The organism is Burkholderia sp. MS389 (assembly GCF_016899425.1).
Lineage (GTDB): Bacteria > Pseudomonadota > Gammaproteobacteria > Burkholderiales > Burkholderiaceae > Burkholderia > Burkholderia sola.
On the sequence record NZ_CP045994.1, the window covers coordinates 571,539 to 629,209 of the forward strand.

Annotated in this window: 46 protein-coding genes, 2 tRNA genes and 3 rRNA genes (2 of these 51 cut by a window edge); 35 read left to right on the top strand and 16 right to left on the bottom strand. The window is 65.0% G+C overall.

Features of this window, described 5'->3' with window-relative positions:
* From GJG85_RS02645 to GJG85_RS02660, 4 genes are all read left to right on the top strand, one after another.
* Positions 1 to 363 carry the final stretch of a UbiH/UbiF family hydroxylase gene (locus GJG85_RS02645; RefSeq protein ID WP_089488131.1) on the top strand. Its footprint begins 816 nt before the window's first position, so the window shows 363 of its 1,179 coding nt (coding positions 817-1,179); its start codon lies beyond the left edge, outside the window; the stop codon is at positions 361 to 363.
* 90 nt (positions 364 to 453) lie between these two features.
* Positions 454 to 1,182 (top strand): DsbC family protein, encoded by a 729-nt coding sequence (locus GJG85_RS02650; RefSeq protein WP_069619489.1) that lies wholly within the window; start codon positions 454 to 456, stop codon positions 1,180 to 1,182.
* Positions 1,183 to 1,287: 105 nt separating this feature from the next.
* Positions 1,288 to 3,090 (top strand): PDZ domain-containing protein, encoded by a 1,803-nt coding sequence (locus tag GJG85_RS02655; protein ID WP_204383646.1) that lies wholly within the window; start codon positions 1,288 to 1,290, stop codon positions 3,088 to 3,090.
* 148 nt (positions 3,091 to 3,238) lie between these two features.
* The gene (locus GJG85_RS02660) at positions 3,239 to 3,835 is read left to right on the top strand and encodes an NAD(P)H-dependent oxidoreductase (RefSeq protein WP_050013052.1); all 597 of its coding nucleotides are present in this window, start codon (positions 3,239 to 3,241) and stop codon (positions 3,833 to 3,835) included.
* A 119-nt stretch (positions 3,836 to 3,954) separates the two neighbouring features.
* Here the strand turns inward: GJG85_RS02660 and GJG85_RS02665 are convergent, their stop codons facing one another.
* From GJG85_RS02665 to rpe, 8 genes are all read right to left on the bottom strand, one after another.
* Positions 3,955 to 4,878, bottom strand: a complete 924-nt coding sequence (locus tag GJG85_RS02665) for a uracil-DNA glycosylase (protein WP_050013051.1) — start codon at positions 4,876 to 4,878, stop codon at positions 3,955 to 3,957.
* A gap of 13 nt (positions 4,879 to 4,891) precedes the next feature.
* On the bottom strand, positions 4,892 to 5,518 hold the full coding sequence (locus tag GJG85_RS02670) for a CYTH domain-containing protein (protein WP_011546533.1): 627 nt from the start codon (positions 5,516 to 5,518) through the stop codon (positions 4,892 to 4,894).
* A complete protein-coding gene (trpC, locus tag GJG85_RS02675; protein WP_006477043.1) occupies positions 5,518 to 6,303 on the bottom strand; it encodes an indole-3-glycerol phosphate synthase TrpC in 786 nt (261 codons plus the stop codon). Before trpC ends, GJG85_RS02670 begins: the two co-directional genes overlap by 1 nt.
* A 28-nt stretch (positions 6,304 to 6,331) precedes the next feature.
* The gene (trpD, locus tag GJG85_RS02680; protein ID WP_204383647.1) at positions 6,332 to 7,363 is read right to left on the bottom strand and encodes an anthranilate phosphoribosyltransferase; all 1,032 of its coding nucleotides are present in this window, start codon (positions 7,361 to 7,363) and stop codon (positions 6,332 to 6,334) included.
* Positions 7,364 to 7,376: 13 nt separating this feature from the next.
* Positions 7,377 to 7,976, bottom strand: coding sequence for an aminodeoxychorismate/anthranilate synthase component II (locus GJG85_RS02685; protein ID WP_050013050.1), 600 nt, complete (start codon positions 7,974 to 7,976; stop codon positions 7,377 to 7,379).
* A 13-nt stretch (positions 7,977 to 7,989) separates the two neighbouring features.
* Positions 7,990 to 9,483 carry an anthranilate synthase component I gene (trpE, locus tag GJG85_RS02690; RefSeq protein ID WP_204383649.1) on the bottom strand — a complete coding sequence of 498 codons (1,494 nt, stop codon included), beginning with the start codon at positions 9,481 to 9,483 and terminating at the stop codon, positions 7,990 to 7,992.
* Positions 9,484 to 9,840: 357 nt separating this feature from the next.
* A complete protein-coding gene (locus GJG85_RS02695; protein WP_050013048.1) occupies positions 9,841 to 10,605 on the bottom strand; it encodes a phosphoglycolate phosphatase in 765 nt (254 codons plus the stop codon).
* Positions 10,606 to 10,609: 4 nt separating this feature from the next.
* On the bottom strand, positions 10,610 to 11,296 hold the full coding sequence (rpe, locus tag GJG85_RS02700) for a ribulose-phosphate 3-epimerase (protein WP_006482066.1): 687 nt from the start codon (positions 11,294 to 11,296) through the stop codon (positions 10,610 to 10,612).
* A gap of 177 nt (positions 11,297 to 11,473) precedes the next feature.
* Here rpe and apaG point away from each other — a divergent pair, with 177 nt between their 5' ends.
* Positions 11,474 to 11,848: a Co2+/Mg2+ efflux protein ApaG gene (apaG, locus tag GJG85_RS02705; RefSeq protein WP_006477037.1), complete on the top strand. Its 375-nt coding sequence runs from the start codon at positions 11,474 to 11,476 to the stop codon at positions 11,846 to 11,848.
* A gap of 21 nt (positions 11,849 to 11,869) precedes the next feature.
* Here the strand turns inward: apaG and GJG85_RS34920 are convergent, their stop codons facing one another.
* Positions 11,870 to 12,013: a hypothetical protein gene (locus tag GJG85_RS34920; RefSeq protein ID WP_235356184.1), complete on the bottom strand. Its 144-nt coding sequence runs from the start codon at positions 12,011 to 12,013 to the stop codon at positions 11,870 to 11,872.
* Between the two features lie 28 nt (positions 12,014 to 12,041).
* Here GJG85_RS34920 and GJG85_RS02710 point away from each other — a divergent pair, with 28 nt between their 5' ends.
* Positions 12,042 to 13,166, top strand: a complete 1,125-nt coding sequence (locus tag GJG85_RS02710) for an MltA domain-containing protein (RefSeq protein ID WP_050013047.1) — start codon at positions 12,042 to 12,044, stop codon at positions 13,164 to 13,166.
* A gap of 285 nt (positions 13,167 to 13,451) precedes the next feature.
* On the opposite strand, the gene paaK is transcribed toward GJG85_RS02710, so the two are convergent.
* The 5 genes from paaK to paaN form a co-directional block, all read right to left on the bottom strand.
* Positions 13,452 to 14,750 (bottom strand): phenylacetate--CoA ligase PaaK, encoded by a 1,299-nt coding sequence (gene paaK / locus GJG85_RS02715; RefSeq protein ID WP_050013046.1) that lies wholly within the window; start codon positions 14,748 to 14,750, stop codon positions 13,452 to 13,454.
* A 38-nt stretch (positions 14,751 to 14,788) separates the two neighbouring features.
* On the bottom strand, positions 14,789 to 15,241 hold the full coding sequence (gene paaI / locus GJG85_RS02720; protein WP_089488134.1) for a hydroxyphenylacetyl-CoA thioesterase PaaI: 453 nt from the start codon (positions 15,239 to 15,241) through the stop codon (positions 14,789 to 14,791).
* A gap of 1 nt (position 15,242) precedes the next feature.
* Positions 15,243 to 16,034, bottom strand: a complete 792-nt coding sequence (paaG, locus tag GJG85_RS02725) for a 2-(1,2-epoxy-1,2-dihydrophenyl)acetyl-CoA isomerase PaaG (RefSeq protein WP_204383650.1) — start codon at positions 16,032 to 16,034, stop codon at positions 15,243 to 15,245.
* 45 nt (positions 16,035 to 16,079) lie between these two features.
* Positions 16,080 to 17,282, bottom strand: a complete 1,203-nt coding sequence (pcaF, locus tag GJG85_RS02730) for a 3-oxoadipyl-CoA thiolase (RefSeq protein WP_089488135.1) — start codon at positions 17,280 to 17,282, stop codon at positions 16,080 to 16,082.
* A gap of 87 nt (positions 17,283 to 17,369) precedes the next feature.
* Complete coding sequence (gene paaN, locus GJG85_RS02735) at positions 17,370 to 19,076, bottom strand: phenylacetic acid degradation protein PaaN (protein ID WP_089488136.1); 1,707 nt, start codon at positions 19,074 to 19,076, stop codon at positions 17,370 to 17,372.
* Positions 19,077 to 19,205: 129 nt separating this feature from the next.
* On the opposite strand from paaN, the gene GJG85_RS02740 reads away from it, so the two are divergent.
* The 9 genes from GJG85_RS02740 to GJG85_RS02780 all read left to right on the top strand — a co-directional run bounded on the left by GJG85_RS02740 (position 19,206) and on the right by GJG85_RS02780 (position 31,177).
* Positions 19,206 to 19,982: an enoyl-CoA hydratase gene (locus GJG85_RS02740; RefSeq protein WP_050013041.1), complete on the top strand. Its 777-nt coding sequence runs from the start codon at positions 19,206 to 19,208 to the stop codon at positions 19,980 to 19,982.
* A 567-nt stretch (positions 19,983 to 20,549) separates the two neighbouring features.
* Positions 20,550 to 22,082, top strand: a 16S ribosomal RNA gene (locus tag GJG85_RS02745).
* 62 nt (positions 22,083 to 22,144) lie between these two features.
* A tRNA-Ile gene (locus GJG85_RS02750) sits at positions 22,145 to 22,221 on the top strand.
* 91 nt (positions 22,222 to 22,312) lie between these two features.
* Positions 22,313 to 22,388: transfer RNA gene (locus GJG85_RS02755), tRNA-Ala, on the top strand.
* 299 nt (positions 22,389 to 22,687) lie between these two features.
* A 23S ribosomal RNA gene (locus tag GJG85_RS02760) occupies positions 22,688 to 25,568 on the top strand.
* Positions 25,569 to 25,754: 186 nt separating this feature from the next.
* Positions 25,755 to 25,867: ribosomal RNA gene (gene rrf / locus GJG85_RS02765) — 5S ribosomal RNA — on the top strand.
* Together the 16S, 23S and 5S rRNA genes with 2 tRNA genes alongside form the textbook arrangement of a ribosomal RNA operon.
* Before the next feature lie 197 nt (positions 25,868 to 26,064).
* A protein-coding gene (locus GJG85_RS02770) for an IS3 family transposase (protein WP_089488143.1) occupies positions 26,065 to 27,194 on the top strand; the annotation gives its coding sequence in 2 pieces (ribosomal slippage) (positions 26,065 to 26,317 and positions 26,317 to 27,194; 1,131 coding nt in all).
* A gap of 96 nt (positions 27,195 to 27,290) precedes the next feature.
* Positions 27,291 to 29,366 carry a molybdopterin oxidoreductase family protein gene (locus GJG85_RS02775; protein WP_050013914.1) on the top strand — a complete coding sequence of 692 codons (2,076 nt, stop codon included), beginning with the start codon at positions 27,291 to 27,293 and terminating at the stop codon, positions 29,364 to 29,366.
* Between the two features lie 137 nt (positions 29,367 to 29,503).
* Complete coding sequence (locus GJG85_RS02780; protein ID WP_050013913.1) at positions 29,504 to 31,177, top strand: long-chain fatty acid--CoA ligase; 1,674 nt, start codon at positions 29,504 to 29,506, stop codon at positions 31,175 to 31,177.
* A gap of 280 nt (positions 31,178 to 31,457) precedes the next feature.
* Here GJG85_RS02780 and GJG85_RS02785 read toward each other — a convergent pair whose 3' ends face one another.
* A complete protein-coding gene (locus tag GJG85_RS02785; protein WP_089488144.1) occupies positions 31,458 to 32,609 on the bottom strand; it encodes a porin in 1,152 nt (383 codons plus the stop codon).
* A gap of 276 nt (positions 32,610 to 32,885) precedes the next feature.
* Here GJG85_RS02785 and coq7 point away from each other — a divergent pair, with 276 nt between their 5' ends.
* From coq7 to lpxC, 18 genes are all read left to right on the top strand, one after another.
* On the top strand, positions 32,886 to 33,512 hold the full coding sequence (gene coq7 / locus GJG85_RS02790) for a 2-polyprenyl-3-methyl-6-methoxy-1,4-benzoquinone monooxygenase (RefSeq protein ID WP_050013911.1): 627 nt from the start codon (positions 32,886 to 32,888) through the stop codon (positions 33,510 to 33,512).
* A 385-nt stretch (positions 33,513 to 33,897) separates the two neighbouring features.
* Positions 33,898 to 34,326, top strand: coding sequence for a division/cell wall cluster transcriptional repressor MraZ (gene mraZ, locus GJG85_RS02795; RefSeq protein WP_006487094.1), 429 nt, complete (start codon positions 33,898 to 33,900; stop codon positions 34,324 to 34,326).
* Positions 34,327 to 34,349: 23 nt separating this feature from the next.
* Positions 34,350 to 35,291, top strand: coding sequence for a 16S rRNA (cytosine(1402)-N(4))-methyltransferase RsmH (gene rsmH / locus GJG85_RS02800; RefSeq protein ID WP_050013910.1), 942 nt, complete (start codon positions 34,350 to 34,352; stop codon positions 35,289 to 35,291).
* Positions 35,288 to 35,629, top strand: coding sequence for a cell division protein FtsL (gene ftsL, locus GJG85_RS02805; RefSeq protein ID WP_089488145.1), 342 nt, complete (start codon positions 35,288 to 35,290; stop codon positions 35,627 to 35,629). The genes rsmH and ftsL overlap by 4 nt, the downstream gene beginning before the upstream one ends.
* Complete coding sequence (locus tag GJG85_RS02810; protein WP_050013908.1) at positions 35,626 to 37,473, top strand: penicillin-binding protein 2; 1,848 nt, start codon at positions 35,626 to 35,628, stop codon at positions 37,471 to 37,473. Before ftsL ends, GJG85_RS02810 begins: the two co-directional genes overlap by 4 nt.
* Entirely contained in the window at positions 37,470 to 39,017 is a 1,548-nt protein-coding gene (locus GJG85_RS02815) for a UDP-N-acetylmuramoyl-L-alanyl-D-glutamate--2,6-diaminopimelate ligase (RefSeq protein ID WP_050013907.1), read from the top strand. The genes GJG85_RS02810 and GJG85_RS02815 overlap by 4 nt, the downstream gene beginning before the upstream one ends.
* Complete coding sequence (gene murF / locus GJG85_RS02820; RefSeq protein WP_050013906.1) at positions 39,014 to 40,420, top strand: UDP-N-acetylmuramoyl-tripeptide--D-alanyl-D-alanine ligase; 1,407 nt, start codon at positions 39,014 to 39,016, stop codon at positions 40,418 to 40,420. The genes GJG85_RS02815 and murF overlap by 4 nt, the downstream gene beginning before the upstream one ends.
* A gap of 16 nt (positions 40,421 to 40,436) precedes the next feature.
* Positions 40,437 to 41,606, top strand: a complete 1,170-nt coding sequence (mraY, locus tag GJG85_RS02825) for a phospho-N-acetylmuramoyl-pentapeptide-transferase (RefSeq protein ID WP_006477019.1) — start codon at positions 40,437 to 40,439, stop codon at positions 41,604 to 41,606.
* Between the two features lie 28 nt (positions 41,607 to 41,634).
* On the top strand, positions 41,635 to 43,143 hold the full coding sequence (gene murD / locus GJG85_RS02830) for a UDP-N-acetylmuramoyl-L-alanine--D-glutamate ligase (RefSeq protein ID WP_089488146.1): 1,509 nt from the start codon (positions 41,635 to 41,637) through the stop codon (positions 43,141 to 43,143).
* Positions 43,140 to 44,423, top strand: a complete 1,284-nt coding sequence (ftsW, locus tag GJG85_RS02835; RefSeq protein WP_050013904.1) for a putative lipid II flippase FtsW — start codon at positions 43,140 to 43,142, stop codon at positions 44,421 to 44,423. The genes murD and ftsW overlap by 4 nt, the downstream gene beginning before the upstream one ends.
* Positions 44,420 to 45,523, top strand: coding sequence for an undecaprenyldiphospho-muramoylpentapeptide beta-N-acetylglucosaminyltransferase (gene murG, locus GJG85_RS02840; RefSeq protein ID WP_050013903.1), 1,104 nt, complete (start codon positions 44,420 to 44,422; stop codon positions 45,521 to 45,523). The genes ftsW and murG overlap by 4 nt, the downstream gene beginning before the upstream one ends.
* Positions 45,520 to 46,917, top strand: a complete 1,398-nt coding sequence (gene murC / locus GJG85_RS02845) for a UDP-N-acetylmuramate--L-alanine ligase (RefSeq protein ID WP_050013902.1) — start codon at positions 45,520 to 45,522, stop codon at positions 46,915 to 46,917. The genes murG and murC overlap by 4 nt, the downstream gene beginning before the upstream one ends.
* A 1-nt stretch (position 46,918) precedes the next feature.
* Complete coding sequence (locus GJG85_RS02850; RefSeq protein WP_050013901.1) at positions 46,919 to 47,860, top strand: D-alanine--D-alanine ligase; 942 nt, start codon at positions 46,919 to 46,921, stop codon at positions 47,858 to 47,860.
* Positions 47,861 to 47,879: 19 nt separating this feature from the next.
* Complete coding sequence (locus tag GJG85_RS02855; RefSeq protein ID WP_006477014.1) at positions 47,880 to 48,632, top strand: cell division protein FtsQ/DivIB; 753 nt, start codon at positions 47,880 to 47,882, stop codon at positions 48,630 to 48,632.
* Positions 48,633 to 48,658: 26 nt separating this feature from the next.
* Positions 48,659 to 49,891, top strand: a complete 1,233-nt coding sequence (ftsA, locus tag GJG85_RS02860) for a cell division protein FtsA (RefSeq protein WP_006487138.1) — start codon at positions 48,659 to 48,661, stop codon at positions 49,889 to 49,891.
* Between the two features lie 112 nt (positions 49,892 to 50,003).
* A complete protein-coding gene (gene ftsZ, locus GJG85_RS02865) occupies positions 50,004 to 51,200 on the top strand; it encodes a cell division protein FtsZ (RefSeq protein ID WP_006487140.1) in 1,197 nt (398 codons plus the stop codon).
* 189 nt (positions 51,201 to 51,389) lie between these two features.
* Positions 51,390 to 51,896 carry a peroxiredoxin gene (locus GJG85_RS02870; RefSeq protein ID WP_050013900.1) on the top strand — a complete coding sequence of 169 codons (507 nt, stop codon included), beginning with the start codon at positions 51,390 to 51,392 and terminating at the stop codon, positions 51,894 to 51,896.
* A 240-nt stretch (positions 51,897 to 52,136) separates the two neighbouring features.
* On the top strand, positions 52,137 to 53,054 hold the full coding sequence (gene lpxC / locus GJG85_RS02875) for a UDP-3-O-acyl-N-acetylglucosamine deacetylase (RefSeq protein ID WP_089488148.1): 918 nt from the start codon (positions 52,137 to 52,139) through the stop codon (positions 53,052 to 53,054).
* A gap of 83 nt (positions 53,055 to 53,137) precedes the next feature.
* On the opposite strand, the gene GJG85_RS02880 is transcribed toward lpxC, so the two are convergent.
* Positions 53,138 to 53,614, bottom strand: a complete 477-nt coding sequence (locus GJG85_RS02880) for a DUF721 domain-containing protein (RefSeq protein WP_050013898.1) — start codon at positions 53,612 to 53,614, stop codon at positions 53,138 to 53,140.
* Between the two features lie 256 nt (positions 53,615 to 53,870).
* Between GJG85_RS02880 and secA the strand changes: the two genes are divergently transcribed.
* Together secA and argJ are read left to right on the top strand one after the other, a co-directional pair.
* The gene (gene secA, locus GJG85_RS02885; protein WP_050013897.1) at positions 53,871 to 56,678 is read left to right on the top strand and encodes a preprotein translocase subunit SecA; all 2,808 of its coding nucleotides are present in this window, start codon (positions 53,871 to 53,873) and stop codon (positions 56,676 to 56,678) included.
* 142 nt (positions 56,679 to 56,820) lie between these two features.
* On the top strand, positions 56,821 to 57,671 hold the 5' portion of the coding sequence (argJ, locus tag GJG85_RS02890; protein ID WP_204383651.1) for a bifunctional glutamate N-acetyltransferase/amino-acid acetyltransferase ArgJ. 391 nt of this gene lie beyond the right edge of the window; 851 of the gene's 1,242 nt are visible here — the first part of the coding sequence; its start codon is at positions 56,821 to 56,823; the stop codon falls past the right edge of the window.

The window sequence follows — 57,671 nt, forward strand, 5'->3', positions numbered from 1 at the left end:
CTGGCGCTGCAGACGGTCGACAAGCTGATCGCGCCGCGCGTCGCGCTGGTCGGCGATGCCGCGCACCTGATCCACCCGCTCGCCGGGCAGGGGATGAACCTCGGGCTGCGCGACGTCGCCGCGCTCGCCGACGCGATCGCGCGCAAGGAAAGCTTCCGCAACCTCGGCGATCCGGTGCTGCTGCGCCGCTACGAGCGTTCGCGCCGCGAGGACATCCGCGCGCTGATGGTCGCGACCGACGGTCTGCAGCGGCTGTTCGCGGTGCCGGGCTCGCTCGCGAAGGCGGTGCGCAACGCGGGCATGGCGTTCGTCGGCGCGCAGCCGCTCGTGAAGCGCTGGCTCGTGTCGGCCGCGCTTGGGTGATCGAACCTTCTGCAACAGCGCGGGTCGGAGACGGTTCCATAACGGCGTACACTGTGCCGTGCACTCCGATTGAGCTGAAGGAAGATTTCGATGAAAAAAACGATCCGCATCGCATCGCTGGCGCTGGCCGTCACGATGGCGACGCTGGGCTGCACCGCGCAGGCCGACCAGACCACCGACAAGCTGAAGGCCACGCTGCAAGCCCGTCTCGGCAACGACGCGCCGATCAAGAGCGTGTCGAAATCGCCGGTTGCAGGCCTTTACGAAGTGAACCTCGGCTCGCAGATCATCTATAGCGACGCGGCAGGCGACTACGTGCTGCTCGGCGATCTCGTCGACACCAAGTCGCACAAGAACCTGACCGACGCCCGCCTGTCCGAAATCAACAAGATCGACTTCGCGAGCCTGCCGTTCGCGAATGCAATCAAGGTCGTCAAGGGCAACGGCGCCCGCAAGATCGCGGTGTTCTCCGATCCGAACTGCCCGTACTGCAAGAAGCTCGAGACGACGCTGCAGTCGGTCGACAACGTGACCGTCTACACGTTCCTGTACCCGGTGCTGTCGCCGGATTCGACCGCGAAGTCGAAGGCGATCTGGTGCGCGACCGACCGCGCGAAGACGTGGGAAAGCTGGATGCTCGACCACCGCGCGCCGTCCGGCGCCGGCACGTGCGACACCACCGCGCTCGACAAGAACCTCGCGCTCGGCCGCGGGATGAACGTCACGGGCACGCCGACGATCTTCCTGCCGGATGGCCGCCGCCTGCCGGGCGCGGTATCGGCCGACCAGCTCAACCAGGCGCTCGCCTCGAGCAAGTAACCGACTGCACGCCGGGCGCATGGCCCGGCCAGCGAGGGGCGCCCGCATGATCTGCCGGCGCCTCTCTTCGTTTTCGCCGCCGTATTCGACCGACCGATTGCCACGATGACCCAGCCGATCCGCTATTCGATTGTCCCGAAAGATCTTGCCGCGCACCTGTTCGAAGTGACTGTGACGGTTGCCGATCCCGATCCCGAAGGCCAGCGCTTCTCGCTGCCGGTATGGATTCCGGGCAGCTATCTCGTGCGCGAGTTCGCGCGCAACATCGTGACGCTGCATGCGTTCAGCGACGCGGGCCGCAAGGTGCGCATCGCGAAGACCGACAAGCACACGTGGCAGGCCGCGCCCGTCAGCGGCGCGCTGACGCTGCGCTACGACGTCTATGCGTGGGACCTGTCGGTGCGCTCCGCGTATCTCGACGATTCGGGCGGCTTCTTCAACGCGACGGCCGTATTCCTGAGCGTCGCCGGCCGCGAGGCGGCGCCGTGCGAAGTCGATATCGCGAAACCGGCCGACCCGGCGTTCCGCACGTGGCGCGTCGGCACGTCGCTGCCCGAGGCGCGCGGCACCAGGCGCTACGGTTTCGGCGCGTATCGCGCGGCGAACTACGACGAGCTGTCCGACCATCCGGTGACGATCGGCGAATTCGCGCTCGCGACGTTCGACGCGCACGGCGTGCCGCACGATATCGTGATCGCCGGGCGCGTGACGCAGCTCGACCTGGAGCGGCTGCGTACCGATCTGAAGCGCGTATGCGAAGCGCAGATCGCGCTGTTCGAGCCGAAGTCGAAGAAGGCGCCGATGGATCGCTACGTGTTCATGACGCTCGCGGTCAGCGACGGCTACGGCGGCCTCGAGCATCGTGCGTCGACCGCGCTGATCTGCAACCGGACCGACTTGCCGGTGAAGGGGCGCCCGGAAACGACGGAAGGCTATCGCACGTATCTCGGCCTCTGCAGCCACGAGTACTTCCATACGTGGAACGTGAAGCGCATCAAACCGGCGGCGTTCGTGCCGTATGACCTCACGCGCGAGAACTACACGTCGCTGCTGTGGCTGTTCGAAGGCTTCACGTCGTATTACGACGACCTGATGCTGGTTCGCAGCGGGCTGATGTCGCAGGACGACTATTTCGCGGCGCTCGGCCGCACGATCGGCGGCGTGCTGCGCGGCACGGGCCGGCTCAAGCAGAGCGTCGCGGACAGCTCGTTCGACGCATGGATCAAGTACTACCGCCAGGACGAGAACGCGACCAACGCGATCGTCAGCTATTACACGAAGGGCTCGCTCGTTGCGCTCGCGTTCGATCTCGCGATCCGCGCACAGACGCGCAACCGGAAGTCGCTCGACGACGTGATGCGCATGCTGTGGCAGCGCTACGGCCGCGATTTCTATCGCGGCGGCAAGCAGGCGGGCGTGGAGGAAAACGAAGTCGAGACGCTGATCGAGGAAGCGACAGGCGTCGCGCTCGGCCGCCTGTTCGCCGACGCCGTGCACGGCACGCGCGACCTGCCGCTCGCCGAACTGCTCGCGCCGTTCGGCGTGACGCTGGCCCCCGACGTCGCGCTCGGCGCGGCCGCGAAGCCGACGATCGGCGCGCGCCTGCGCGGCGGCGCGGACTGCACGTTGGCGGCGGTCTACGAAGGCGGCGCCGCGCATCGCGCGGGATTGTCGGCCGGCGACACGCTGATCGCGGTCGACGGGCTGCGCGTGACGGGCACGAACCTCGATGCGCTGCTCGCCCGCTACCGGCCGGGCGACAAGGTCGAGGTTCACGCGTTCCGCCGCGACGAGCTGCGCACCGCGAAACTGAAGCTCGACGGGCCGGACATCACGCGCTACCGGCTGACGGCGGCCGCGAAGCCGGCCGCGGCCACGAAGGCCCGCGAAGCGTGGCTGAAGGGGTAAGCGTACGAAAGCGGGTAGCGGGGCGCGATCAAGGATTGTTCTGCTGTTGCAACAATCCGTCGCCCTGAACCCGCTTTTTCGCCGTCATATGGCCACGCACAATGGCGTCACTCGCGCTACCGAAGCGCAACCCCACCCGGAGCCTGACATGACGACCATTCTGCAAATCAATTCCGCTGCGCGTTCGCAAGGCGCGCAATCCACGCTGCTGGCCAACGAACTGACGGCAAAGCTGCAACAATCGAACCCCGGCGCGAACGTCGTGGTTCGCGACCTGCTCGCCGATGCGCTGCCGCACCTCGACGAATCGGTGCTGGGTGCGTTCTTCACGCCGGCCGACCAGCGCACCGCGGAACAGAATGCGATCGTCGCGAAGAGCGATGCACTGATCGCCGAGCTGCAAGCCGCCGACATCATCGTGATCGGCGCGCCGATGTACAACTTCGGCATCTCGTCGCAACTGAAGACGTATTTCGACTGGATCGCCCGCGCAGGCGTCACGTTCCGCTACACCGAGAACGGTCCGGAAGGCCTGATCAAGGGCAAGAAGGTTCACGTCGTGACGGCCCGTGGCGGCAAGTACCTGGGTACGCCGAACGACAGCCAGACCCCGTACCTGCGCACGTTCCTCGGCTTCATCGGCCTGACCGACGTGAGCTTCATCCACGCGGAAGGCCTGAACCTCGGCCCGGACGCGCAGAGCGCCGCGCTGGCCGGCGCACGCGAAGCGATCGCCGCCGCGTAACGCGCCAGGTCGACGCGGGTGCCACGCACCCGCTGCGTCACCCGATAAAAAACGCCGCGCCCTTCACGAAAGGGACGCGGCGTTTTTGCATTCGGCCGGCGAACTCGCCGCCGAGGCCGTTACGCGAGCGTTTCGGCCACGTCCGGCAGGCGCCAGTCGATCGGTTCGCGGCCGGCATCGACCAGGTAGTCGTTCGCGAGCGCGAAATGGCGGCAACCGAGGAAGCCGCGGTGCGCGGACAACGGCGACGGATGCGGCGCCTCGAGCACGCAATGCGCGTTCGCGTCGAACAGCGCGCGCTTGGCCTGCGCATGCGCGCCCCACAGCATGAATACGAGCCCACGATGGCGGCCGGCGAGCTCGCGGATCAGCGTGTCCGTGCATTGTTCCCAGCCGCGCTTCGCATGGCTCGCGGCCGCGCCGCGCTCGACCGTCAACACGGTGTTGAGCAGCAGCACGCCCTGGCGCGCCCACGTGTCGAGGCAGCCGTGACGCGGCGTGTCGTGACCGAAGTTCGCGGCGATTTCCTTGAAGATGTTGCGCAGCGACGGCGGCGTGCGGACGGCCGGCGGCACCGAGAACGCGAGGCCGTGCGCCTGCGGCGTGCCGCGGTCGTCGCCGTGGTACGGATCCTGACCGAGGATCACGACCTTCACGTCGTCGGGATGCGTCAGGCGCAGCGCGCGGAACACGTCGGTCGGGTAGACCGTCTTGCCGGCGGCGCGCTCTTCGTCGACGAAGCGGCACAGCGGCGCGTACGCGTCGCTGTCGGTGAACGGTTTCAGCACGTCGCGCCAGACGGCCGGCAGCGCGTCGAATTGCGCGGCGAGATGCGGTACGTCGGTGGCAACGGGCCGCGGTGCCGAGGCGGCCGGGGCCGGTTCGGGCACGGCCGCCGGTGCGGCGGTTTTCTTTGCGGGTTTGCGCCGAGCGGCAGGCGGCTCGGAAGCCGCGGACGGAATATCGGCCGGTGCCGTTTCCGGCACGGGATCGTCGAACAGCGACGCCTGTTGCGGCGCGCGGGAAGTCTTGCGGGTTGCCATGCGTGATGCGTGTTTATTGCGCGCGCAGCCGGTAGCCGCGCTGCGCCTTGCTGATGTTTTCGGGAACGAGGCCCGGCAGCGCCTGCTGCAGTTCGGCGGCGAGCGTCGCGAGCGCCGTTTCCGGGCCGTCGATCAGTTCGAGTTCGATTTCGCTGATCGGTTCGCGGCGCGTTTCGTGTTCCGCCTGGACGACGATCTCGCCGAGGTCTACCGCGGCCTCGACGGTTGCGCCGCCGATGGCGATGCGCCACAGCGTACGCGAAAAATCCGTGCGGAACAGCGCATGCAGCGCGCCGGCTGCGTCATTCAGCGCGGCGGCGGCTTCCGGCACGTCGCAGGCCGCGACGAGCGCGTCGATTTCGAGCGCGTCGCCCGCGACCGGCAGTTCCCACTCGTGGCGGCTATGCAGGCCGCCTTCCGCGCTGCCGACCGTCTTGAACGTCTGCAGCCAGCCGTCCGGCGTGCGGCGCACGCGCACCGCGCTCTTCGAGCGCGCGAGCGCGAGATCGGGCGTGTCGTAATAGACGTTCGCTAGCGTGATCGCGCGACCGGGTTCACCGGTCAGCGTCTCGAAGAAGCGGCGCGCGGCATCGGCCTGGCCGGCCGGCAGCGCGAGCTTGATTTCCTGTTCGATCGCCATCAGAAGAACATCCGTGCGAGTTCCTCGCCCGGCTGCTCGGCGCGCATGAACGCTTCGCCGACGAGGAACGTGTTCACGTTCGCCGCGCGCATCGTGTCGACGTCGGTGCGCGACAGGATGCCCGATTCGGTCACGACGATGCGATCCGCCGGAATCATGTCGAGCATGTCGAGCGTGGTCTGGATCGACGTCTCGAACGTGCGCAGGTTGCGGTTGTTGATACCGAGCAGCGGCGTCTTCAGCGTCAGCGCCTGTTCCATCTCGTGGCGGTCGTGCACTTCGACCAGCACCGCGAGGCCGAGCGAGTGCGCATAGGCTTCCAGATCCTGCATCAGCGGCGTGTCGAGCGCGGCGGCGATCAGCAGGATCGCGTCGGCGCCCATCGCGCGGGCTTCGACGATCTGGTACGCGTCGACGATGAAGTCCTTGCGCAGCACCGGCAGCGTGCAGGCCGCGCGCGCTTCCTCGAGGTAGCGGACGCCGCCCTGGAAGAACTGCTCGTCGGTCAGCACCGACAGGCACGCGGCGCCGTGCGCCGCATACGAGCGTGCGATGTCGGCCGGCACGAAATGCTCGCGCAGCACGCCTTTCGACGGGCTGGCCTTCTTGATTTCGGCGATCACGGCGGCGTTGCCGGCCGCGTGCTTCGCGCGCAGCGCACCGACGAAGTCGCGCAGGTCGCGCGCGGACGCTTCGAGTTTCAGTGCCTCGAGCGGCGTGCTGCGCAGCGCCGCCGCGATTTCTTCGCGCTTGACGGCGATGATTCGGTCGAGAATGTCGCTCATAGGGGTTCCTGCTGGATTCGTAAGAGGGTCAGCGCTTGAACTGCTGCGTGAAGCGCACGAGTTCGTCGACCTTCGCGCGGGCTTTGCCGCTCGCGATCGCTTCGCGGGCGAGCTGGATGCCGTCCGCGATCGACTCGGCGATATTGGCCGCGTAGAGCGCGGTGCCCGCGTTCAGCGTGACGATCTCGCGTGCGACGCCCGGCTGGTTGTCCAGCGCGCCGAGCAGCATCGTGCGCGATTCGTCCGCATTTTCCACCTTCAGCGTGCGATTCGACACCATCTGCAGGCCGAAGTCCTCCGGATGGATCTCGTATTCGTGCACCTTGCCGTCGCGCAATTCGCCGACGAGCGTCGCGGCGCCGAGCGATACCTCATCCATGCCGTCCTTGCCGTACACGACGAGCACGTGCTGCGCGCCGAGACGCTGCATCACGCGCACCTGGATGCCGACGAGGTCGGCGTGGAACACGCCCATCAGCTGGTTCGGCGCGCCGGCCGGATTGGTCAGCGGGCCGAGGATGTTGAAGATTGTGCGCACGCCGAGCTCGCGGCGCACGGCCGCGATGTTCTTCATCGCCGGGTGATGGTTCGGCGCGAACATGAAGCCCATGCCGGTTTCGGCGATCGATGCGGCGACCTGGTCCGACTCCAGGTCGATGTTCACGCCGAGCGCCTCGAGCACGTCGGCGCTGCCGGACTTGCTCGATACGCCGCGGTTGCCGTGCTTCGCGACCTTCGCGCCCGCGGCCGCCGTGACGAACATCGACGCGGTCGAGATGTTGAACGTGTGCGAGCCGTCGCCGCCGGTGCCGACGATGTCGACGAAATTCGAGTTGTCCTGCACTTCGACGTGGTTCGCGAATTCGCGCATCACGGTCGCGGCGGCGGCGATCTCGCCGATCGTCTCCTTCTTCACGCGCAGCCCGGTGATGATCGCGGCCGCCATCACCGGCGACAGGTCGCCGCGCATGATCAGCCGCATCAGATGCAGCATTTCGTCGTGGAAGATCTCGCGGTGCTCGATCGTGCGTTGCAGCGCTTCCTGCGGGGTAATCGTCATCGTGCGTCTCCCGTCAGGCAGCCGGTGCGGCGGCATGGGCCGCTGCGCGGTTTTGCTTCAGGAAATTCTCGAGCAGCGCATGGCCATGCTCGGACAGGATCGATTCCGGGTGGAACTGCACGCCTTCGACCGGCAGCGTCTTGTGGCGCACGCCCATGATCTCGCCGTCGTCGGTCCACGCGGACACCTCGAGGCAGTCCGGCAGCGATTCGCGCTCGATCGCGAGCGAGTGATAGCGCGTCACGTCGAAATGCTTCGGCAGATCGGCGAACACGCCGCGGCAGTCGGTTTCGATCCGGCTCACCTTGCCGTGCATGATGGTCTTCGCGCGCACGACGCGGCCGCCGAACGCTTCGCCGATCGCCTGGTGGCCGAGGCAGACGCCGAGGATCGGCTTCCGGCCCGAGAATTCGCGCAGCACGTCGAGCGTGATGCCCGCGTGCTGCGGATTGCTCGGGCCGGGCGACAGGCAGATCGTGTCGGGGTTCAGGCGCGCGATGTCGTCGAGCGTGATTTCGTCGTTGCGGTAGGTGCGCACGTCCTCCCCGAGTTCGCCGAAGTACTGGACCAGGTTGTAGGTAAACGAGTCGTAGTTGTCGATCATGAGCAGCATGGTCAGTCTCCGGTCAGAAGTCGCTATCGAGGCCGTCCTGGACCTGTTCGGCCGCACGCAGCACCGCGCGCGCCTTGTTCTCGGTCTCTTGCCATTCGGATTCGGGCACCGAGTCCGCGACGACGCCGGCCGCCGCTTGCACGTACAGGTTGCCGTTGTGGATCAGGCCCGTGCGGATCGCGATCGCGAGATCCATCTCGCCGGAGAACGACAGGTAGCCGACCGCACCGCCGTACAGCCCGCGCTTGACCGGCTCGAGCTCGTCGATCAGTTCCATCGCGCGCACCTTCGGCGCGCCGGACAGCGTGCCGGCCGGGAACGTCGCGCGCAGCACGTCGTAGTTCGTCATGCCGGGCTTCAGCTTGCCTTCGACCGAGCTGACGATGTGCTGCACGTGCGAGTACTTCTCGATCACCATCTTGTCGGTCACCTGCACCGAACCGATCTCCGCGATGCGGCCGACGTCGTTGCGCGCGAGATCGATCAGCATCACGTGCTCGGCGATCTCCTTCGGATCGTTGAGCAGTTCGGTCGCGAGTTCCGCATCGCGCTCGGGCGTGTTGCCGCGCGGGCGCGTGCCGGCGAGCGGGCGAATCGTGACGATCTGGTCTTCGCCGCGCTTTTCCTGGCGCACGAGGATTTCCGGCGATGCGCCGACCACGTGGAAATCGCCGAAGTTGTAGTAGTACATGTACGGCGACGGGTTCAGCGAACGCAGCGCGCGATACAGCGACAGCGGATTGTCGCGGTATGGTTTCGTCAGGCGCTGGCCGACCTGGATCTGCATCAGCTCGCCGGCCGCGATGTATTCCTTCGCCTGGCGCACGGCGGCCAGATAATCGTCCTTCTTGAACTCGCGGAACGTCTCGGTGCGCACGCTCGCCGACGTGACGGGCGGCTGCACGGTCGTGCGCAGGCGCTGCTTCAGTTCGCGCAGGCGGTGTTTCGCCTTCGCATACGCTTCGGGTTGGCCCGGGTCCGCGTAGATGATCAGGTAGAGCTTGCCGGCGAGGTTGTCGATCACCGCGACTTCCTCGGTCAGCAGCAACTGGATGTCGGGCAGGCCGAGATCGTCGCGCGGCGCGGTGTTCGCGAGCTTCTTCTCGATGTAGCGCACCGCGTCGTAGCCGAAGTAGCCGGCGAGGCCGCCGCAGAACCGCGGCAGGCCCGGCCGCTGCGCGACCTTGAAGCGCGCCTGGAACGATTCGATGAACTGGAATGGGTCGCCGTCATGCGTCTCGACAACCTGGCCGTCGCGCACCACTTGCGACACGCCGTTGCGGGTGCGCACGAGCGTGCGGGCGGGCAGGCCGATGAACGAATAGCGGCCGAAACGTTCGCCGCCGACCACCGATTCGAGCAGGAACGAGTTGGCGCCCGCGCGTTCGGGCTGGGCCAGCTTCAGGTAGAGGGACAGCGGCGTTTCGAGATCGGCGAGGGCTTCCGCGATCAGCGGGATGCGGTTGTAGCCTTCGTTCGCGAGCGATTGGAATTCGAGTTCGGTCATGTTCCGGTCCTGTTCGGGACGAGCGGCGCGTGCGCCAGGGATCATTTGACGCTGCGCGGGTGGCCGTCGGCGAAAGGGCGGTCGATCGAGAAGTGCCTGTTGCCGGCCGGCACTCCGGGCGTGAACGTCGCGAGCCTGCGGCCGATCCTGAACGCAAGCGTTCGGACACGGTGGAACTCGAGGTGGTGCGACGATCGGCGCGCGGATGCGCAGCGAGATAAAAAACGGCGCTGAAGACGTGCTTCAGCGTACCTCATCGAAGAGGTCAGCGCGACCAGCGACGCCAGGGCCAGGCTCCCCGGTCGATGCTGCTCAGACTCCGTTTTTTATTCAGAAACATGCGGATGGAAGAAATAATCAGACGGTTGGCCGGCCGGCGTTGTGCGCGGAAATTGCGCGAGCCGCGACCAGCAACGAATCGACTATACCATCCGAATTTATCGTTTGTATAGCTTTGCCGTGGTTGTAGCCGTACGGCACCGTCAGTGTCGCCATCCCGGCCGCGCGGCCCGCCAGCGCGTCGTTTTCCGAGTCGCCGATCGCGACCGCGGCGTCCGGCGCGACGCCGAGCGCGTCGCAGGCCGTCAGCATCGGCAGCGGATCGGGCTTCTTGCGTGCGACGCTGTCGCCGCCCAGCACGATGCCGAAGCAGCCGGCCAGCCTGTATTGCTCGAGCAGCTCGACTGCGAAGCGGTGCGGCTTATTGGTCACGCACGCGAGCCGGATGCCGGCCGCGCGCAATGCGTCGAGGCCGGCCGCCACGTCCGGATAGAGACGCGTGTGGCGACCGTTGATCTTCGCGTATTCGGTCTGGTAGATCGCCAGTGCGTCGTCGAAGCGCGCGTGCGCTTCGTCGGCCGGGAAGCGCGGCTTCAGCACGCTGTGGATCAGGTGTTCGGAGCCTTTGCCGACATAGCCGATCACTTCGTCGCGCGACGTGGCCGGCGCGCCGAGCTGCGCGAGCATCCCGTTCAGGCCGGCCGTGAAATCGTCGGCCGTGTCGACCATCGTGCCGTCGAGGTCGATCAGCGCCGCATCGATGCGCGGCGCGGCGAAGCGGATCGGCGCAGCGTCCGCGGCGGCTCCGGCCGGCGCGTGGCCGGCGAACGACGAGTCGGCCACGGCGTCAGCTCCGCTCGACGGTCGCGAGCGCCGCGCGCATCTCGTCGATCACCTTGCGATAGTCGGGCTTGCCGAAGATCGCCGAACCCGCGACGAACGTGTCCGCGCCGGCCGCCGCGATTTCCGCGATATTGTCGGCCTTCACGCCGCCGTCGACTTCGAGCAGGATCTCGCGGCCCGTGCGTTCGGTGTACGCGTCGATGCGGGCGCGCGCCTCGCGCAGCTTGTTCAGCGTTTCCGGGATGAACGACTGGCCGCCGAAGCCGGGGTTGACCGACATCAGCAGCACGAAGTCGAGGCGATCCATCACGTGGTCGAGGTAGTTCAGCGGCGTGGCCGGATTGAACACGAGGCCGGCCTTGCAGCCATGGTCGCGGATCAGCGACAGCGTGCGGTCGATGTGGTCGGAGCCCTCCGGGTGGAAGCTGATCAGGTTCGCGCCGGCCTTCGCGAAATCGGGCACGATCCGGTCGACCGGGCGCACCATCAGGTGCACGTCGATCGGCACCTGCACGTGCGGGCGGATCGCCTCGCAGACGAGCGGGCCGATCGTCAGGTTCGGCACATAATGATTGTCCATCACGTCGAAGTGAATCCAGTCGGCGCCGGCGGCGACCACGTTGCGGACTTCTTCGCCGAGCCGTGCAAAGTCGGCCGACAGGATGCTGGGAGCGATGCGGAATTGAGTCATGACAGGGGAGCGGGGACGTTGCGGCGCAAAACCGTCATTCTACCGTCCGGCGACCCGCTGCGCGGCGGCAGGCCGTGCGGTGGCGGCCCGAATGCGCATAGAATGCCGAACCAATGCGGCGCGCCCGCGGCCCGGCCGCTCGAGTCGGCGCGCGCGGTTACCTACAGCGGACACACCATGAGTCAGTATCAGTTCACCGTTTCGGTGAAAACCAGCTACTTGCCGGAACAATCCGACCCCGATCACCGTCAATACGCATTCGCGTACACGCTGACGATCCGCAATACCGGGCAGGTCGCGGCGCAGCTGATCGCGCGTCACTGGATCATCACGGACAGCGAGAGCCACGTGCAGGAAGTGAAGGGGCTCGGCGTCGTCGGGCACCAGCCGCTGCTGCAGCCGGGCGAGCATTTCGAATACACGAGCTGGGCCGTGATCGCGACGCCGGTCGGCACGATGCGCGGCGCGTACTTCTGCGTGGCGGAGGACGGCGAGCGTTTCGAGGCGCCGGTCGACGAGTTCGCGCTGCACATGCCGCGCACGCTGCATTGAGCGTGCGGTGTGCAGTGTGCGTCAGCGCGGCTGGCGGTCGTCGCGGCGGGCCTGCTTCTTTCTGCCCGACGACGTCCACACGACGATGAAGATCAGCAGGGCAAGCGCGACGAAGGCTTCGAGCGCGAAGATGAGCATCGGATATTGGTCGAGAAAATCTGACATGGCGGTTTCCATCAAGAACGGACATTGTATGTGGTTTGGGCCCCGGCTGGCCGGGTGGATGGCTGCGGCTGCTGCTGCGGCGCTGCTCGCCGCGTGCGGCGGCGCGCCGACGCGGACCTCCGCGCTGAAGCCGCCGACCGGTGCGGCGGTCGTGCCGGGGCAGGTCGCCGCGAAGCGGCTCACGCCGGTCGCGTGGCAGCAGGTGCCGGGCTGGCAGGACGATTCGCTGATCGGCGCGACGGCCGCGCTGCGGCAGAACTGCGCGCGGCTCGCGCGCCAGCCGGCCTGGGCGCGCGCTTGCGCGGCCGCCGACCGGCTCGACGAGCTCGACGTCAGCAGCGCCCGCAGTTTCTTCGAAACGTATTTCACGCCGTTCCAGTTCGCGAACACCGACGGTACGCTCGACGGGCTCGTGACCGGCTATTACGAGCCGCTGCTGCACGGTTCGCGCGTACGCCGCGGTCCGTATCAGTACGCGCTCTATCGCTGGCCGGCCGGCTATCGCGCGGGCGCCGCGCTGCCGGCACGCGCGCAGCTCGAGCGCGCCGGCATCCTGAACGGCAACGAGCTCGTATGGGTCGACGATCCGATCGAGGCATTCTTCCTGCAGGTGCAGGGCTCGGGGCGCGTGCTGCTCGACGACGGTTCGGTGATGCGGGTCGGCTTCGGCGGCACCAACAACCAGCCGTACCGTTCGATCGGCAAGTGGCTGCTCGATCGCGGCGAGCTGACGCCCGCGCAGGCGACGATGCAGGGCATCAAGGCCTGGGCGAAGGCGAACCCGACGCGCGTCGACGCGCTGCTCGACACGAATCCGCGCTTCGTGTTCTTCCGCGACATGCCGACCAAGGAGGATGCGCCGCACGGCGGCGCCGACGGTCCGATCGGCGCGCTCGGCGTGCCGCTGACGCCGGAGCGCTCGATCGCGGTCGATCCGTCGTCGATCCCGCTCGGCACGCCGGTGTTCCTGCAGACCACGCGTCCGCTGACGAATACGCCGATGAACCGGCTCGTGTTCGCGCAGGATACGGGCTCGGCGATCAAGGGCGGCGTGCGGGCGGACTATTTCTGGGGGCTCGGCGACGACGCGGGCGACCAGGCTGGCCGGATGAAGCAGGTCGGCCGGATGTGGCTGTTGTTCCCGAATTCGTGATTGGGCGCGGCGCGGGTTGTCCGGAGGGTGGCCCGTGCACAAGATTCGGCATTCGTGGCGCGTCTCATGCGTGACGCGCATGCCGGTTTGATCGCCGGTGTGCCCATGTGATTTCGGTTCGCGTGATGCCGTGCGTGTCACGTCGAACGACGCTTTGGCGTAAAACAGCCCGATCGGCATTGGCCGACCGGGCTGTTTCGTTTGCAGGCACGGCTTCGCCGTTGCGCGGCGTGCGTGCGGCGAGTACGCGACGTTCGCGCCGGTCGCCTGCGCGGCGGGGTGACCTCAGCCCTTGCGTTTGTCGATGACGCGGCGCGCCTTGCCGACCGAGCGCTCGATGCCGTTCACGGGCAGCACGTTGATCATGGCCGTCACGCCGATCAGCGACTTGATGTCGTACGCGAGCGCCTGTTTTGCCGCCTGGATCGCCGCGGTATCGGGCGCGGTCTCCGGACAGGGCTCGACGTTGAGCGTCAACACGTCGAGCGGGCCTTCCTTCGTCAGCACGATCTGATAGTGCGGCGCGAGCGCGCGCTGCTTGAGCAACTGCTCCTCGATTTGCGTCGGGAACACGTTGACGCCGCGCACGATCATCATGTCGTCCGACCGGCCGGTGATCTTCTCCATCCGGCGCATCGTCCGGGCGGTGCCTGGCAACAGGCGCGTGAGGTCACGGGTGCGGTAGCGGACGATCGGCAGCGCTTCCTTCGTCAGCGACGTGAACACGAGCTCGCCGAGTTCGCCGTCCGGCAGCACTTCGCCGGTTTCGGGGTCGATGATTTCCGGATAGAAATGGTCTTCCCAGATGGTCGGGCCGTCCTTGGTCTCCACGCATTCGGACGCGACGCCCGGGCCCATCACTTCGGACAGCCCGTAGATGTCGACCGCGTCGATCCCCATCCGCTGTTCGATGGCGACGCGCATGTCGTTGGTCCACGGCTCCGCGCCGAAGATGCCGATGCGCAGCGAACTCTGCACGGGATCGAGGCCCTGGCGCTCGATCTCGTCGGCGATCGACAGCATGTAGCTTGGCGTGACCATGATGATGTCGGGCCGGAAGTCCTGGATCAGCTGCACCTGCTTTTCGGTCTGCCCGCCGCCGAACGGGATCACGGTGAGGCCCGCGCGTTCGGCACCGTAATGTGCGCCAAGCCCGCCCGTGAAGAGGCCATAGCCGTAGCTGACGTGCACCTTGTCGCCGCGGCGCGCACCGGCCGCGCGGATCGAGCGCGCGACGAGATTCGCCCACGTGTCGATGTCGGCGGCCGTATAGCCGACGACCGTCGGCTTGCCGGTCGTACCCGACGACGCATGGATGCGCGAGATCTGGTCCTGCGGCACCGCGAACATCCCGAACGGATAGCTGTCGCGCAGGTCGCCCTTGGTCGTGAACGGGAAGCGCGACAGGTCGGCGAGCGTCTTCAGGTCGTCCGGATGCACGCCCGCTTCGTCGAACTTGCGGCGATAGACGGGCGAGTGGTCATACGCATGCCGGAGCGACCATTTGAGGCGTTCGAGCTGCAGCGCGGTCAGCTCGTCGCGTGAGGCGGTCTCGATCGGCTCGAGCGGTAGCGGGGTAGTCATGCATGTCTCCAGTGTTTGTTATGGGCGCGCCGTCGACGTCAGCGGTCTTCCGGGATGACCGTGCCCTTGATCTGGGCGGATTTGCCGCGAAACATCGCGACGGTGTCGCCTGTCTGGTTCGTGACGCGGATGTCGTAGATGCCGTGGCGGCCGGCACGCGCCTGTTCGATCGCCTCGGCCGTCAGCATGTCGTCGCCGTGCACGGGGCGCAGGAATTCGATCGAGCAGCCGGCCGCGACCGCATTCACGTTGTACGAGTTGCACGCGAACGCGAACGTCGAATCGGCGAGCGTGAAGATGATCCCGCCGTGACAGGTCTGGTGCCCGTTCAGGAATTCGGGTCGCACGCGCATCTGCAGGCGGGCGTAGCCGGCGCGGACTTCGGCGATCTCCATGCCGAACGCGCGGCTGCAGGCATCGGCGTCGTACATGGCCTGAGCGGTGGCGCGGGCGAGCGAATCGGGATCGAGCGTGGCGGTGGCGTTCGTCATGTCAATGCCCTTCGAAGCGCGGTGCGCGCTTCTCGATGAAGGCCTGCACACCTTCCGCATAGTCGTGCGACTGACCGAGCTTGCGCTGCAGGTCACGTTCCACGTCGAGTTGCTGATCGAGCGTGTTCGTGACGCTGTCCCGCATCGACTGCTTGATCGATGCGATCGCGAGCGTCGGCTGCTGCGCGAGCTGGGCGGCGAGTTGGCGGGCCGTCGCGACGAGCGCGTCGTCGTCGACCGCGCGCCAGATCAGGCCCCACTGTTCGGCCTGTTCGGCGCCGAGCTTGTCGCCGGTCAGCGCGAGCCCCAGCGCGCGCGCCATACCGATGCGTTGCGGCAGGAACCACGTGCCGCCCGAATCGGGTACGAGCCCGATCTTTACGAAGGCCTGGATGAAACTGCTCGAGCGGGCGGCGAACACGAGATCGCACGCGAGTGCGAGATTCGCGCCGGCGCCGGCCGCCGCGCCGTTGACGGCGGCGATTACCGGAATCGGCAGACGCTGCAGGCGGCGGATCAGCGGATTGAAATGCTCGTCGATCAGCGTGCCGAGGTCGGTGGACGCGCCCGGTGTGAAGTCGAGGTCGGCCAGATCCTGGCCCGCGCAAAAGCCGCGCCCCGCACCCGTCAGAATCAGCGCGCGTGCACCGGCCGCCTCGACTTCATCGAGCGCCGACTGCAGTTCGCGATGCATCGCCCGCGTGAAGCTGTTCAGCTTGTCGGGGCGGTTGAGCGTGATCGTGGCCACGCGCGCGGCCTGATCGATATCCAGCTGGATCGCCTGATAGGACATGCAGTATCTCCGTCATGACTTCGTTATAGGCGCGCGGCGCGGCGGTTACACGCGTTCGATCGCGAGCGCGATGCCCTGACCGACGCCGATACACATCGTACAGAGCGCGAAGCGGCCGCCGGTACGCTCGAGTTGATGGAGCGCCGTGGTGACGAGCCGCGCGCCCGATGCGCCGAGCGGGTGGCCAAGCGCGATCGCACCGCCGTTCGGGTTCACGCGCGGATCGTCGTCGGCGACGCCGAGCATGCGCAGCACCGCGAGACCTTGCGACGCGAACGCCTCGTTCAGTTCGATCACGTCGAACTGGTCGATCGTCATGCCGAGCTGGCGCAACAGTTTCTGCGTGGCCGGCGCGGGGCCGATGCCCATCACGCGTGGCTCGACGCCGGCGGTCGCCATGCCGATGACGCACGCGCGGCGGCGCAGGCCATGCTGGTCGGCTGCTTGCGCATTGGCGAGCAGCAGCGCGCAGGCGCCGTCGTTGACGCCCGACGCGTTGCCGGCCGTCACGGAGCCGTCCGGGCGCACGACACCCTTCAGCTTCGCGAGCGCCTCGAGCGACGTCTCGCGCGGATGCTCGTCGCGCGACACGACGATGGCGTCGCCTTTCTTCTGCGCAATCGTGACCGCGACGATTTCTTCAGCGAGCGTGCCGTCTTGCTGCGCCCGAGCGGCCTTTTGCTGGCTGCGCAGCGCGAACAGGTCCTGATCCGCGCGACTGATGTGGTAGTCGACCGCGACATTCTCGGCGGTTTCCGGCATCGAATCGACGCCGTGCAGTTGTTTCATCAACGGATTGACGAAGCGCCAGCCGATCGTCGTATCGAAGATGTCGGCCTGGCGCGCGAACGCGCTCGCCGCCTTGCCCATCACGAACGGCGCGCGCGTCATGCTCTCGACGCCGCCTGCGATCATCAGGCGCGCTTCACCTGCCTTGATCGCGCGCGCGGCCGTGCCGACCGCGTCCATCCCGGAGCCGCACAGCCGGTTCAGCGTCGTGCCCGGCACGGCGGTGGGCAGGCCCGCCAGCAGCGCCGACATGCGCGCGACGTTGCGGTTGTCCTCGCCGGCCTGGTTCGCGCAGCCGTAGATCACGTCGTCGATCGCCGCCCAGTCGACGTCGCGATTGCGCTCGATCAGCGCCTTGAGCGGCACCGCGCCGAGGTCGTCGGCGCGGACATCTTTCAAGGCGCCGCCGTAGCGGCCGATGGGAGTGCGAATCGCGTCGCAGATGTAGGCGTCTGTCATGAGCGTATCGGTGAGTGACGAACCCGCCGGGTGGCGGATTCGTTCATGGTAGAGAACATGGCGGCGTTTGCACGTCGGCCAATCGGGTTATGCCGTCTGGCCAGCTTCCGCAGGTGCCGCCTTCGGGGCAACATGGACGCGACTTTGGACCACGCGGAAGCGGTTGGCGACGAATGCCGGATCGGCCAGCGCGGCGTTGGCCGCCGGGTTCGCGCCTGTGCCGTGGAAGTCGGAGAACGCGGCCGACTGATTGACGAATACGCCGCTCGTCAGGTTGATCGACAGCGCGACCCCGCCACGCACCGCCGCGTCATGCGCGGTGTCGATGATTGCGTCGTCGGTGCTGTAGACGGAGAGGGTGAGCGCGCCATGCTCGGCGGCGATTTCACCGGCCAGATCGAGCGACTGCGCGGTCGAGTCGGTTGCGATCACGAACGAAATCGGGCCGAACCACTCCTGCGTGAATTTCTCGCGATCGGCCACGTCGAGTTGCAGTACGAGCGGCGTGCGCACGCGCGCGTCGGGGAAGGTGGGATGCTGGAGCGTCATGCTGTCCGCGAGCACGCGGCCGAGCTTGCGCGCGTCGTCGATGCGCGCGGTCACGCCGTCGTTCTGGATCGCGCCGATCAATTCGACCGAGCGTGCCGGGTCGCCGGTGAGCTTTTGCACGGCAACCGCGATCGCTTGCGCGACTTCGTCGAAGCTCGCATGGCCGTCGGCCGTCCGGATACCGTCGCGCGGCACGTAGATGTTCTGCGGCGCCGTGCACATCTGGCCCGAGTACAGCGCCAGCGAGAACGCGATGTTCTTGGCGGCGGCCTTCAGGTCGTCGGTCGAGTCGATCACGATCTGGTTGACGCCGGCTTTCTCGGTGTACACCTGCGCCTGGTGGGCATGGTGTTCGAGCCACGTGCCGTTTTGCGTGCTGCCGGTGAAGTCGATCAGCTTGATCTCGGGGCGCAGCGCGAGATCCTGGACGAGGGCGCCGTCGTTGGGTTCGGTCGCGAGGAGGGTGACCACGTTCGGATCGAACCCGGCTTCGCGCAGCACGTCGCGGGCGATCCGCACCGTGATCGCGAGCGGCAGGATCGCGCCCGGGTGCGGCTTGACGATCACGGTATTCCCGGTTGCCAGATCGGCGAACAGGCCCGGGTAGCCGTTCCAGGTGGGGAACGTGCAGCAGCCGAGCACGACGCCCGTGCCGCGCGGCACGATCGTATAGCGCTTGTGCATCGCGAGCGGCGGATTCTTGCCTTGCGGTTTTTCCCAGTGCGCATCGGCCGGGATGCGGCGCAGTTCGTCCCACGCATAGGCGACCGCCTCGAGGGCGCGGTCCTGTGCGTGCGGGCCGCCGGCCTGGAACGCCATCATGAACGCTTGCCCGGTGGTGTGCATCACGCTGTAGGCGATTTCGAAGCTTGCACGGTTCAGGCGGGCAAGGATTTCGAGGCTGACGCCGATCCACGCGCTCGGGCCGGCTTCGCGCCACGTACGTTGCGCGGCGCCAGCGGCAGCGATCAGAGCGTCCGGCGTAGATTTCGGATACCGGATGCCCAGCGCGATGCCGTACGGTGAGCGCTCGGCGCCGACCGTGTCATCGGACGCCGGCTGGTCGAGCACGAAGGTCTTGTCGAGGTGCGACTTGAACGCGGCCTCGCCGTCCGCGCTTGCGCTTTCCCCGTACACTTTGGGGCTCGGCATTTCGGCGAACGGGCTCCAGTACCCGCGGCTCTCGATGGCGGCGAGTGCGTGTTTCAGCGTGTCTTCGTGCTTCGTGAACAGGGCATGGGTCATGGCGACAGCCTGATGAACGTTGAGAGGGATCGGATCGATTAATTAACCGACCGGTTGGTCGGAGAATGGTAGCATCAAACTATTCGCATGTGCGAGGCGTTTCTCATTTCATTGATCGAGGAGAAATAGATGGCTTACGAGAACATCCTGGTGGAGACCCGGGGGCGTGTCGGTCTGGTGACGCTGAACCGTCCGAAGGCGCTGAATGCGCTGAACGATGCGTTGATGGATGAACTGGGCGCTGCGCTGAAGGCGTTCGACGCGGACGACGATATCGGCGCCATCGTCGTGACTGGCAGCGAGAAGGCGTTCGCGGCCGGCGCGGACATCGGCATGATGGCGGCCTATTCCTATATGGATGCTTATCGGGGCGACTACATCACGCGCAACTGGGAGACGGTCCGCGAGATCCGCAAACCGATCATTGCTGCGGTGTCGGGCTTTGCGCTGGGCGGTGGTTGCGAACTCGCGATGATGTGCGACATCATCTTCGCGGCGGATACGGCCAAGTTCGGCCAGCCGGAAATCAAGCTGGGCGTCATGCCGGGTGCGGGCGGCACGCAGCGTCTGCCGCGCGCGGTATCGAAGGCGAAGGCCATGGACATGTGCCTGACCGCGCGCTTCATGGACGCCGCCGAGGCCGAGCGTGCCGGACTCGTATCGCGCGTGCTGCCAGCCGACAAGCTGCTCGACGAGGCGATTGCCGCGGCGACGACGATCGCCGAGTTTTCGCTGCCGGCGGTCATGATGGTCAAGGAGTCGGTGAACCGCGCGTACGAGACGACGCTGGCTGAAGGCGTCCACTTCGAGCGACGGTTGTTCCATTCGTTGTTCGCAACCGAAGACCAGAAGGAAGGGATGGCGGCGTTCGTCGAGAAGCGGAAGCCTGTGTTCAAACACCGCTGATCGGCCGGCGCCACGATAGGTATCCGGTGGCTGACCTATATCCGTCGTCGGCGCGATTGCCTCGCCCGGGTGCTTCAAAGCCTCCGTGCGCGCCAGCGCCCGGAGGCTTTTTCAAACTTTCTTCATAAAGGGCTTGCGCGGATGGGGGCGGATGCATAGAATCACGCCTCTTTCGCGCTAACGGAAACGCGGCGCGGGAGGAAGGAAAGCGGTGCTGTTGGGGTTCGGTCGTAGCGAGCCTTGGCGGTACAGGAAGTTGAGCCCCGCAGTCGCAACGAAGTCGTTCAGAAAGTTGTTGACGAGCTGCGAAACACGGTTCATAATCTCGCTTCTCTGCTGCTGAAAACGCAGCGCTGCCGGGAAACACGAAGTTCCTCGCAGAATGCTCTTTAAAAATTAACAGCCGATAAGTGTGGGCGCTTGATGGAAGCGAGCTGATCCTCGGATCAGATAGCGAAAGTATCAAGAGTCTCACACTAAAGTAAGTCAGGTTTATGAAGTGATTCATATTCCTGTCAGCTTTGAGTGAGCGACCGGTTCTACGGAACCGAAAACAGTAACAGGTTTGAACTGAAGAGTTTGATCCTGGCTCAGATTGAACGCTGGCGGCATGCCTTACACATGCAAGTCGAACGGCAGCACGGGTGCTTGCACCTGGTGGCGAGTGGCGAACGGGTGAGTAATACATCGGAACATGTCCTGTAGTGGGGGATAGCCCGGCGAAAGCCGGATTAATACCGCATACGATCTACGGATGAAAGCGGGGGACCTTCGGGCCTCGCGCTATAGGGTTGGCCGATGGCTGATTAGCTAGTTGGTGGGGTAAAGGCCTACCAAGGCGACGATCAGTAGCTGGTCTGAGAGGACGACCAGCCACACTGGGACTGAGACACGGCCCAGACTCCTACGGGAGGCAGCAGTGGGGAATTTTGGACAATGGGCGAAAGCCTGATCCAGCAATGCCGCGTGTGTGAAGAAGGCCTTCGGGTTGTAAAGCACTTTTGTCCGGAAAGAAATCCTTGGCTCTAATACAGTCGGGGGATGACGGTACCGGAAGAATAAGCACCGGCTAACTACGTGCCAGCAGCCGCGGTAATACGTAGGGTGCGAGCGTTAATCGGAATTACTGGGCGTAAAGCGTGCGCAGGCGGTTTGCTAAGACCGATGTGAAATCCCCGGGCTCAACCTGGGAACTGCATTGGTGACTGGCAGGCTAGAGTATGGCAGAGGGGGGTAGAATTCCACGTGTAGCAGTGAAATGCGTAGAGATGTGGAGGAATACCGATGGCGAAGGCAGCCCCCTGGGCCAATACTGACGCTCATGCACGAAAGCGTGGGGAGCAAACAGGATTAGATACCCTGGTAGTCCACGCCCTAAACGATGTCAACTAGTTGTTGGGGATTCATTTCCTTAGTAACGTAGCTAACGCGTGAAGTTGACCGCCTGGGGAGTACGGTCGCAAGATTAAAACTCAAAGGAATTGACGGGGACCCGCACAAGCGGTGGATGATGTGGATTAATTCGATGCAACGCGAAAAACCTTACCTACCCTTGACATGGTCGGAATCCTGCTGAGAGGCGGGAGTGCTCGAAAGAGAACCGGCGCACAGGTGCTGCATGGCTGTCGTCAGCTCGTGTCGTGAGATGTTGGGTTAAGTCCCGCAACGAGCGCAACCCTTGTCCTTAGTTGCTACGCAAGAGCACTCTAAGGAGACTGCCGGTGACAAACCGGAGGAAGGTGGGGATGACGTCAAGTCCTCATGGCCCTTATGGGTAGGGCTTCACACGTCATACAATGGTCGGAACAGAGGGTTGCCAACCCGCGAGGGGGAGCTAATCCCAGAAAACCGATCGTAGTCCGGATTGCACTCTGCAACTCGAGTGCATGAAGCTGGAATCGCTAGTAATCGCGGATCAGCATGCCGCGGTGAATACGTTCCCGGGTCTTGTACACACCGCCCGTCACACCATGGGAGTGGGTTTTACCAGAAGTGGCTAGTCTAACCGCAAGGAGGACGGTCACCACGGTAGGATTCATGACTGGGGTGAAGTCGTAACAAGGTAGCCGTATCGGAAGGTGCGGCTGGATCACCTCCTTTCCAGAGCTTCTCGCAAAGTTGAGCGCTCACGCTTATCGGCTGTAAATCAAAGACAGACTCAGGGGTCTGTAGCTCAGTCGGTTAGAGCACCGTCTTGATAAGGCGGGGGTCGTTGGTTCGAATCCAACCAGACCCACCATTGTCTGACGTGTCGGTGATCGTTAGCGCTTTAGCGCTTACGAGCAGCCCATGCCGATAGGCTGTAGTACCTGAGGTCATCTGTACTCAATGGGGGCATAGCTCAGCTGGGAGAGCACCTGCTTTGCAAGCAGGGGGTCGTCGGTTCGATCCCGTCTGCCTCCACCAATCTTCAATGACAAGCGTTCGAACAAAGCGTCGTTCGAGTCTTTGTCATTGGCGATTGAGCCAGTCAGAGGATATCAACAGATATCGGCTGTCGTTCTTTAACAATCTGGAAGAAGTAAGTAATTTGGATAGCGGAAGCGTCTCGAGATGGACGTGGAAGTTATCCGGGTTGTGATTGTATCGATGTATCTCAAGATGATTCGAACTTCATTGTTCGGCTCGATTTTGGAATACGGCACAACGCGAGAACTCAACCTGTAGCGACTGTCGCGTCGAAAGATGAGACAGACTCGTTATAGGGTCAAGCGAACAAGTGCATGTGGTGGATGCCTTGGCGATCACAGGCGATGAAGGACGCGGTAGCCTGCGAAAAGCTACGGGGAGCTGGCAAACGAGCTTTGATCCGTAGATGTCCGAATGGGGAAACCCGGCCCTTTTGGGTCATCCTGGACTGAATACATAGGTCCAGTGAAGCGAACGCGGTGAACTGAAACATCTAAGTAACCGCAGGAAAAGAAATCAACCGAGATTCCCAAAGTAGTGGCGAGCGAAATGGGATGAGCCTTGCACTCTTTATTTGTATTGTTAGCCGAACGCTCTGGAAAGTGCGGCCATAGCAGGTGATAGCCCTGTAGGCGAAAACAGTATGAAAGAACTAGGTGTGCGACAAGTAGGGCGGGACACGTGAAATCCTGTCTGAAGATGGGGGGACCATCCTCCAAGGCTAAATACTCGTGATCGACCGATAGTGAACCAGTACCGTGAGGGAAAGGCGAAAAGAACCCCGGGAGGGGAGTGAAATAGATCCTGAAACCGCATGCATACAAACAGTCGGAGCCTCGCAAGGGGTGACGGCGTACCTTTTGTATAATGGGTCAGCGACTTACGTTCAGTAGCAAGCTTAACCGTATAGGGCAGGCGTAGCGAAAGCGAGTCCGAATAGGGCGTTCAGTTGCTGGGCGTAGACCCGAAACCAGGTGATCTATCCATGGCCAGGATGAAGGTGCGGTAACACGTACTGGAGGTCCGAACCCACTAACGTTGAAAAGTTAGGGGATGAGCTGTGGATAGGGGTGAAAGGCTAAACAAACCTGGAAATAGCTGGTTCTCTCCGAAAACTATTTAGGTAGTGCCTCGTGTCTCACCTTCGGGGGTAGAGCACTGTCATGGTTGGGGGGTCTATTGCAGATTACCCCGCCATAGCAAACTCCGAATACCGAAGAGTGCAATCACGGGAGACAGACATCGGGTGCTAACGTCCGGTGTCAAGAGGGAAACAACCCAGACCGCCAGCTAAGGTCCCCAAATATAGCTAAGTGGGAAACGAAGTGGGAAGGCTAAAACAGTCAGGAGGTTGGCTTAGAAGCAGCCACCCTTTAAAGAAAGCGTAATAGCTCACTGATCGAGTCGTCCTGCGCGGAAGATGTAACGGGGCTAAGCTATATACCGAAGCTGCGGATGCGAGCTTGCTCGCATGGTAGGAGAGCGTTCCGTAAGCCTGCGAAGGTGCCTTGTAAAGGGTGCTGGAGGTATCGGAAGTGCGAATGCTGACATGAGTAGCGATAAAGGGGGTGAAAGGCCCCCTCGCCGTAAGCCCAAGGTTTCCTACGCAACGTTCATCGGCGTAGGGTGAGTCGGCCCCTAAGGCGAGGCAGAAATGCGTAGCTGATGGGAAGCAGGTCAATATTCCTGCACCATTGTTAGATGCGATGGGGGGACGGATCGCGGAAGGTTGTCCGGGTGTTGGAAGTCCCGGTCGCTGCATTGGAGAAGGCGCTTAGGCAAATCCGGGCGCGCAATTCAAGGGTGTGGCGCGAGCTCCTTAGGGAGCGAAGCAATTGGAAGTGGTTCCAAGAAAAGCCTCTAAGCTTCAGTCTAACGATGACCGTACCGCAAACCGACACAGGTGGGCGAGATGAGTATTCTAAGGCGCTTGAGAGAACTCGGGAGAAGGAACTCGGCAAATTGGTACCGTAACTTCGGGATAAGGTACGCCCTTGTAGCTTGACTGGCCTGCGCCAGGAGGGTGAAGGGGTTGCAATAAACTGGTGGCTGCGACTGTTTAATAAAAACACAGCACTCTGCAAACACGAAAGTGGACGTATAGGGTGTGACGCCTGCCCGGTGCCGGAAGATTAAATGATGGGGTGCAAGCTCTTGATTGAAGTCCCGGTAAACGGCGGCCGTAACTATAACGGTCCTAAGGTAGCGAAATTCCTTGTCGGGTAAGTTCCGACCTGCACGAATGGCGTAACGATGGCCACACTGTCTCCTCCCGAGACTCAGCGAAGTTGAAGTGTTTGTGATGATGCAATCTACCCGCGGCTAGACGGAAAGACCCCATGAACCTTTACTGTAGCTTTGCATTGGACTTTGAACCGATCTGTGTAGGATAGGTGGGAGGCTATGAAACCGGAACGCTAGTTTCGGTGGAGCCGTCCTTGAAATACCACCCTGGTTTGTTTGAGGTTCTAACCTTGGCCCGTGATCCGGGTCGGGGACAGTGCATGGTAGGCAGTTTGACTGGGGCGGTCTCCTCCCAAAGCGTAACGGAGGAGTACGAAGGTACGCTAGGTACGGTCGGAAATCGTGCTGATAGTGCAATGGCATAAGCGTGCTTAACTGCGAGACCGACAAGTCGAGCAGGTGCGAAAGCAGGTCATAGTGATCCGGTGGTTCTGTATGGAAGGGCCATCGCTCAACGGATAAAAGGTACTCTGGGGATAACAGGCTGATACCGCCCAAGAGTTCATATCGACGGCGGTGTTTGGCACCTCGATGTCGGCTCATCTCATCCTGGGGCTGTAGCCGGTCCCAAGGGTATGGCTGTTCGCCATTTAAAGAGGTACGTGAGCTGGGTTTAAAACGTCGTGAGACAGTTTGGTCCCTATCTGCCGTGGGCGTTGGATATTTGAAGGGGGCTGCTCCTAGTACGAGAGGACCGGAGTGGACGAACCTCTGGTGTACCGGTTGTCACGCCAGTGGCATCGCCGGGTAGCTATGTTCGGAAGAGATAACCGCTGAAAGCATCTAAGCGGGAAACTCGCCTTAAGATGAGATATCCCTGGGGACTAGATCCCCTTGAAGGGTCGTTCGAGACCAGGACGTTGATAGGTCAGGTGTGTAAGCGCAGTAATGCGTTCAGCTAACTGATACTAATTGCCCGTAAGGCTTGATCCTATAACAAGTCTGTCTCGATGCCCGTTAGCGCTTTAGCGCTTACGGACATCGAGCGTCGAGTGTGAGGCACTCGACGTACGACGGTTGAACTACCGCGTACGTGTGAGATACAGCTCACAACCCAACTCAATTACTGCTTCTTCCAGGATTGGTTGTGCTGCGAAGCCAGCACAACAACCCCCTTTGCCTGATGACCATAGCGAGTCGGTCCCACCCCTTCCCATCCCGAACAGGACCGTGAAACGACTCTACGCCGATGATAGTGCGGATTCCCGTGTGAAAGTAGGTAATCGTCAGGCTCCCTCAAGCCAAAAACCCCCGTCCGAAAGGCGGGGGTTTTTGCATTTCGGCATTCCAAAAAGCATGTGGCGAGGCGTGACCGAGGCTACGTACGCCGGGCTCCTCTGCCGCAAATTGACCCTAGCCCGCAAAACTGTCCCATTTGGAAGTGGGGAATTCCGGCATGACGTTGTTATCGAGACCAGGAGGTCATGCCGTGAAGAAGAGCAAGTTCACCGAAGAGCAGATCGCATATGCGTTGAAGCAGGCCGAGCTGGGCACACCAGTCGCGGAGGTCTGCCGCAAGATGGGGATAAGCGACGCGACGTTTTACAACTGGCGGACGAAGTACGGCGGGCTGGCGCCTTCGGGGCTGCGCTGGCTGAAGCAGCTTGAGGAAGAAAACGCGAAGCTCAAACGCCTCGTGGCCGAACTGTCGCTGGACAAGGCCATGCTGCAGGATGTGCTGTCAAAAAAGCTCTGAAGCCTTCTCGGCGCCGTGATCTGGTCACGGACTTGATGCAGCGTTTCGGCGCAAGCCAGCGGCAGACCTGCGCGTTGTTGCAGCTGTCCCGCACGGTCTACCGTTACGAGTCGGTCGCGCGGGATCAAAGCGCGCTGGAGATGCGCATCAAGGAGATCACGGAAGTGCGGGTGCATTACGGCGCGCCCCGCGTGTACGTGATGCTTCGCCGGGAAGGCTGGCGAGATAATCATAAACGCGTCGAACGCGTGTATCGCGAATTGGGGCTTTCGTTGCGCCACAAACGACCTCGACGGAACAAGTCGGCCCGGCGCCGACAGCCAAAGCAGTTAGTAAGCGCAATCAACGAAATCTGGAGTATGGATTTCGTCGCTGACGCGCTGTTCGACGGCCGTCGCTTACGTACGCTCACGATCGTGGACAACTACACGCAGGAATGTCTGGCCATAGAGGTCGACGGCTCGTTGCGTGGCGAGCACGTTGTCGCCGCACTGGCCCGGCTTGCGCAGCATCGTCCGCTTCCCCGCTATATCAAGGCAGACAATGGCAGCGAATTTATTTCGAAGGCGCTCGACAAATGGGCGTACGAGAATGGCGTGGAGATTGACTTCTCGCGTCCTGGCAAGCCGACCGACAATGCGAAGAATGAATCCTTCAACGGACGCTTCCGGGAGGAATGCCTCAACGCACATTGGTTCTTGTCGCTCGAGGACGCCAGACGCAAAATCGAGGTCTGGCGCGAGTACTATAACGAGGCGCGTCCTCATTCTGCGCTGCAGTGGATGACACCGGCGGAATTTGCCCGCCAGTGCACCGATCGGGCCGATTCGGGCCGCCCCGAAGAGCCGGAATTTTCCAATTAAGACTGGGACGGAAATTGGGTCAGCCTCACTTCAGAGGGGGAAGGTCAAACGTCCCCACGTAAAATTTGCGAATCCCCATCTCTGCATTCAAAAACGATGAACGCCGCCACCCAGATAGCCCGGGCCGTTTGCCCGCATGATTGTCCGGACACGTGCGCAATGCGGGTGACCGTCGAGAACGGCAAGGCAATCAAGGTCACCGGCGATCCCGATCATCCGCCGACGCAGGGTGTGTTGTGTACGAAAGTCAGCCGATACGCGGATCGCGTTCATCATCCCGATCGCCTCACCGTCCCGCTCAAGCGCGTCGGCGCGAAGGGGGAAGGGCGCTTCGTGCCGATTAGCTGGAGCGAGGCATTCGACGAGATCGGGCGTCGCCTCGGTGAAATCGCCGAGCGCGCGCCGGAAGCAATCATGCCGTACAGCTATGCGGGGACGATGGGGTTCGTGCAAGGCGAGGGCATTGCCCAGCGCTTCTTCCACAAGCTCGGCGCGTCGCGGCTGGAGCGCACGATCTGCTCGGCGGCCGGCGCGGCGGGGCTGCGATACACATACGGCGGTAGTGTCGGCATGCACGTCGAGCACTTCGAGGAAAGCGAGCTGATCCTGATATGGGGCGCGAATCCGATTGCATCGAGCCTGCACTTCTGGACCCGCGCGCAGGAAGCGAAGCGTCGTGGCGCGCATCTTGTCGCGATCGACCCGTACCGTTCGCTCACCGCGGAGAAATGTCATCAGCACATTGCACTGAAGCCCGGTACCGATGGCGCGTTTGCGCTCGGCATGATGTACGTGCTGATTACCGAAAACCTGCTCGATCACGATTACATCGCCGACCACACACTCGGCTTTGACGCACTCAAGGCGCGCGCCTTGTCCTACCCGCCGGAACGCGTTGCGCAGATCTGCGGCATCGACGCATCGGAGCTGGTCGACCTTGCGCGTCGCTACGGCGCCACCCGCAAGGCATCGATTCGCCTCAACTACGGCATGCAGCGCGTTCGCGGCGGCGGCAATGCCGTGCGCGCAATCGCAAGCCTGCCGGCATTGACGGGGGCGTGGCGCGATCGGGCGGGTGGCCTGCTGCTCTCGTCGTCGGAATCGGCGCCCGTCAATCAGGCGACGCTGGTGCGTCCGGACCTGATGCCGGGTTGGCCGCACAAGCTGCCGCGCATCATCAACATGAACGCGCTCGGCGATGCGCTGCTACACCCGGGCGACGCGACGTTCGGGCCGAAAGTCGAAGCGGTGATCGTGTACAACTCGAATCCGGTGGCGGTTGCGCCGGACTCGTCGAAGGTTGCCGCGGGCTTCGCACGTGACGATTTGTTCACGGTCGTTCTCGAACACTTCAAGACGGATACGGTCGATTTCGCCGACATTGTCTTGCCGGCGACGACGCAGCTCGAACATCTGGATGTCCATAAGTCGTACGGCCATACCTACGTGATGGCCAACCTGCCGGCGATTCCGCCGGTGGGAGACGCGCGGCCGAACACGGAGATCTTTCGCGGAATCGCGCGCAGCATGGGACTCGACGAGCCCGCGCTCTATCACAGCGACGAAGAGGTCGCGCGTGCGGCGCTTCGCTGGGACGATCCGGCGCTCGACAGCGACTGGGACACGCTGAAGCGCGCCGGCTGGCTGAAACTCAAGCTGCCGGAAGCGCCATTCGCGAACGGCGGTTTCCGCACACCCTCCGGCAAGTGCGAGTTCTACAGCCCGCGGCTCGAGCAGATGGGCATGGACCCCGTCCCTGACTATCTGCCGCCGTTCGAATCGGCCGAAGCCGCGCCCGGGCTTGCCGCACGCTATCCACTGGCGATGATTTCGCCGCCGGCCCGCCACTTCCTGAACAGCACGTTCGTGAACGTCGACAGCCTGCGTTCGACGGAAGGCGAGCCGCACCTGGACATGCATCCGTCCGACGCCCGCGCGCGCGGCATCGCAGAGGGAGACGTCGTCCGTATCTTCAACGACCGCGGATCGATGCAGGCGCTCGCGCGAGTAACCGATCGCGCGCGTGCCGGGCTCGTCGTCGGTCTGTCGATCTGGTGGAAGAAGCTGTCGCCGGACGGCAGGAACGCGAACGAGGTGACGAGCCAGGCGCTGACAGACCTGGGCAATTCGGCGACGTTTTACGATTGTCTTGTGGAAGTTGAGCGGATTTGATCGAATATCGCCGTATGATCAGACGAAATTGATATGCAAGTTCGAAGTGGACATCTAACCCTGTTGTCTCGGGGCGGGGGAGCCGTTACGATGCGTTTTAGCACGACCATTCGAAAATCTGTGAGGAGACGCGCGGTATGGATCAAATTTGGCTGAAATCGTACCCACCCGGCGTTCCAGCCGAAATTGACGCCTCTCCTTATCCGTCCGTTCCAGACCTGCTCGACGAGAGCTTCCGGCAGTACCGAGACCGTACCGCGTTCGTCTGCATGGGCAAGGGCATCACGTACGGCGAACTCGACAAGCTGTCGCGCGAGTTCGGCGCGTGGCTGCAATCCCGCGGCCTGGCTCGCGGGGCGCGCGTCGCGATCATGATGCCGAACGTGCTGCAATACCCGGTCACGATTGCCGCGGTCCTGCGTGCCGGCTACACGGTCGTCAACGTCAACCCGCTCTATACGCCGCGTGAGCTCGAGCATCAGCTGAAGGACAGCGGTGCGGAGGCGATCGTCATCCTGGAGAATTTCGCGTCGACGCTGCAGGCCGTCATCGCCAATACGGCCGTCAAGCACGTGGTCGTCGCGTCGATGGGCGACCTGCTGGGCATCAAGGGCTGGCTCGTCAATTACGTCGTGCGCAACGTGAAGAAGATGGTGCCTGCGTGGCAACTGCCGTCGTTCACGCGCTTCAAGGCCGCGCTGTCGGAGGGCGGGCGACAGGGCTTCAAATCGCAGAAAATCGGCCCCGACGACGTCGCGTTCCTGCAGTACACGGGCGGGACGACCGGCGTGGCGAAGGGCGCGACGCTGCTGCACCGGAACATCGTGTCGAACGTGCTGCAGGCCGGCGCGTGGCATCAGCCGGCTCACGACAAGTACCCGGACGTGAAACAGTTCGTGACGGTTGTCGCGCTGCCGCTGTATCACGTGTTCGCGCTGACCGTGTGCGGTTTCCTGACGATGCGCACGGGCGGGATGGGTATCCTGATCCCGAACCCGCGCGATATCGGCGGCATGATCAAGGAGTTGAAGGGCTACCAGATCTCGACGATTCCGGCCGTCAACACGCTGTACAACGCGCTGCTGAACCATCCGGAATTCGGTCAGCTCGACCTGTCGAAGCTCGTGATCGCCAACGGCGGCGGCATGGCGATCCAGGAAGGCGTCGCGAAGCGCTGGTATGAAAAGACCGGTACGGCGATCATCGAAGGATACGGGCTGTCCGAAACGTCGCCGGTGGCGACCTGCAACCCTGTGACGGCGACCGAATACAGCGGCACGATCGGCTTGCCGCTGCCGTCGACCGAAGTCGCGATCCGAGACGATGCCGGCAACGACGTCGCGCTCGGCGAGCCGGGCGAGATCTGCATCCGTGGCCCGCAGGTGATGGCCGGCTACTGGAACCGGCCCGACGAGACCGCGAAGGTCATGTTCGCGGACGGCTTCTTCAAGACGGGCGACGTCGGCGTGATGGATGCGCGCGGCTACGTGAAGATCGTCGATCGCAAGAAGGACATGATTCTCGTGTCCGGCTTCAACGTCTATCCGAACGAAGTCGAGGACGTGGTGGCGTCGCATCCGGGCGTGTTCGAGGTGGCGGCAGTTGGCGTGCCGGACGAGCATTCCGGCGAAGCCGTGAAGCTGTTCGTCGTCAAAAAGGATCCGGCGCTGACCGACAAGGACATCCTTGCCTACTGCAAGGAGCGGCTCACCGGGTACAAGCGGCCGAAGCTGGTCGAGTTCCGCACGGAGCTGCCGAAGACGAACGTCGGCAAGATCCTGCGGCGCGAACTGCGCGACGGACGTGCGTAACGCACGCAACGATGCGGTTGAACGAAACGCCCGGCCTGTGCCGGGCTTTTTGTTTGCGGCTGCGGGTGATTGACCAGGAGGCGCCTGTTTCGTGCGAGCGGCGGCACAAGCCTCGCGTTTCGACCTGACGGCCGGGACGGCGTACCGCGACGCGCGTCTACCGCCACCCGCGGACCGATCGATTCACCGCCCGGCCACCAATCGACATCCCCGCCGCGCCAGCAAAGAAAAAGGCGCCCGAAGGCGCCTTCAATATGCTGCGGCTTGTCAGACAAGCTGATTAGAACTTGTGACGGATACCGACGCGTGCTGCGACCTGGTTGCTGGTGCTCGAACCTGCGAGACCGTTGATCGCCGCCGTTGCCTTCAGGACGTTGCCGTTCGAATCGAGCACGTTGCCCGATGCGTGCTGGTACACGCCGATCGCGTACACGTCCGTGCGCTTCGACAGGAAATAGTCGACGCCCAGCGAGCCCTGGTGGTACTTGGCTGCCGAGTTGCCGTCGATCTTGCTGCCTTGCGTGTAGTCGTACGCGGCGCCGAGAATCAACGCCGGGGTCAACTGGTACTTGAAGTTGATTTCGCCGTTGTTGAACGTCGCGGTCTGGTTCACGAACGGGCCTGCCGAGAAGCCCTTGAACTTCGTGTTCGAGTACGTCGCGCCGATCGTCGCTGCGCCGAACGTGTACGCGCCGCCTGCACCGATGACCTGGTACGTGTTCGCGTTGCTCGCGTACGCGCCGTAGACCGGCGACGAGACCGACGACGATGCCGAGCCGTTGTTGAACATGCCGCCGAACTGGTTCGGCGTACGTGCGTTCAAGTAACCGACGCCGAGGACCAGCGGGCCGTTGTTGTAGCCTGCGCCGAGCGACCAGACCTGGTTCTTCGAGAACTGGCCTGCCTGGCCGCCGAAGCTGTACAAGCCGCCGAACGTGAGGCCGCCGTAGTTCTGGCTCGTGAACTTGACCGCGTTGTTCACGCGATACGCGTTGTTGAAGTTGTCGAGGTCGCCCGGGTGAGCGGCGATGTAGCCGCCCCACTGGTCGCCTGCCTCGAGCGGGCCGACGAAGTCGACGACGGAGTCGTACTGACGACCCAGCGTGACCGTACCGTACGGGCTCGACAGGCCGACGTAAGCCTGACGACCGAACATCAGGCCGCCCTGACCGAGCCGGCCGCTGTTCACGTCGAAACCGTTTTCGAGGGTGAAGATCGCCTTCAGGCCGCCACCGAGGTCCTCGGTGCCGCGCAGGCCGAAGCGGCTGCCTTGCATCACGCCGCTCGCCAGGCCGTACAGGTGCTTGCCGCCTGCGTTGTTGTTGAAGAGGAAGCCTTCATCGATGATGCCGTAAAGCGTCACGCTGCTTTGCGCATGAGCAGCGCCAGCGAACGCGCCCAGCGCGACGAGCGCGAGAAGCGACTTTTTCATTAGCGGATCTCCAAGAATCACTGAATTTTTTTGGCGGGGCGGATAGTTATGTTCTGTCGACGGGCCCCATCAACTTCGCAAGAAGTCGCACGTAATGTAGCAAAGCCGGTTTTTGCCACAAAGCGAAATGCTGCAGCTCAACGCCGCCATGTTTCCTTTATGCAACAATGGTTAAAATCACGGGTTAACCGCAATTTCCGCTGAATAATCAAGTCGGTTACGCAGCGGACTCGTGCCCTTGCCGCGCGCAGCGGCATCTGCAGCCAGGAGAACAGGATGGTGTTGGATGAACTGATCAGCGAATTCGATCGCGGCCTGCGATCGCTGACCGGCATTAGCCGGATGAGCCGGCCGGTGCCCGTGCCGGTCGATACGACGGACGTCGAGCTGACGCCCGCCGAGCGCACGCACGCGGCCGGCCTGATGCGCGTGAATCACGTCGGCGAGGTCTGCGCGCAGGCGCTCTACCAGGCGCAGAAGCTCACCGCGCGTACCGCGTCGGCGAAGGCGATGTTCGAGGAGGCCGCGCGCGAGGAGGAGGATCACCTCGCGTGGACCGCGCACCGCCTGAAGGAACTCGATTCGCGCCCGAGCCTGCTGAACCCGCTGTGGTATGCCGGCGCGCTCGCGATCGGTGTGGCGGCCGGCACGCTCGGCGACAAGGTTAGCCTCGGCTTCATGGCGGAGACGGAGCGGCAGGTCGAGAGCCATCTCGAAGGTCACATGTCCGAGCTGCCGGCGACCGACACCGCATCGCGCGCGATCGTCGACCAGATGCGGATCGACGAGGTGAAGCACGGCAAGGCCGCGACCGACGCCGGCGGGATCGAGCTGCCGCTACCCGCGCGGATGCTGATGCGCGCCGCGTCGAAAGTCATGACGCGCACTGCTTACTATCTCTGAGATTTGGCCGGGGTGGCGCAGGACGCCGCCCCGGTTCACCGCCCCCGATACCGTCCGCTCACTCCTCGTTTTCCCGCCCCCGAAAGCCCCGTCCGCACGCCAGTCTGGCCCGTCTTTCTCACGTATCACCTTCACAAGTTGCACTAGCTCATTCATTTATAACGGTTTTTGGAATGAGGGGTCGCATGAGCATGTGCGCGTAAGTCCTTGTTCTAACTAACAAAATTCGTCAAAAAAGCGGGCCGCTCCCTTGACCGTGCCACACCCTTCCTCTAAAGTGGGAGACAGTGTGAGAAAGTGTATTTTTGTGTGATTTAGCCGGCTGTTCCGGCTAAATTCTCAGCATTGAGCGGGTGCTTCGGTGCCCTGAACGGGAGAGCGGAAAGTGTTCCAAGGGGCGTCGGCGCTGACGCTCGATGCGAAAGGGCGGATGTCGGTGCCGGCTCGCTATCGCGAAGCGCTGCAAGGACAGGCAGAAGGACGGGTGACTGTGACCAAGCACCCGGACGGCTGCCTGTTGCTGTTTCCGCGCCCCGAATGGGAAGTGTTCCGCGCCAAGATCGCCGCGCTGCCGATGGACGCGCACTGGTGGCGGCGAATTTTTCTCGGCAATGCGATGGATGTCGATCTCGACAGCGCGGGCCGGATTCTCGTATCGCCCGAGCTGCGCATGGCAGCCGGACTGGAAAAGGAAGTCATGTTGTTGGGAATGGGTAGTCACTTCGAGCTGTGGGATTCGCAGACCTACAACGCGAAGGAGCAGGCGGCGATGGCGCAGGGCATGCCCGACGCGCTGAAGAATTTCACGTTCTGATTGCGGTGACGGAGACGCCCGCGATGGGAAATGAATTGCGGCATCGGACGGTGCTGTTGGATGAGGCGGTCGAGTCGCTCGTGACGCGGCCGGACGGCGTGTATGTCGACGGCACGTTCGGGCGCGGCGGCCATAGCCGCGCGGTGCTCGCGCGGCTGGCGTCGGGCGGGCGGCTGATCGCGTTCGACAAGGATCCGAGGGCGATCGAGACGGCACAGGGCATCGAGGATGCGCGCTTCTCGATCGTGCATGACAGCTTTGCATCGATGCGCGACGCGCTTGCGGCGCGCGGCGTCGAGAAGGTGTCGGGGGTGTTGCTGGACCTGGGCGTGTCCTCGCCGCAGGTGGACGATCCGGCGCGCGGCTTCAGTTTCCGCGCGGATGGTCCGCTGGACATGCGAATGGATCCGACGCGCGGCGAGTCGGCGGCCGAATGGCTCGCGCGGGCATCGGTGCAGGAATTGACGGAGGTGATACGGGATTATGGGGAAGAACGGTTTGCTTTTCAGATTGCAAAGGCGCTTGTTGCTCGCCGGGCAGAGTCCGACCGTCTTGGGCCTCTCGACACCACGGGCGAGCTTGCCCAAATCGTGGGTCACGTCGTCAAAACCCGTGAGAAGGGCAAGGATCCGGCAACCCGCACCTTTCAGGCTATACGGATTCACGTCAATCAAGAGCTTGCGGACCTGCAAGTCGTACTAGACGCGGCACTGTCGTTGCTGGAGCAAGGGGGGCGGCTGGTGGTCATCAGCTTTCATTCACTCGAGGACCGGATCGTCAAGCGATTCATGCAGGCGCACGCGAGTGCGCCTGCGGTCGATCGTCGCCTGCCGATCCGCGCCGTCGACCTGCCGAGCCCGCCGCTCAAGATCATCAGCCGCCAGTTCCCGAGCGAAGCGGAAGTCGCCGCGAATCCGCGCGCCCGCTCGGCCGTGATGCGCATTGCGGAGCGCGTCACGCCATGAGCCGTCTCAATATCTTCCTGCTGATCATCGTGATGGGTTGCGCGCTGTCGGTCGTCAACTCGACGAACCAGCAACGCCAGATCTTCATCCAGCTGCAGCGCGCGCAGTCGCAGGAGCGTCAGCTCCAGCAGGACTACGCGCAGCTTCAATATCAGCAGAGCGCGCTGTCGAAGACGTCGCGCATCGAGCAGCTCGCGAACGATTCGCTGAAAATGCAGCCGATTTCGACCGGTCGCACGCAATACCTGACGCTGCCGGCGGGTGCGGCGAAGGCGATCGACGCGCCGATGGCGGCATCGGCCGACACGGCCGGCAAGGGCAACGGGGGCGCGCGATGAAGCCGTCCCCGAAGCGCCAGAACGTGAAGTTCTCGTCGAGCCCCGTGCTGGGCGTGCATTTGCCGATGTGGCGCTCGAAGCTCGTCGTGTTCCTGCTGTTCATGGCGTTCGTCGCGCTGACCGCCCGGGCGTTCTGGATCCAGGGGCCCGGCAACGCGTTCTATCAGAAGCAGGGCGAAAGCCGCTACCAGCGCACGCTCGAGCTGCCGGCCACGCGCGGCAAGATTCTCGACCGTAACGGGCTCGTGCTCGCGACGAGCTTGCCGGTGCGCGCGATCTGGGCGATTCCGGACGCGGTGCCAGACGATCTCGATACCGACAAGGTCAACCAGCTCGGCAAGCTCCTCGGCATGACGCCGAAGGAACTGCGCGTGAAGCTGTCGCAAGACAAGGGTTTCGTCTACGTGAAGCGCCAGGTGCCGATCGACGTCGCGGACAAGGTCGCCGCGCTCGACATTCCCGGCATCTATCAGCGCAACGAATACAAGCGCTTCTATCCGGAAGGCGAGATCACCGCTCACCTGATCGGTTTCACGAACGTCGAGGACGAAGGGCAGGAAGGCGTCGAACTGGGCGACCAGAAGATGTTGTCCGGCACGTCCGGCATGCGTCGCGTGATCAAGGACCGGATGGGGCACATCATCGAGGATGTCGCCGAGCAGATCCCGCCGCACAACGGCACCGACGTCGACCTGTCGATCGACAGCAAGATCCAGTACATCGCGTACGCGAACCTGAAGGCCGCCGTCGAGAAGTTCAAGGCGAAGGCCGGCGCGGCGATGGTCGTCGACGTGCGGACCGGCGAAGTGCTCGCGCTCGTCAACTACCCGACGTACAACCCGAACGACCGTTCGCGCATGACGGGCGAGCAGTTGCGCAACCGGATCATGACCGACGTGTTCGAGCCGGGCTCGATCATGAAGCCGTTCACCGTGTCGCTCGCGCTCGATCTGCATCGCGTGACGCCGAACACGCTCGTCGAGACGGGCAACGGGCACTTCGTGCTCGACGGCGCGCCGATCACCGACGACGCGGGTTTCGGCACGCTGACGGTCGGCGGCGTGATCCAGAAGTCGAGCAACATCGGCGCGACGAAGATCGCGATGACGATGCGGCCCGAGGAAATGTGGAATATGTATACGAGCATCGGCCTCGGCCAGGCGCCGAAGGTCGGGTTCCCGGGCGCGGTGGCCGGCCGACTGCGTCCGTGGAAGAGCTGGCGCCGCATCGAGCAGGCGACGATGTCGTACGGCTATGGCCTGTCGGTGTCGCTGTTCCAGCTCGCCCGCGCGTACACGGCGATCGCGCACGACGGCGAGCTGATGCCCGTGACCATTTTCAAGACCGACCCCAATCAGCCGATCGCGGGCACGCAGGTGTTCAATCCGACCACCGCGCGCGAAGTGCGCGCGATGCTCGAGACGGTGGTCGCGCCGGGCGGCACGTCGCCGGATGCGGCCGTGCCGGGCTACCGCGTCGGCGGCAAGAGCGGTACCGCATACAAACATGAAGGTCACGGCTACACGCGCAAATACCGCGCGTCGTTCGTCGGGATGGCGCCGATGCCGAATCCGCGCGTCGTGATCGCGGTGTCGGTCGACGAGCCGACTGCCGGCAGCCACTTCGGCGGCCAGGTGTCGGGCCCCGTATTCTCGGCGATCGCCGGCGACACGATGCGTGCGCTGAACGTCCCGCCGAACATGCCGATCAAGCAGCTCGTCGTGTCCGACGATTCGCCGGAATCTGCTACCGCAAAGGGCCCGCAAAAGCTGGCCGCGGGCAGCGGTGCGAAGCATATGATCGTATCCAGCACGACACGTAATTCACCAGGAGTGGTTCGATGAGCGCCGCCCGCAGTTCCCATCCGGCGCATCAGCAGATCGCAGCCGCGCTCGCGTGGTTGCGTCAGCATGTGACCCCCGCGGCGCAACTGCATGCGGACACGCGCAGCCTGAAGGCTGGCGACGTGTTCGTCGCGTATGCGGTCGACGGGGCAGATAACCGCGCGTTCATGGCCGACGCCGTCGCACGCGGTGCGGCCGCCGTGCTGTATCAGCCGGAAGGGCTGAGCGCGGCACCGGCCGCGCCGGCCGTACCCGTCGCGCTCGCGGTGCCGGCGCTCGACCAGCTCGCCGGCGAGATCGCCAGCGGCTGGTACGGCGATCCGAGCGACAGCCTGTTCGCGATCGGCGTCACCGGCACGAACGGCAAGACGTCGTGCACGCAATGGATCGCCACCGCGCTGACGGCGTTGCACCAGCCGTGCGCGGTGATCGGCACCCTCGGCAGCGGGATGCCCGGCCAGCTCGTGCCGACCGGCTTCACGACGCCCGACGCGCCGCAACTTCAGCGCAGCCTTGCGCAGTTGCGCGGCGCGGGCGCGCAGGCCGTCGCGATGGAGGTGTCGTCGCACGCGCTGCACCAGGGGCGCGTGAACGGGACGGCGTTCGACATCGCGGTGTTGACGAACCTCACGCAGGATCACCTCGACTATCACGGCACGTTGGATGCGTACGAGGCGGCGAAGGCGAAGCTGTTCGCGTGGCGCGGTTTGCGCGCGGCGGTGATCAACCGCGACGACGCAGCGGGCCGTCGCCTGCTCGAGAAGCTGGCCGGCCGTGTGCGCACGATCGCGTATGGGATCGGCGACGTGCCGGCGCCCGACGCCGATCGCGAGCTGATCGCGCTCGACGTGCGCGCGACCGCGACCGGCACCGCTTTCCGCTTGCGTTCGTCGTGGGGCGACGCGGACGTCGAGGTCGGCACGCTCGGCACGTTCAACGTCAGCAACCTGCTCGCGGTACTCGGCTCGCTGCTCGCGGCCGACGTGCCGTTCGACGCGGCCCTCGGCGAAATCGAGCGGCTCGAGTCGGTCAACGGCCGGATGCAGCGGCTCGGCGGCCGGCTGCAGAACGACGAGCCGCTCGTCGTGATCGACTACGCGCATACGCCGGACGCGCTCGAAAAGACGCTCGACGCGCTGCGCCCGATCGCCGCGGCGCGCGGCGGCCGGCTCGTCTGCATGTTCGGCTGCGGCGGCGATCGCGATGCGACGAAGCGTCCGCTGATGGGCGCGATCGCGGAGCGGCTCGCCGATGAAACCGTCGTCACGAGCGACAACCCGCGCAGCGAGGATCCGCAGCGCATCATCGACCAGGTCGTCGCGGGCATGACCGCGCCCGATCGCGCACGCCGGATCGAGGATCGCGCGAGCGCGATCCTGCAGGCCGTGCGCGGCGCCGCTCGCGAGGACGTCGTCGTGCTGGCCGGCAAGGGCCACGAGGCCACGCAGGAAATCATGGGCAAGAAGCGCACGTTCTCCGATCAGGATCATGCAAGGCTCGCGCTCGCCGCGCGCGCGACGCACGGCAAGGGAGGCGCCGAATGACGATGCTCAGTCTCGGCGAAGCCGGCCGCCTGATTCCCGGCGCCACCGTCCACGGCGACGCGGGCGTCACGTTCGACCGCGTGTCGACCGATAGCCGTACGGTCGGCCCGGGCGACCTGTTCGTCGCGCTGAAAGGCGAGCGCTTCGACGCGCACGATTTCCTCGGCGACGTCGCCGCGCGCGGGGCGACCGCCGCGCTCGTCGCGCACGCGCCCGCAGGCGTCGCGATGCCGATGATCGAAGGCGGCGAAACGCGTGCCGCGCTCGGTGCGCTCGCGCACGGCTGGCGGATGCGATTCCCGCTGCCGCTGGTCGCGGTGACGGGCAGCAACGGCAAGACGACCGTCAAGGAAATGATCGCGTCGATCTTCGCGGCGGCGGTCGGCGCCGACGCGCGGCTCGCGACGGCCGGCAACCTGAACAACGACGTCGGCCTGCCGCTGACGCTGCTGCGCTTGTCGGCCGTGCATCGTCTCGCGGTGATCGAGATCGGCATGAACCACCCGGGCGAAACCGACGTCCTCGCGCGTCTGACCGCGCCGACGGTCGCGCTCGTCAACAACGCGCAGCGCGAGCACCAGGAATTCATGGCGACGGTCGAAGCCGTCGCGCTCGAACACGCGGCCGTGATCCACGCGCTGCCGCCGGACGGCGTCGCGGTGTTCCCCGCCGACGACGCGTACGCGGGCATCTGGCGCGTTGCGGCGACCGGCAACCGGATCCTCGATTTCGCGCTGCACGACGTCGAACGGCAGAACGACGCGCAGGTGGTCGGCCGCGTGCACGGCGGCGAGCTCGCGATCGACACGCCGGCGGGCGCCGTCACGGTCCGGCTGCGTGCGCTTGGCGAGCACAACGCGCGCAACGCGCTGGCAGCGACGGCCGCGGCGCTCGGCGCCGGCGTCGCGCTGTCGGCGATCCGGCAGGGGCTCGAAGCGTTCGAACCGGTCAAGGGCCGGCTGCAGGTGAAGCAGGCGAGCGTCGGCAGCCTCGCGGGCGCGACGGTCGTCGACGATACGTACAACGCGAACCCCGATTCGATGCGTGCCGCGATCGACGTACTCGCCGCGCATCCGGCGCCGCGCGTGCTGGTGATCGGCGACATGGGCGAAGTCGGCGACGAAGGGCCGGCATTCCACCGCGAGGTCGGCGCGTACGCGCGCGAACGCGGGATCGACGCGCTGTTCGCGCTCGGCGACGCATCGCGCGACGCGTGCACCGCCTACGGCGACACGGCACGCCATTTCGGCGACGTCGACGCGCTCGTGTCGGCGCTGCTCGCGGCCGGTTACGGCGCGCAGGCGACGGTGCTCGTGAAGGGCTCGCGGTACATGAAGATGGAGCGCGTGGTCGACGCGCTGACGAACCAACCCGCGACGGGCACCGTGCCCGCCGCACACTGAGTAGAAGGAAGGAAGCATGCTGCTGGCGCTGGCGCAATGGCTGCAAGGAGACGCAAGCTTTTTGCGCTTGTTCACGTACCTCACGTTCCGGGCGGTGATGGCCACCATCACCGCGCTGGGGATCGGGCTCGTGTGCGGACCGTGGGTGATTCGCAAGCTGACGCAAATGAAGGTCGGGCAGGCCGTGCGCAAGGACGGCCCGCAGACCCACCTCGTCAAGTCCGGCACGCCGACGATGGGCGGCGTGCTGATCCTGATCGGCATCGCGGTCGCGACGCTGCTGTGGGGTGACCTGACGAACCGGTTCATCTGGATCGTGATGCTCGTCACGTTCGGCTTCGGCGTAATTGGCTGGGTCGACGATTACCGCAAGGTCGTCCACAAGGATCCGCGCGGGATGTCGTCGCGCGAGAAGTATTTCTGGCAGTCGGTGATCGGGCTGTTCGCGGCCGTCTATCTCGCGTTCAGCGTGTCCGAGGCGAACAACGTACGCGTGTTCGACCTGTTCATGGCATGGGTGAGGAGCGGCCTGTCGATGGGGCTGCCGGCGCGTGCCGACCTGATGCTGCCGTTCCTGAAGTCGATCAGCTACCCGCTCGGCGTATGGGGCTTCATCGTGCTGACCTACTTCGTGATCGTCGGCGCGAGCAACGCGGTGAACCTGACCGACGGCCTCGACGGCCTCGTGATCATGCCGGTCGTGCTGGTCGGCGCGTCGCTCGGCGTGTTCGCGTACGTGATGGGTAGCGCGGTCTATTCAAAATATTTGCTGTTCCCGCACATCCCGGGCGCGGGCGAACTGCTGATCTTCTGTTCCGCGATGGGCGGGGCCGGGCTCGCGTTCCTCTGGTACAACACGCACCCCGCGCAGGTGTTCATGGGCGACGTCGGCGCGCTGGCGCTGGGCGGCGCGCTCGGCACGGTCGCGGTGATCGTGCGCCAGGAAATCGTGCTGTTCATCATGGGCGGCATCTTCGTCGCGGAAACGCTGTCGGTGATGCTGCAGGTGTCGTGGTTCAAGTACACGAAGAAGCGTTACGGCGAAGGGCGGCGCCTGCTGAAGATGGCGCCGCTGCATCACCATTTCGAATTGTCCGGCTGGAAGGAAACGCAGGTGGTCGTGCGTTTCTGGATCATCACCCTGATGTTGTGCCTGTTCGGTCTGACCACCCTCAAGCTGCGGTAAAGGAAAGGTAACAAGGATGTCTGGCGAGATGTTTGGAGATCGGCAACGGCCGATGGTGCTCGTACTGGGGCTCGGGGAATCGGGTCTCGCGATCGCGCGATGGTGCGCGAGGCACGGGTGCCGGCTGCGCATTGCCGATACCCGCGAGGCGCCGCCGAACCTTGCCGCGCTGCAGGCCGAAGGCATCGATGCGGAGTTCGTTGGCGGGGCGTTCACGCCCGCGCTGCTCGACGGCGGCGTCGAGATCGTCGGGCTGAGCCCCGGGCTGTCGCCGCTCGAACCCGCACTCGCGGCGCTGGTCGCGGCCGCGAACGAGCGCGGTGTCGCGGTCTGGGGCGAGCTGGAATTCTTCGCGCAGGCGCTGCGCGCGCTCGGCACGAGCGGCTACCAGCCGAAGGTGCTCGCGATCACCGGCACCAACGGCAAGACCACGACCACGAGCCTCACGGGCTTGCTGTGCCACCGCTCGGGCAAGCAGGTCGCGGTCGCGGGCAACATCAGCCCGGCGATGCTCGATCGGCTCGCGAGCGCGATCGACGAAACCGCGCTGCCCGACGTCTGGGTACTCGAACTGTCGAGCTTCCAGCTCGAGACCGCGCGCACGTTCGCGCCCGATGCGGCCGCGATCCTCAACATCACGCAGGACCACCTCGACTGGCACGGCAGCTTCGACGCGTACGCGCAGGCAAAGGGCCGGATCTTCGGCGCGACGACGACGCGCGTACTGAACCGCGACGACGCGGCCGTGATGAAGTTCGCGCCGGCAGCCGGCGCGGCCGACGCACCGCGCACGGTCACGTTCGGCCTGAACGAACCGACGCAGGACGGCGACTACGGGCTGTCGCGCGACAAAGGCATCGCGTGGCTCGTGGAAGCCGTCGATCGCGACGCGCCGGATGAAGCGACGACGACCCGCCGGCGCAAGCGCGACGCGCATACGCCCGACATCGCGCAGAAGCGCCTGATGCCGGCCGACGCGCTGCGCATCCGCGGGCTGCACAACGCGGCGAACGCGCTGGCCGCGTTCGCGCTCGCGCGGGCGATCGACCTGCCCGCCGCGCCGCTGCTGCACGCACTGCGCGAATACCGCGGCGAAGCGCATCGCGTCGAGGTGATCGCGACGATCGACGACGTCGACTACGTCGACGACAGCAAGGGCACGAACGTCGGCGCGACGGTGGCCGCGCTCGACGGACTCGCGCAGAAGATCGTGCTGATCGCGGGCGGCGACGGCAAGGGGCAGGATTTCGCGCCGCTGGTCGCGCCGGTCGCGCGCTGGTGTCGCGCGGTGATGCTGATCGGCCGCGACGCGCCGGCGATCCGCGACACGCTCGCCGAAACGGGCGTGCCGCTTTCCGACCACGCGACGCTCGAAGGCGCGGTGCACGCGGCGGCCGAGCTGGCCGAGCCGGGCGATGCGGTGCTGCTGTCGCCCGCGTGCGCGAGCCTCGACATGTTCAGGAACTACGCCCATCGCGCGGAAGTGTTCCGCGCGGCGGTGGATGAAGTCGCCATCGACAAAGGAGCGACGTCATGAGCTGGTCCGATCGCCTCGTCTCCCGTTTCAACGACCGGCGCGACACCGGCGGCAATGCCGCGGGCGGCCGCGTCGCATCGGCCACGCGCGCCGCGACGGGCGGCCTCGCGAGCGTCGTCAACGGCGTGCGTCCGAGCCGTTCGCGGATGCTCGATTTCGACTATTCGCTGCTGTGGGTCGCGATCGCGCTGCTCGGGCTCGGCGTCGTGATGGTGTATTCGGCGTCGATCGCGATGCCCGATTCGCCGAAATACGCGTCGTATCACGATTACGCGTTCCTGATGCGCCACTGCGTGTCGCTTACCGTCGCGTTCATCGCGGCGGTGGTTGCGTTCCGCGTGCCGGTGTCGACCTGGGATAAATACGCGCCGCATCTGTTCCTGATCGCGCTGGTCGGCCTCGTGATCGTGCTGATCCCGCACGTCGGCAAGGGCGTGAACGGTGCGCGCCGCTGGATTCCGCTCGGCATCACGAACATGCAGCCGTCGGAAATCATGAAGCTCGCGGTGACGATCTACGCGGCGAACTACACGGTGCGCAAGCAGGAATACATGCAGAGCTTCGCGAAGGGCTTCCTGCCGATGGCGTTCGCGGTCGGCCTCGTCGGCGCGCTGCTGCTGCTCGAGCCGGACATGGGCGCGTTCATGGTGGTCGCCGCGATCGCGATGGGCGTGCTGTTTCTCGGCGGCGTGAACGGCAAGCTGTTCGGCGGCCTCGTCGCGACGGCGGTCGGCACGTTCACGATGCTTGTGTGGCTGTCGCCGTGGCGTCGCGAGCGGATCTTCGCGTATCTCGATCCGTGGGACGAGCGCTACGCGCAAGGCAAGGCCTATCAGCTCACGCACTCGCTGATCGCGTTCGGCCGCGGCGAGTGGTTCGGCGTCGGCCTCGGCGGCAGCGTCGAGAAGCTGAATTACCTGCCGGAAGCGCATACCGACTTCATCCTCGCGGTGATCGGCGAGGAACTCGGCTTCGTCGGCGTGCTGGTCGTGATCCTGCTGTTCTACTGGATCGTGCGCCGTGCGTTCGAAATCGGCCGCCAGGCGCTCGCGCTCGATCGCACGTTCGCGGGCCTGATGGCGAAGGGCATCGGCATCTGGTTCGGCGCGCAGACGTTCATCAACATGGGCGTGAACCTCGGGCTGCTGCCGACCAAGGGGCTGACGCTGCCGCTCGTGAGCTACGGCGGTTCGGGCATTTTGCTGAACTGCGTCGCGCTCGCGGTGCTGCTGCGCGTGGATTACGAGAACCGGGTGCTGATGCGCGGAGGGAAGGTATGACCGCGTCGCAACGCACGCTGATGGTGATGGCAGGCGGCACCGGGGGCCACGTGTTCCCGGGGCTCGCGGTCGCGCACCGGATGGAGGCGGCGGGCTGGCGCGTCGTATGGCTCGGCAATCCGGCCGGGATGGAAGCGACGCTCGTGCCGAAGCACGGCATTCCGATGGAGTACGTGCGGTTCGGCGGGCTGCGCGGCAAGGGCCTGAAGACCAAGCTGACGCTGCCGGTCAACCTGCTGCGCGCATGCTGGCAGAGCCTCGGCGCGCTGCGCCGCGTGCGGCCGGACGTCGTGCTCGGGATGGGCGGCTACATCACGTTCCCGGCGGGCGTGATGACCGCGCTGTCGGGGCGTCCGCTCGTGCTGCACGAACAGAACTCGATCGCCGGCCTGACGAACAAGGTGCTCGCGAAACTCGCGAAGCGCGTGCTCGTCGCGTTCCCCGGCGCGCTGCCGCACGCGGAATGGACGGGTAACCCGATTCGCGCGGAACTTGCGCACACGGAACCGCCCCAAGCACGCTATGCGTCGCGCAGCGGCCCGTTGAACGTGCTGGTCGTCGGCGGCAGCCTTGGGGCCGCCGCGCTGAACGAAGTCGTGCCGCGCGCGCTGGCGCTGCTGGCGCCGGGCGAGCGCCCGCGCGTCGTGCACCAGGCGGGCGTGAAGCACATCGAAGCATTGAAGGCGAATTACGAAGCGGCCGGTTTCGCGGCCGGCGAAGACGTGCGGCTCGTGCCGTTCATCGACGACATGGCGGCCGCGTATGCGGCGGCGGATCTGGTGATCTGCCGGTCGGGCGCGATGACGGTGTCGGAGATCGCGGCGGTGGGCGTGGCGGCGCTGTTCGTGCCGTTCCCGTACGCGGTCGACGATCACCAGACGACCAACGCCGCGTTCCTCGCCGATGCGGGCGCGGCCGTGCTGGTGCAACAACGCGACCTGTCGGCGGAACTGCTCGCCGACTGGCTGCGCAGCCAGTCGCGTGCATCGCTCGCGGAGATGGCGGAACGTTCGCGCTCGCTCGCGAAGCCCGAGGCCACCGACGAAGTCGCGCGCGTGTGCGCGAAGGCGGCCGGCGCGAACCTGGAACAACTGCAATGAAACACATCGTCAAACACATTCATTTCGTCGGGATCGGCGGCGCGGGCATGAGCGGCATCGCCGAAGTGCTCGTCAACCTCGGCTACGAGGTCAGCGGCTCCGACCTGTCGCGCAATGCGGTGACCGATCGCCTCGAGGCGCTGGGCGCGCGGGTCGCGATCGGCCACGACGCGGCGAACATCGAGGGCGCGAACGCGGTCGTCGTGTCGACGGCCGTGCGCTCGGACAACCCGGAAGTGCTGGCCGCGCGCCACCAGGGCGTGCCGATCGTGCAGCGCGCGGTGATGCTGGCCGAGCTGATGCGCCTGAAGCAGGGCATCGCGATCGCCGGCACGCATGGCAAGACCACGACGACGAGCCTCGTCGCGAGCGTGCTCGCGGCGGGCGGGCTGGACCCGACCTTCGTGATCGGCGGCCGGCTGATCAGCGCCGGCGCGAACGCACGGCTCGGCACGGGCGACTTCATCGTCGCCGAGGCCGACGAGTCGGATGCGTCGTTCCTGAACCTGTATCCGGTGATCGAAGTCATCACGAACATCGATGCCGACCACATGGACACCTACGGCCACGATTTCGCGCGGCTGAAGCAGGCGTTCATCGAATTCACGCAGCGCCTGCCGTTCTACGGCAGCGCGGTCGTGTGCGTCGACGATCCGAACGTGCGGCAGATCATCCCGTTCATCTCGAAGCCGGTCGTGCGCTACGGCCTGTCGCCGGACGCGCAGGTGCGCGCGGAAGACATCGACGCGCGCGACGGCCGGATGCACTTCACGGTGATCCGCGAAGGGCGTGCGCCGCTCGCGGTCGTGCTGAACATGCCGGGTCTGCACAACGTGCAGAACGCGCTCGCGGCGATCGCGATCGCGACCGATCTCGGCGTGTCGGACGACGCGATCCAGCTGGCGCTGGCGGAATTCAACGGCGTCGGCCGGCGCTTCCAGCGTTACGGCGACGTGCCGAGCGCGGACGGCGGCCAGTACACGCTGATCGACGATTACGGTCATCACCCGGTCGAGATGGCAGCGACGATCGCGGCCGCGCGCGGCGCGTTCCCGGGCCGCCGCCTCGTGCTGGCGTTCCAGCCGCACCGCTACACGCGCACGCGCGACTGCTTCGACGATTTCGTCAACGTGCTGTCGACGGTCGATGCGCTGGTGCTGACGGAAGTCTACGCGGCCGGCGAGGCCGCGATCCCGACGGCCAGCGGCGACGCGCTGTCGCGTGCGCTGCGCACGGCGGGGAAGGTCGACCCGGTGTTCGTCGCGACGGTCGACGACGTGCCGGACGCATTGGCGAAGGTCGCGCAGAACGGCGACGTGGTGATCACGATGGGCGCGGGTTCGATCGGCGGCGTGCCGGCGAAGGTCGTGCAGAACACGCAACAGAAGGGATGACATGAGCGGGATCGATCCGAAACGTTTCGGCAAGGTGGCGGTGTTGTTCGGCGGCGAATCCGCCGAGCGCGAGGTGTCGCTCACCTCGGGCCGCCTCGTGCTGCAGGGCCTGCGCGACGCAGGCGTCGACGCGCATCCGTTCGACCCGGCCGAGCGGCCGCTGTCGGCGCTGAAGGACGAAGGCTTCGTGCGCGCGTTCAACGCGCTGCACGGCGGCTACGGCGAGAACGGCCAGATCCAGGGCGCGCTCGATTTCTACGGGATCCGCTACACGGGCAGCGGCGTACTCGGGTCGGCGCTCGGCCTCGACAAGTTCCGCACGAAGCTCGTGTGGCAGCAGACGGGCGTGCCGACACCGCCGTTCGAGACGGTGATGCGCGGTGACGACTACGCGGCGCGCGCGACGGAGATCGTCGCGAAGCTCGGCCTGCCGCTGTTCGTGAAGCCGGCGAGTGAAGGTTCGAGCGTTGCGGTGTTGAAGGTGAAGACGGCCGACGCGTTGCCCGCCGCACTGTCGGAAGCCGCGACGCACGACAAGATCGTGATCGTCGAGAAGAGCATCGAAGGCGGCGGCGAATACACCGCGTGCATCGCCGGCGATCTCGACCTGCCGCTGATCAAGATCGTGCCGGCCGGCGAGTTCTACGACTATCACGCGAAGTACGTCGCCGACGATACGCAGTACCTGATCCCGTGCGGCCTGCCGGCGGAACAGGAAGCGGAACTGAAGCGCATCGCGCGCCGCGCGTTCGACGTGCTCGGCTGCACCGACTGGGGGCGCGCGGATTTCATGGTCGACGCGGCCGGCAATGCGTATTTCCTGGAAGTGAACACGGCCCCCGGGATGACCGACCACTCGCTGCCGCCGAAGGCCGCGCGCGCGGTCGGCATCGGCTATTCGGAGCTGGTCGTGAAGGTGCTGTCGCTCACGCTCAACGACTGACGCAGGAACGGAACGACGTATGTGGAACAACGTTCGCCAACTCAACCTTGCCGCCAGCGCGCTGTACGCGCTGCTGCTGCTCGTGTTGGCGGCGGCCGGCTGCTACTGGCTGATCCAGCGCCCGACGTTCGCGCTGCGGGAGATCCGGATCGACGGCGACACCGAGCACATCAATTCGCCCACGGTGCGCGCGGGCGTGGTCGGCCGGCTGAAGGGCAATTTCTTCACGGTCGATCTCGATACGGCGCGCGCGGCGTTCGAGCAGATGCCGTGGGTGCGTCACGCGAGCGTGCGCCGGGTGTGGCCGAATGCGCTGGCTGTCACGCTCGAGGAGTACAAACCGCTCGGGACCTGGGGCAGCGATCAGTTGGTGAGCGTCGACGGCGAGCTGTTCACCGCGAACCAGGGCGAGCTGGAGCAGGAACTGCCGGCGTTCGACGGCCCGGAAGGCAGTGCGAAGGAAGTCGTCACGCGGTATCGCGACTTCGGGAAATGGTTCGCGCCGCTGAAGGCGGCGCCGGAAGAAGTGACGCTGTCGGCGCGGTACGCGTGGACGGTGAAGCTGTCGAACGGCATGCAGGTCGAGCTGGGCAAGGAACGCAACAGCGACACGCTGCATGACCGGAGCCAGCGTCTGGTCGCCGCGTGGCCGGCCGTCACGGAGCGTTGGGGCAACGACATCGAGTACGCGGACCTGCGCTATCCGAACGGATTCGCGATTCGCGCGGCAGGCATGCGGTTCCTGACCGATACCGACAAGCGCAAGAAGTAACGAGAGATCACACGCAAGAGCACTTTATGAGCAAAGACTACAAGGATCTGCTGGTTTCCCTCGACATCGGCACGTCGAAGGTGGTGGCCATCGTCGCCGAGCTGAAGGGCGAGGGTCACTACGAGGTGATCGGTCTCGGCCAGAGCGAGTCGAAGGGTCTGAAGAAAGGTGTGGTGGTCAACATCGAGGCCACCGTGCAGTCGATCCAGCGCGCGCTCGAGGAAGCCGAGCTGATGGCCGACTGCAAGATCACCAACGTGTTCACCGGGATCGCGGGCAGTCACATCCGCAGCTTCAACTCGAGCGGGATGGTCGCGATCAAGGACAAGGAAGTCACGCAGACGGACGTCGCGCGCGTGATCGAGACCGCGAAGGCGATCAACATCCCGACCGACCAGCAGGTGCTGCACATCCTCACGCAGGAATTCATCATCGACGGCCAGGAAGACGTGCGCGAGCCGATCGGGATGAGCGGCATCCGGCTGGAAGTGAAGGTGCACATCGTGACGGGCGCGGTGAGCGCCGCGCAGAACATCGTCAAGTGCGTGCGCCGCTGCGGGCTGGAAGTGAACGACCTGATCCTGCAGCCGCTCGCGTCGTCGCTGGCGGTGCTGACCGAAGACGAGAAGGATCTCGGCGTGGTGCTGGTCGACATCGGCGGCGGCACGACCGACATCGCGATCTTCGCCGAAGGCGCGATCCGCCACACGGCGGTGATTCCGATCGCTGGCGACCAGATCACGAGCGACATCGCGATGGCGCTGCGCACGCCGACGCCGGATGCGGAAGACATCAAGGTCGGCTACGGGATCGCGAAGCAGGCGCTTGCCGATCCGGACGAAATGGTGGAAGTGCCGGGCCTCGGCGAACGCGGCCCGCGCACGCTGTCGCGCCAGGCGCTCGCGGCCGTGATCGAGCCGCGCGTCGAGGAACTGTTCTCGCTCGTGCAGCAGGTCGTGCGCGAATCGGGTTACGAAGAACTCCTGAGCTCCGGCGTGGTCATTACCGGCGGCGCGTCGATGATGCCGGGCATGGTCGAGCTCGGCGAAGACATTTTCCTGAAGCCGGTGCGCATCGGTGCGCCGGAATATGCAGGCGGCCTGTCCGACGTCGTGCGCAATCCGCGCTACTCGACGGCGATGGGGCTGCTCGTCGAAGGCAGTGCGCAGCGCATGCGCGGCCGCAAGGTCGCCGTGCAGTCCGGCAACGCGGGGCAGGTGTTCTCGCGGATGAAGGAATGGTTCCTGAGCAACTTCTGAAATACCGAATCGAAATTCGCGCTGGTGCCGGCGGCTGGCGCGCGACAGGGGGTTGCCCGATCTCCTGCCGAATAACGGCCGAGTAGCAGTCATTCTCTTGACGGAGGCAACAATGGAATTCGAAATGCTGGAAACCGAGACCAACGGCACCATCATCAAGGTGGTCGGCGTTGGCGGCGCTGGCGGCAATGCCGTCCAGCACATGATCAACCGCGGCGTGCAGGGCGTCGACTTCATCGTGATGAACACGGACGCGCAGGCGCTGTCGCGTTCGCGCGCATCGTCGGTGATCCAGCTCGGCAACACGGGTCTGGGCGCCGGTGCGAAGCCGGAAATGGGTCGTGCGGCAGCGGAAGAAGCGCGCGAGCGCATCGCCGACGCACTGCGCGGCGCGCACATGGTGTTCATCACGGCCGGCATGGGTGGTGGCACGGGCACGGGCGCGGCACCGGTGGTCGCGCAGATCGCGAAGGAGATGGGCATTCTGACGGTCGGTGTCGTCAGCAAGCCGTTCGAGTTCGAGGGCGGCAAGCGCATGCGCGTCGCCGAAGCAGGCTCGCAGCAACTGGAGGATCACGTCGACTCGCTGATCGTCGTCCTGAACGACAAGCTGTTCGACGTGATGGGCGATGACGCCGAGATGGACAAGTGCTTCCAGTGCGCGGACGACGTGTTGAACAACGCGGTGGCGGGTATCGCGGAAATCATCAACGTCGACGGCCTCGTGAACGTCGACTTCGAAGACGTGAAGACAGTGATGGGCGAGCAGGGCAAGGCGATGATGGGCACGGCGACGGTTGCCGGCGTCGATCGCGCACGCCTCGCGGCGGAACAGGCCGTGGCGAGCCCGCTGCTCGAAGGCGTCGATCTGTCGGGCGCGCGCGGCGTGCTGGTCAACATCACGTCGAGCCGTTCGCTGCGCCTGTCGGAAACGCGCGAAGTGATGAACACGATCAAGAGCTACGCGGCGGAAGATGCGACGGTGATCTTCGGTGCGGTGTACGACGACGCGATGGGCGATGCACTGCGCGTGACGGTCGTGGCGACGGGGCTGGGCCGTGCGGCGAAGAAGCAGCAGTCGGCACCGATGACGCTGCTGCGCACGGGTACGGACAACCAGCCGGTCAGCGCGGTGTCGCACGGCTATGCGCCGGCGCAACACGTCAGCACGGCCGACTACGGCGCGCTCGATACGCCGGCGGTGTGGCGCAACTCGCGCGAAACCGCGGCATCGCACGTGCAGGCGCTGCAGGAGAAGGGGGTGGACACGTACGACATCCCGGCTTTCCTGCGCAAGCAGGCTGACTGACGACGCACACAGGCGAAGCCGCGGCGAAGTTGCCGCGGTAACGCCGGCGTGACGGATGCCACGGATCACGACAGGCCGCGTCGGATGCGACGCCGGGCCGGGAAACGTGCCCTCTTCGCGTGAGCGGAGCGGGATGGGCCGTGCTGTCCGCGACACGCTGAAAAACCGTATCGCTATGAGGGACCAGCCATGATTCAAGTGGGCGACGCGCTGCCCGACGCGCAATTGTTCGAGTTCATCGACGATGCGCGCGAAGGGTGCACGCTGGGGCCGAACGCCTACAGCGTGCGCGACCAGGTTGTGGGAAAGCGGGTGGTGATCTTCGGATTGCCGGGCGCGTTCACGCCGACCTGCTCGGCGCAGCATGTGCCGGGCTACGTCGAACACGCCGAGCAACTGCGCGCGGCGGGGATCGACGAGATCTGGTGCGTGTCCGTCAACGACGCATTCGTGATGGGCGCATGGGGACGTGATCTGCACACCGCGGGCAAGGTGCGCATGATGGCGGACGGCAGCGCGGCTTTCACTCATGCGCTGGGGCTGACGCAGGATTTGTCCGCGCGTGGCATGGGAATTCGTTCCCTGCGCTACGCGATGGTGATTGACGGCGGTGTGGTCAAGACGCTGGCCGTCGAGGCGCCGGGCAAGTTCGAAGTGAGCGATGCGGCGAGTGTTCTCGCGACGTTGACGTCCTGATCGTGCGGTGCGCCGTTGCCTTCCGGCAACGCTGCTCACCGGCCTCAGGGCAGTTGTAACACGGGCCGATGACCGGAAACGCCTCCGTTCCGGGCATTGGCCCGTCCCGTATCGGCGCGGGTAAACAGACGAAACAGATTGATACGCAGTTTCAAACAGCGTTGAATTGGGAATTACGCTATAATCTCGCCTATCGAATATAACTCCTGATTGATATCTTCAATCAAGACGAAGAAGACCATGTTGAAGCAGCGCACCATCAAATCCATCGTGAAGACCGTGGGTATCGGTCTCCACTCGGGCCGCAAGGTCGAACTGACGCTCCGTCCGGCTGCGCCGGGCACGGGTATCGTGTTCACGCGCGTCGACCTGCCCACGCCCGTCGATATCCCGGCCTCCGCGATGTCGATCGGCGACACGCGGCTCGCGTCGGTGCTGCAGAAGGATGGCGCGCGCGTGTCGACGGTCGAGCACCTGATGTCGGCGTGCGCCGGCCTCGGCATCGACAACCTCTATGTCGACGTGACGGCCGAGGAAATCCCGATCATGGACGGCAGCGCCGCGTCCTTCGTGTTCCTGATTCAATCCGCCGGCATCGAAGAGCAGAACGCGCCGAAGCGCTTCATCCAGGTGAAGAAGCCGGTCGAAATCCGCGATGGCGACAAGTTCGCGCGTCTCGATCCGTATTTCGGCTTCAAGCTGAAGTTCACGATCGACTTCCGTCACCCGGCCGTCGACAAGACCGGCCAGGAATTGGAGGTCGATTTCGCGAATACGTCGTACGTGCGCGAGATCGCGCGCGCGCGCACGTTCGGTTTTGCCCATGAAGTCGAAATGATGCGCGAGCTGGGTCTCGCCCGCGGCGGCAGCATGGACAACGCGATCGTGCTCGACGAGTACCGGATCCTGAACAACGACGGGCTGCGCTACGACGACGAGTTCGTGAAGCACAAGATGCTCGATGCGATCGGCGACCTCTACGTGGTCGGCCATCCGCTGCTGGCATCGTACACCGCGTACAAGTCGGGCCACGGGCTGAACAATGCGCTGCTGCGCGAGCTGCTCGCACACGAAGACGCGTACGACATCGTGACGTTCGACGATCCGCAGGCTGCGCCGAAGGGGTTCGCGTTCGACGCGCAGACGGCCTTCGCGTGACCGGCATTCGTTACCGCAAGCGATAAAAAAGCGACCCTCGGGTCGCTTTTTTGTTGGCTGGCCGCCGTTGGCGGCCGGGGCAGTCAGCGCGGTTTCGCGCCGTGCCGCGCCGCCATCCGTGCGAGCGCAGCCTGCAGCGGCGACGGTTCGAGGTGGTCGGCGAGGTCGCGCAGCGCGGCGGCGCCGGTCGACGTCATCCGCGCCTGCTTCACGTGCGGCGGCTCCGGCGCGTCCTTCGGCCGCACGCGCACGCGCAGCGTCGTCACGGGCCAGCCGCGCTTCTGGAGATCGCCGAGCAGTCGCACTTCGACTTGTCGCAGCCGGGCGGCCAGCGCATTGTGCGCGGCAAAGAGGGTCAGGGTGCCATCCTTGATGAAGCCCGGTTCGACGTGATTCGCCAGATAGTCGGGCAGGCACGCGCCGAGGTCGCGCTGCAGCGACGCGATCTGCTCGACGCCGGCGCGTAGCGCCGCGAATGCGTCGGTACGACCGAGCACTTCGGACACGGGTTGCGGGCGATAGGCGGCGAGCGGGCCGAAACGCTTGGAAAATCGGTTCATCGAGGCTTTCTTCGAGCGCGCACGCGCGCGGACGTTGCAGCCGATTGTACCCGCGCCGGCCCGCGCACGGGCGGCTTTCGCCCACGCCCACCCGGCCCCGGCGCGCAATGGCCGTCCGGCCGGAACGCAGGCGCATGCGGCCCCGCGTGCTAAAATTCGTCGTTTGAGTCCACTAATTCGCTAAGCCGCCGAGGCTCGGGCACCGGGGCGCGTACCACGCGCCGGGCGCCGGTGCTGCGACGCAGGATCCGATCCGATGACAACCGGTTTTCTCCAGAAAATTTTTGGCAGCCGCAACCAGCGGCTCGTCAAGCAATACCAAAAGACCGTCGCGACGATCAATGCGCTCGAAACGCAGATCGAGCAGCTGACGGACGACCAGTTGCGCGGCAAGACGGATGAATTCCGCCAGCGGGTCGCGGCCGGCGAGTCGCTCGACAAGCTGCTGCCCGAGGCCTTCGCGGTCTGTCGCGAGGCGAGCCGCCGCGTGCTGAAGATGCGGCACTTCGACGTGCAGATGATCGGCGGCATGGTGCTCCACTACGGCAAGATCGCGGAAATGCGCACCGGCGAGGGCAAGACGCTCGTCGCGACGCTGCCCGTGTACCTGAACGCACTGGCCGGCCGCGGCGTGCACGTCGTGACCGTCAACGATTACCTCGCGCAGCGCGACGCCGAATGGATGGCGCGCCTCTACAACTTCCTCGGTCTGTCGGTCGGCATCAACCTGTCCGGCATGGAGCACGACCAGAAGCAGCAGGCGTACGCGGCGGACATCACGTACGGCACGAACAACGAATTCGGCTTCGACTACCTGCGCGACAACATGGTCTACGAGACCGACGCGCGCGTGCAGCGGGCACTGAATTTTGCAGTCGTCGACGAAGTGGACTCGATCCTGATCGACGAAGCGCGGACGCCGCTGATCATTTCGGGCCAGGCCGAGGATCACACCGAGCTGTACGTGCGGATGAACGCACTGCCGCCGCTGCTCGAGCGCCAGATCGGCGAAGAGAAGGCCGACGGCACGGGCGTCGAGAAGCCGGGCGACTACACGCTCGACGAGAAGGCGCGCCAGGTATTCCTGACGGAATCGGGCCACGAGAAGGCCGAGCGCCTGCTCGCCGAATGGGGCCTGATCGGCGAGGGCGAGAGCCTGTACGCGCCGCAGAACATCACGCTGATGCACCACGTGTACGCCGCGCTGCGCGCCCACACGCTGTTCCACAAGGATCAGCACTACGTCGTGCAGAACGGCGAAGTGGTCATCGTCGACGAATTCACGGGCCGCCTGATGGCCGGCCGCCGCTGGTCCGACGGCCTGCACCAGGCGGTCGAGGCGAAGGAGCACGTGAAGATCCAGAGCGAGAACCAGACGCTCGCGTCGATCACGTTCCAGAACTACTTCCGGATGTACGCGAAGCTGGCCGGCATGACCGGCACCGCGGACACCGAAGCGTACGAATTCAACGAGATCTACGGCCTCGAGACGGTCGTGATCCCGACCAACCGCCCGCCGAAGCGGATCGACAAGCAGGACCAGATCTACAAGACGGCCAAGGAGCGCTACGACGCGGTGATCCGCGACATCCGCGACTGCTACGAGCGCGGCCAGCCGGTGCTGGTGGGCACGACCTCGATCGAGAACTCCGAGCTGCTGTCGCACCTGCTGAAGCAGGCCGGGCTGCCGCACGAAGTGCTGAACGCGAAGCAGCACGAGCGTGAAGCGGCGATCGTCGCGGAAGCCGGCCGTCCGAAGCGCATCACGATCGCGACCAACATGGCCGGTCGCGGTACCGACATCGTGCTCGGCGGCAACGCCGAGAAGCAGGCCGCGTTCATCGACGCCGACGACGCGATCCCGGCCGACGAAAAGGCACGCCGCATCAAGCAGCTGCACGACGAGTGGGAAACGCTGCACGAGCAGGTGAAGGCCGCGGGCGGCCTGCACATCATCGGTACCGAGCGCCACGAATCGCGCCGGATCGACAACCAGCTGCGCGGCCGTGCGGGCCGCCAGGGCGATCCGGGCTCGTCGCGCTTCTATCTGTCGCTCGACGATCCGCTGCTGCGCATCTTCGCGGGCGACCGCGTGCGCTCGATCATGGATCGCCTGAAGATGCCGGAAGGCGAGGCGATCGAGGCGGGTATCGTCACGCGGTCGATCGAATCGGCGCAGCGCAAGGTCGAAGCGCGCAACTTCGACATCCGCAAGCAGCTGCTCGAATACGACGACGTGTCGAACGACCAGCGCAAGGTGATCTACCAGCAGCGCAACGAGCTGCTCGAAGCGCACGACATCACCGAGACGATCACCGCGATGCGTCACGGCGTGATCACCGAGGTCGTCCGCCAGTTCGTGCCGGAAGGCAGCATCGAAGAGCAGTGGGACGTGCCCGAGCTCGAGGAAGCGCTGCGCAACGACTGGCAGCTCGACCTCGCGATCCAGGAAATGGTGAACGAGTCGTCGTCGATCACGGCCGAGGAGATTCTCGACGCGGTGACGACGGCCGCCGACGAGCAGTACGACGCGAAGGTCGCGCTGGTCGGCCGCGAATCGTTCAGCGCGTTCGAGCGTTCGGTGATGCTGCAGACGGTCGACCGCCTGTGGCGCGAGCACCTCGCGGCGCTCGACCACCTGCGTCAGGGCATCCATCTGCGCGGCTATGCGCAGAAGAATCCGAAGCAGGAGTACAAGCGCGAGGCGTTCGAGCTGTTCGCCGCGATGCTCGACGCGATCAAGCAGGAAGTCACGCGCGTCGTGATGAACGTGCAGATCCAGTCGCCGGAGCAGCTCGAGGAGGCGGCCGAGCAGATCGAGGAGCGCGGCGGTCATCTCGAGAACGTCGAATACCAGCACGCCGACTACGCGGACGCCGGTGCGCCGGTCGCGAACGTCACGGCCGCCGCGGCGGCCACGGCGGCCACGGCGACGGCCGACATGGTCGGCAGCGCGATGACGCACAGCGGCCCCGGCGGCGAAATGCCGAAGGTCGGCCGCAACGACCCGTGCCCGTGCGGCAGCGGCAAGAAGTACAAGCAATGTCACGGGAAGCTGTCATGATCGGCGGCGGCGCGCGTCACGCGTGCCGCGTCGTTCGCAGCGTCGAGTCAGTGATGTGAGTTGTGGCGGCCCGCGTGGGGCCGCCGGTTCTTCCAATCGATGCCGGCGCATGCCGGCATTTTCCATCCGGCAGGTGTGCCCCATGGCTGTCAATTTTCCGTCGATCGATCCCGCCCAACTGCATCCCGTCGCCGGCGTCACGCTCGGCTGGGCGGAAGCGAACATCCGCAAGCCGAATCGCAAGGACGTGCTGGTCATTTCCGTCGACGAAGGCGCGACGGTCGCGGGCGTGTTCACCGAAAATCGTTTCTGCGCGGCGCCGGTCACCGTCTGCCGCGAGCACCTGGCGAAGGTCCGTGCGGGCGGCGCGGGCATCCGCGCGCTGGTCGTGAATACGGGCAATGCGAACGCGGGCACCGGCGAGCCGGGCCTCGTGAACGCACGCGAGACCTGCACGGAGCTCGCGCGTCTCGCGGGCATCGCGCCGGCGCAGGTGCTGCCGTTCTCGACCGGCGTGATCCTCGAGCCGCTACCGATCGACCGCCTGAAGGCCGGCCTGCCGGCCGCGCTCGCGAACCGCCAGGCCGCGAACTGGTTCGACGCCGCGCAGGCGATCATGACGACCGACACGCTGCCGAAGGCGACGTCGCGCCAGGTGACGATCGACGGTCACACGGTCACGCTGACGGGCATCAGCAAGGGCGCGGGCATGATCAAGCCGAACATGGCGACGATGCTCGGCTTCCTCGCGTTCGACGCGAACGTCGCGCAGCCGGTGCTCGACACGCTGGTGAAGGAAGTCGCCGACCGCTCGTTCAACTGCATCACGATCGATGGCGACACGTCGACGAACGACTCGTTCATCCTGATCGCGTCGGGCAAGAGCTCGCTGCCGGCCATCACGTCGACCGATTCGCCGGCCTATGCGGCGCTGCGCGACGCGGTGACGGAAGTCGCGCAGGTGTTGTCGCAACTGATCGTGCGCGATGGCGA

What these genes read in the sequence shown, in the direction of transcription:
- GJG85_RS02815 (WP_050013907.1), top strand. Translation starts at nt 37,470, where the DNA reads ATGAGCGCCGCCCGCAGTTCCCATCCGGCGCATCAGCAGATCGCAGCC.
- paaI (WP_089488134.1), bottom strand. Translation starts at nt 15,241, where the DNA reads ATGACGAACGCCACCGCCACGCTCGATCCCGATTCGCTCGCCCGCGCC.
- rsmH (WP_050013910.1), top strand. Translation starts at nt 34,350, where the DNA reads ATGGGAAATGAATTGCGGCATCGGACGGTGCTGTTGGATGAGGCGGTC.
- ftsL (WP_089488145.1), top strand. Translation starts at nt 35,288, where the DNA reads ATGAGCCGTCTCAATATCTTCCTGCTGATCATCGTGATGGGTTGCGCG.
- murD (WP_089488146.1), top strand. Translation starts at nt 41,635, where the DNA reads ATGTTTGGAGATCGGCAACGGCCGATGGTGCTCGTACTGGGGCTCGGG.
- GJG85_RS02870 (WP_050013900.1), top strand. Translation starts at nt 51,390, where the DNA reads ATGATTCAAGTGGGCGACGCGCTGCCCGACGCGCAATTGTTCGAGTTC.
- murF (WP_050013906.1), top strand. Translation starts at nt 39,014, where the DNA reads ATGACGATGCTCAGTCTCGGCGAAGCCGGCCGCCTGATTCCCGGCGCC.
- ftsW (WP_050013904.1), top strand. Translation starts at nt 43,140, where the DNA reads ATGAGCTGGTCCGATCGCCTCGTCTCCCGTTTCAACGACCGGCGCGAC.
- GJG85_RS02850 (WP_050013901.1), top strand. Translation starts at nt 46,919, where the DNA reads ATGAGCGGGATCGATCCGAAACGTTTCGGCAAGGTGGCGGTGTTGTTC.
- GJG85_RS02650 (WP_069619489.1), top strand. Translation starts at nt 454, where the DNA reads ATGAAAAAAACGATCCGCATCGCATCGCTGGCGCTGGCCGTCACGATG.
- GJG85_RS02685 (WP_050013050.1), bottom strand. Translation starts at nt 7,976, where the DNA reads ATGCTGCTCATGATCGACAACTACGACTCGTTTACCTACAACCTGGTC.
- GJG85_RS02670 (WP_011546533.1), bottom strand. Translation starts at nt 5,518, where the DNA reads ATGGCGATCGAACAGGAAATCAAGCTCGCGCTGCCGGCCGGCCAGGCC.
- GJG85_RS02710 (WP_050013047.1), top strand. Translation starts at nt 12,042, where the DNA reads ATGTGGTTTGGGCCCCGGCTGGCCGGGTGGATGGCTGCGGCTGCTGCT.
- paaG (WP_204383650.1), bottom strand. Translation starts at nt 16,034, where the DNA reads ATGTCCTATCAGGCGATCCAGCTGGATATCGATCAGGCCGCGCGCGTG.
- GJG85_RS02740 (WP_050013041.1), top strand. Translation starts at nt 19,206, where the DNA reads ATGGCTTACGAGAACATCCTGGTGGAGACCCGGGGGCGTGTCGGTCTG.
- GJG85_RS02855 (WP_006477014.1), top strand. Translation starts at nt 47,880, where the DNA reads ATGTGGAACAACGTTCGCCAACTCAACCTTGCCGCCAGCGCGCTGTAC.
- apaG (WP_006477037.1), top strand. Translation starts at nt 11,474, where the DNA reads ATGAGTCAGTATCAGTTCACCGTTTCGGTGAAAACCAGCTACTTGCCG.
- pcaF (WP_089488135.1), bottom strand. Translation starts at nt 17,282, where the DNA reads ATGACAGACGCCTACATCTGCGACGCGATTCGCACTCCCATCGGCCGC.
- paaK (WP_050013046.1), bottom strand. Translation starts at nt 14,750, where the DNA reads ATGACTACCCCGCTACCGCTCGAGCCGATCGAGACCGCCTCACGCGAC.
- GJG85_RS02880 (WP_050013898.1), bottom strand. Translation starts at nt 53,614, where the DNA reads ATGAACCGATTTTCCAAGCGTTTCGGCCCGCTCGCCGCCTATCGCCCG.
- lpxC (WP_089488148.1), top strand. Translation starts at nt 52,137, where the DNA reads ATGTTGAAGCAGCGCACCATCAAATCCATCGTGAAGACCGTGGGTATC.
- murC (WP_050013902.1), top strand. Translation starts at nt 45,520, where the DNA reads ATGAAACACATCGTCAAACACATTCATTTCGTCGGGATCGGCGGCGCG.
- ftsZ (WP_006487140.1), top strand. Translation starts at nt 50,004, where the DNA reads ATGGAATTCGAAATGCTGGAAACCGAGACCAACGGCACCATCATCAAG.
- ftsA (WP_006487138.1), top strand. Translation starts at nt 48,659, where the DNA reads ATGAGCAAAGACTACAAGGATCTGCTGGTTTCCCTCGACATCGGCACG.
- GJG85_RS02780 (WP_050013913.1), top strand. Translation starts at nt 29,504, where the DNA reads ATGGATCAAATTTGGCTGAAATCGTACCCACCCGGCGTTCCAGCCGAA.
- coq7 (WP_050013911.1), top strand. Translation starts at nt 32,886, where the DNA reads ATGGTGTTGGATGAACTGATCAGCGAATTCGATCGCGGCCTGCGATCG.
- mraY (WP_006477019.1), top strand. Translation starts at nt 40,437, where the DNA reads ATGCTGCTGGCGCTGGCGCAATGGCTGCAAGGAGACGCAAGCTTTTTG.
- trpC (WP_006477043.1), bottom strand. Translation starts at nt 6,303, where the DNA reads ATGAGCGACATTCTCGACCGAATCATCGCCGTCAAGCGCGAAGAAATC.
- GJG85_RS02665 (WP_050013051.1), bottom strand. Translation starts at nt 4,878, where the DNA reads ATGGCAACCCGCAAGACTTCCCGCGCGCCGCAACAGGCGTCGCTGTTC.
- GJG85_RS02655 (WP_204383646.1), top strand. Translation starts at nt 1,288, where the DNA reads ATGACCCAGCCGATCCGCTATTCGATTGTCCCGAAAGATCTTGCCGCG.
- rpe (WP_006482066.1), bottom strand. Translation starts at nt 11,296, where the DNA reads ATGACTCAATTCCGCATCGCTCCCAGCATCCTGTCGGCCGACTTTGCA.
- GJG85_RS02660 (WP_050013052.1), top strand. Translation starts at nt 3,239, where the DNA reads ATGACGACCATTCTGCAAATCAATTCCGCTGCGCGTTCGCAAGGCGCG.
- GJG85_RS02785 (WP_089488144.1), bottom strand. Translation starts at nt 32,609, where the DNA reads ATGAAAAAGTCGCTTCTCGCGCTCGTCGCGCTGGGCGCGTTCGCTGGC.
- trpE (WP_204383649.1), bottom strand. Translation starts at nt 9,483, where the DNA reads ATGACCGAACTCGAATTCCAATCGCTCGCGAACGAAGGCTACAACCGC.
- GJG85_RS34920 (WP_235356184.1), bottom strand. Translation starts at nt 12,013, where the DNA reads ATGTCAGATTTTCTCGACCAATATCCGATGCTCATCTTCGCGCTCGAA.
- murG (WP_050013903.1), top strand. Translation starts at nt 44,420, where the DNA reads ATGACCGCGTCGCAACGCACGCTGATGGTGATGGCAGGCGGCACCGGG.
- GJG85_RS02810 (WP_050013908.1), top strand. Translation starts at nt 35,626, where the DNA reads ATGAAGCCGTCCCCGAAGCGCCAGAACGTGAAGTTCTCGTCGAGCCCC.
- GJG85_RS02775 (WP_050013914.1), top strand. Translation starts at nt 27,291, where the DNA reads ATGAACGCCGCCACCCAGATAGCCCGGGCCGTTTGCCCGCATGATTGT.
- secA (WP_050013897.1), top strand. Translation starts at nt 53,871, where the DNA reads ATGACAACCGGTTTTCTCCAGAAAATTTTTGGCAGCCGCAACCAGCGG.
- paaN (WP_089488136.1), bottom strand. Translation starts at nt 19,076, where the DNA reads ATGACCCATGCCCTGTTCACGAAGCACGAAGACACGCTGAAACACGCA.
- trpD (WP_204383647.1), bottom strand. Translation starts at nt 7,363, where the DNA reads ATGACGATTACCCCGCAGGAAGCGCTGCAACGCACGATCGAGCACCGC.